39 protein-coding genes and 2 pseudogenes are annotated in these 42,694 nt (G+C 42.2%); 25 read left to right on the top strand and 16 right to left on the bottom strand.

Annotation, left to right across the window (positions count from 1 at the left end; all coding sequences use genetic code 11):
- The 5 genes from ACEYJ7_RS05355 to ACEYJ7_RS05335 all read right to left on the bottom strand — a co-directional run.
- Positions 1-261: glutamine synthetase beta-grasp domain-containing protein (locus ACEYJ7_RS05355; RefSeq protein WP_373778052.1), on the bottom strand; the 261-nt coding region annotated here is incomplete at its 3' end.
- A 288-nt stretch (positions 262-549) separates the two neighbouring features.
- Positions 550-1,983: a sodium/pantothenate symporter gene (gene panF / locus ACEYJ7_RS05350; RefSeq protein ID WP_373778051.1), complete on the bottom strand. Its 1,434-nt coding sequence runs from the start codon at positions 1,981-1,983 to the stop codon at positions 550-552.
- Positions 1,973-2,212: a YhdT family protein gene (locus ACEYJ7_RS05345; RefSeq protein ID WP_373768092.1), complete on the bottom strand. Its 240-nt coding sequence runs from the start codon at positions 2,210-2,212 to the stop codon at positions 1,973-1,975. Before ACEYJ7_RS05345 ends, panF begins: the two co-directional genes overlap by 11 nt.
- A 46-nt stretch (positions 2,213-2,258) precedes the next feature.
- Positions 2,259-2,576 (bottom strand): met regulon transcriptional regulator MetJ, encoded by a 318-nt coding sequence (gene metJ / locus ACEYJ7_RS05340; RefSeq protein ID WP_373778050.1) that lies wholly within the window; start codon positions 2,574-2,576, stop codon positions 2,259-2,261.
- Entirely contained in the window at positions 2,557-2,697 is a 141-nt protein-coding gene (locus tag ACEYJ7_RS05335) for a hypothetical protein (protein ID WP_373778049.1), read from the bottom strand. The genes metJ and ACEYJ7_RS05335 overlap by 20 nt, the downstream gene beginning before the upstream one ends.
- 212 nt (positions 2,698-2,909) lie before the next feature.
- Here ACEYJ7_RS05335 and rnr point away from each other — a divergent pair, with 212 nt between their 5' ends.
- Positions 2,910-5,252: a ribonuclease R gene (rnr, locus tag ACEYJ7_RS05330; RefSeq protein WP_373778048.1), complete on the top strand. Its 2,343-nt coding sequence runs from the start codon at positions 2,910-2,912 to the stop codon at positions 5,250-5,252.
- A 113-nt stretch (positions 5,253-5,365) separates the two neighbouring features.
- On the top strand, positions 5,366-5,887 hold the full coding sequence (locus tag ACEYJ7_RS05325; protein WP_373778047.1) for a porin family protein: 522 nt from the start codon (positions 5,366-5,368) through the stop codon (positions 5,885-5,887).
- A 74-nt stretch (positions 5,888-5,961) separates the two neighbouring features.
- On the opposite strand, the gene ACEYJ7_RS05320 is transcribed toward ACEYJ7_RS05325, so the two are convergent.
- Positions 5,962-7,233 carry an O-antigen ligase family protein gene (locus tag ACEYJ7_RS05320; RefSeq protein WP_373778046.1) on the bottom strand — a complete coding sequence of 424 codons (1,272 nt, stop codon included), beginning with the start codon at positions 7,231-7,233 and terminating at the stop codon, positions 5,962-5,964.
- Between the two features lie 120 nt (positions 7,234-7,353).
- Here ACEYJ7_RS05320 and rffG point away from each other — a divergent pair, with 120 nt between their 5' ends.
- From rffG to ACEYJ7_RS05280, 8 genes and pseudogenes are all read left to right on the top strand, one after another.
- Positions 7,354-8,415 carry a dTDP-glucose 4,6-dehydratase gene (rffG, locus tag ACEYJ7_RS05315; RefSeq protein WP_373778045.1) on the top strand — a complete coding sequence of 354 codons (1,062 nt, stop codon included), beginning with the start codon at positions 7,354-7,356 and terminating at the stop codon, positions 8,413-8,415.
- 57 nt (positions 8,416-8,472) lie between these two features.
- Positions 8,473-9,351, top strand: a complete 879-nt coding sequence (rfbA, locus tag ACEYJ7_RS05310; RefSeq protein WP_373778044.1) for a glucose-1-phosphate thymidylyltransferase RfbA — start codon at positions 8,473-8,475, stop codon at positions 9,349-9,351.
- Positions 9,351-10,226 carry a dTDP-4-dehydrorhamnose reductase gene (gene rfbD / locus ACEYJ7_RS05305; protein WP_373778043.1) on the top strand — a complete coding sequence of 292 codons (876 nt, stop codon included), beginning with the start codon at positions 9,351-9,353 and terminating at the stop codon, positions 10,224-10,226. Before rfbA ends, rfbD begins: the two co-directional genes overlap by 1 nt.
- Positions 10,227-10,244: 18 nt before the next feature.
- Positions 10,245-10,787 carry a dTDP-4-dehydrorhamnose 3,5-epimerase gene (gene rfbC / locus ACEYJ7_RS05300; protein ID WP_373778042.1) on the top strand — a complete coding sequence of 181 codons (543 nt, stop codon included), beginning with the start codon at positions 10,245-10,247 and terminating at the stop codon, positions 10,785-10,787.
- Positions 10,788-10,908: 121 nt separating this feature from the next.
- Positions 10,909-11,124: a 30S ribosomal protein S21 gene (rpsU, locus tag ACEYJ7_RS05295; RefSeq protein ID WP_005598703.1), complete on the top strand. Its 216-nt coding sequence runs from the start codon at positions 10,909-10,911 to the stop codon at positions 11,122-11,124.
- A gap of 163 nt (positions 11,125-11,287) precedes the next feature.
- On the top strand, positions 11,288-13,039 hold the full coding sequence (gene dnaG, locus ACEYJ7_RS05290; protein ID WP_373778041.1) for a DNA primase: 1,752 nt from the start codon (positions 11,288-11,290) through the stop codon (positions 13,037-13,039).
- Between the two features lie 99 nt (positions 13,040-13,138).
- Positions 13,139-15,013 (top strand): annotated as a pseudogene (gene rpoD, locus ACEYJ7_RS05285) (RNA polymerase sigma factor RpoD); the annotation flags it as partial.
- 59 nt (positions 15,014-15,072) lie between these two features.
- Entirely contained in the window at positions 15,073-16,011 is a 939-nt protein-coding gene (locus ACEYJ7_RS05280; RefSeq protein WP_373778040.1) for a DUF3298 domain-containing protein, read from the top strand.
- A 66-nt stretch (positions 16,012-16,077) separates the two neighbouring features.
- Here ACEYJ7_RS05280 and miaB read toward each other — a convergent pair whose 3' ends face one another.
- The 4 genes from miaB to ptsH form a co-directional block, all read right to left on the bottom strand.
- Entirely contained in the window at positions 16,078-17,508 is a 1,431-nt protein-coding gene (gene miaB / locus ACEYJ7_RS05275) for a tRNA (N6-isopentenyl adenosine(37)-C2)-methylthiotransferase MiaB (protein ID WP_373778039.1), read from the bottom strand.
- 170 nt (positions 17,509-17,678) lie between these two features.
- The gene (crr, locus tag ACEYJ7_RS05270; RefSeq protein ID WP_373778038.1) at positions 17,679-18,182 is read right to left on the bottom strand and encodes a PTS glucose transporter subunit IIA; all 504 of its coding nucleotides are present in this window, start codon (positions 18,180-18,182) and stop codon (positions 17,679-17,681) included.
- Between the two features lie 73 nt (positions 18,183-18,255).
- Positions 18,256-19,977: a phosphoenolpyruvate-protein phosphotransferase PtsI gene (gene ptsI / locus ACEYJ7_RS05265; protein WP_373778037.1), complete on the bottom strand. Its 1,722-nt coding sequence runs from the start codon at positions 19,975-19,977 to the stop codon at positions 18,256-18,258.
- Positions 19,978-20,114: 137 nt separating this feature from the next.
- Positions 20,115-20,372, bottom strand: a complete 258-nt coding sequence (gene ptsH / locus ACEYJ7_RS05260; protein ID WP_132500377.1) for a phosphocarrier protein Hpr — start codon at positions 20,370-20,372, stop codon at positions 20,115-20,117.
- A 342-nt stretch (positions 20,373-20,714) separates the two neighbouring features.
- On the opposite strand from ptsH, the gene asd reads away from it, so the two are divergent.
- Positions 20,715-21,830 carry an aspartate-semialdehyde dehydrogenase gene (gene asd / locus ACEYJ7_RS05255; protein ID WP_373778036.1) on the top strand — a complete coding sequence of 372 codons (1,116 nt, stop codon included), beginning with the start codon at positions 20,715-20,717 and terminating at the stop codon, positions 21,828-21,830.
- 249 nt (positions 21,831-22,079) lie between these two features.
- Here the strand turns inward: asd and ACEYJ7_RS05250 are convergent, their stop codons facing one another.
- Positions 22,080-23,189 carry a porin gene (locus tag ACEYJ7_RS05250; RefSeq protein WP_373778035.1) on the bottom strand — a complete coding sequence of 370 codons (1,110 nt, stop codon included), beginning with the start codon at positions 23,187-23,189 and terminating at the stop codon, positions 22,080-22,082.
- 182 nt (positions 23,190-23,371) lie between these two features.
- Between ACEYJ7_RS05250 and ACEYJ7_RS05245 the strand changes: the two genes are divergently transcribed.
- The 5 genes from ACEYJ7_RS05245 to cls all read left to right on the top strand — a co-directional run bounded on the left by ACEYJ7_RS05245 (position 23,372) and on the right by cls (position 29,939).
- Complete coding sequence (locus tag ACEYJ7_RS05245) at positions 23,372-24,946, top strand: DUF2813 domain-containing protein (protein WP_373778053.1); 1,575 nt, start codon at positions 23,372-23,374, stop codon at positions 24,944-24,946.
- An 11-nt stretch (positions 24,947-24,957) separates the two neighbouring features.
- Positions 24,958-26,322 (top strand): nucleotide 5'-monophosphate nucleosidase PpnN, encoded by a 1,365-nt coding sequence (gene ppnN, locus ACEYJ7_RS05240; protein WP_373778034.1) that lies wholly within the window; start codon positions 24,958-24,960, stop codon positions 26,320-26,322.
- A 75-nt stretch (positions 26,323-26,397) separates the two neighbouring features.
- The gene (gene lpxB, locus ACEYJ7_RS05235) at positions 26,398-27,555 is read left to right on the top strand and encodes a lipid-A-disaccharide synthase (RefSeq protein ID WP_373778033.1); all 1,158 of its coding nucleotides are present in this window, start codon (positions 26,398-26,400) and stop codon (positions 27,553-27,555) included.
- 96 nt (positions 27,556-27,651) lie between these two features.
- Complete coding sequence (locus ACEYJ7_RS05230; RefSeq protein WP_373778032.1) at positions 27,652-28,479, top strand: endonuclease/exonuclease/phosphatase family protein; 828 nt, start codon at positions 27,652-27,654, stop codon at positions 28,477-28,479.
- Positions 28,476-29,939 carry a cardiolipin synthase gene (gene cls, locus ACEYJ7_RS05225; RefSeq protein ID WP_373778031.1) on the top strand — a complete coding sequence of 488 codons (1,464 nt, stop codon included), beginning with the start codon at positions 28,476-28,478 and terminating at the stop codon, positions 29,937-29,939. The genes ACEYJ7_RS05230 and cls overlap by 4 nt, the downstream gene beginning before the upstream one ends.
- Before the next feature lie 35 nt (positions 29,940-29,974).
- Here the strand turns inward: cls and znuA are convergent, their stop codons facing one another.
- The gene (znuA, locus tag ACEYJ7_RS05220; protein ID WP_373778030.1) at positions 29,975-30,916 is read right to left on the bottom strand and encodes a zinc ABC transporter substrate-binding protein ZnuA; all 942 of its coding nucleotides are present in this window, start codon (positions 30,914-30,916) and stop codon (positions 29,975-29,977) included.
- A 170-nt stretch (positions 30,917-31,086) separates the two neighbouring features.
- Between znuA and ubiD the strand changes: the two genes are divergently transcribed.
- Positions 31,087-32,553: a 4-hydroxy-3-polyprenylbenzoate decarboxylase gene (gene ubiD / locus ACEYJ7_RS05215; RefSeq protein ID WP_373778029.1), complete on the top strand. Its 1,467-nt coding sequence runs from the start codon at positions 31,087-31,089 to the stop codon at positions 32,551-32,553.
- 117 nt (positions 32,554-32,670) lie between these two features.
- On the top strand, positions 32,671-33,240 hold the full coding sequence (locus tag ACEYJ7_RS05210) for an acetate uptake transporter (RefSeq protein WP_373778028.1): 570 nt from the start codon (positions 32,671-32,673) through the stop codon (positions 33,238-33,240).
- A 72-nt stretch (positions 33,241-33,312) separates the two neighbouring features.
- Here ACEYJ7_RS05210 and mpl read toward each other — a convergent pair whose 3' ends face one another.
- Positions 33,313-34,671 (bottom strand): UDP-N-acetylmuramate:L-alanyl-gamma-D-glutamyl-meso-diaminopimelate ligase, encoded by a 1,359-nt coding sequence (gene mpl / locus ACEYJ7_RS05205; RefSeq protein WP_373778027.1) that lies wholly within the window; start codon positions 34,669-34,671, stop codon positions 33,313-33,315.
- A gap of 121 nt (positions 34,672-34,792) precedes the next feature.
- On the opposite strand from mpl, the gene fbp reads away from it, so the two are divergent.
- The gene (gene fbp / locus ACEYJ7_RS05200) at positions 34,793-35,797 is read left to right on the top strand and encodes a class 1 fructose-bisphosphatase (RefSeq protein ID WP_373778026.1); all 1,005 of its coding nucleotides are present in this window, start codon (positions 34,793-34,795) and stop codon (positions 35,795-35,797) included.
- Positions 35,798-35,977: 180 nt separating this feature from the next.
- Complete coding sequence (locus ACEYJ7_RS05195; RefSeq protein WP_373778025.1) at positions 35,978-37,573, top strand: ABC transporter substrate-binding protein; 1,596 nt, start codon at positions 35,978-35,980, stop codon at positions 37,571-37,573.
- A 43-nt stretch (positions 37,574-37,616) separates the two neighbouring features.
- On the opposite strand, the gene ACEYJ7_RS05190 is transcribed toward ACEYJ7_RS05195, so the two are convergent.
- Positions 37,617-37,997: a SufE family protein gene (locus tag ACEYJ7_RS05190; protein WP_373778024.1), complete on the bottom strand. Its 381-nt coding sequence runs from the start codon at positions 37,995-37,997 to the stop codon at positions 37,617-37,619.
- 106 nt (positions 37,998-38,103) lie between these two features.
- Here ACEYJ7_RS05190 and clpP point away from each other — a divergent pair, with 106 nt between their 5' ends.
- The 4 genes from clpP to ACEYJ7_RS05170 are packed head-to-tail and all read left to right on the top strand — an operon-like array spanning position 38,104 to position 41,147.
- Positions 38,104-38,694: an ATP-dependent Clp endopeptidase proteolytic subunit ClpP gene (gene clpP, locus ACEYJ7_RS05185; RefSeq protein ID WP_373778023.1), complete on the top strand. Its 591-nt coding sequence runs from the start codon at positions 38,104-38,106 to the stop codon at positions 38,692-38,694.
- The gene (gene clpX, locus ACEYJ7_RS05180) at positions 38,694-39,944 is read left to right on the top strand and encodes an ATP-dependent protease ATP-binding subunit ClpX (protein ID WP_373778022.1); all 1,251 of its coding nucleotides are present in this window, start codon (positions 38,694-38,696) and stop codon (positions 39,942-39,944) included. Before clpP ends, clpX begins: the two co-directional genes overlap by 1 nt.
- Before the next feature lie 59 nt (positions 39,945-40,003).
- Positions 40,004-41,005, top strand: coding sequence for a tetraacyldisaccharide 4'-kinase (lpxK, locus tag ACEYJ7_RS05175; RefSeq protein ID WP_373778021.1), 1,002 nt, complete (start codon positions 40,004-40,006; stop codon positions 41,003-41,005).
- On the top strand, positions 40,986-41,147 hold the full coding sequence (locus ACEYJ7_RS05170; RefSeq protein ID WP_373778020.1) for a Trm112 family protein: 162 nt from the start codon (positions 40,986-40,988) through the stop codon (positions 41,145-41,147). Before lpxK ends, ACEYJ7_RS05170 begins: the two co-directional genes overlap by 20 nt.
- A gap of 39 nt (positions 41,148-41,186) precedes the next feature.
- On the opposite strand, the gene infA is transcribed toward ACEYJ7_RS05170, so the two are convergent.
- On the bottom strand, positions 41,187-41,405 hold the full coding sequence (infA, locus tag ACEYJ7_RS05165; RefSeq protein WP_077557709.1) for a translation initiation factor IF-1: 219 nt from the start codon (positions 41,403-41,405) through the stop codon (positions 41,187-41,189).
- 84 nt (positions 41,406-41,489) lie between these two features.
- Positions 41,490-42,155: a YtjB family periplasmic protein gene (locus ACEYJ7_RS05160; RefSeq protein ID WP_373778019.1), complete on the bottom strand. Its 666-nt coding sequence runs from the start codon at positions 42,153-42,155 to the stop codon at positions 41,490-41,492.
- Between the two features lie 134 nt (positions 42,156-42,289).
- Here ACEYJ7_RS05160 and ACEYJ7_RS05155 point away from each other — a divergent pair.
- Positions 42,290-42,694: pseudogene (locus tag ACEYJ7_RS05155) on the top strand (phosphoserine phosphatase SerB); the annotation flags it as partial.

Genomic DNA, 42,694 nt, shown 5'->3' with positions numbered 1-42,694 from the left:
GAAAGGATCGACCGCAGCGGTTTCCGGAATCGGCATCAACAACATATCGGCTTTGTTAATGGCTTTCCAACCTTCAACGGACGAACCGTCGAACATTTTACCGTCTTCAAACAGGTCTTCTAAATCATCGGCAACTAAACTTACCGGCAGTGAAACGCCGTGTTCTTTACCTTTGATGCTAGTGAATTTGAGTAGCACAAATTTAATATCGTTTTCGCGAATCAATTTGGCGACATTAGCGATTGTATTTGCATTGGACATAAGTCATCCTCTTTCGTTTTATTAATAATAGATAATGCTGCACTGTATCAGTGCAACGTAAGCAACATACCACAGAGAAACCTAAAGTCCAACAAGGAAAGAGTTGAATTTTAATAAATTAGATTATTTGTTGAATATAATTCAATTTATTTTAATAAAATTAGATTTCATCTAAATTAATTGTAGTAGATTAAGAAATTGATTAATTATCAAAAGATAAAAAAACAAGCGGTCAGAAAAGAAGATTATTTTGCAAAAATCGTATTCTCTAACCGCTTACGGCATTAGTTACTGCACTTGTCGAATTCGGTGAAAATAGTTACCGATCAAGAAAGCCATCAAACCTATTATCAGCGAAGGAACAATAGCGTGGAAACTCAGGAGCTTTATACCGAAGGCAGTCATAATCACATAACTGCTTAAACCTGCAACCATGGACGAAATTGCTCCGGTTGCATTTGCATTTTTCCAATAAAGCCCCAATACGAGCACCCACAGAAAAGTCGCTTCCAACCCGCCTAGTGAAAGCAAGTTCAGCCAAATTAACATCTCCGGCGGATCCATTGCGGCAATAACCACCAGCACGGTAATCACTAATGTGGTGACAGTGGAAAAAAACTTAATCCGTTGTTCGTCGGCAATCGCTTTCGGACGAACGGCAAGGTATAAGTCTTTAATCAAAGTGGAAGAAGATTGAATCAATAAAGAATCAATCGATGACATAATCGCCGCCATCGGCGCCGCCAAGAAGATTCCCGCCACAATCGGCGGAAGCACTTGCAACATTAACGTTGGAATCACTTGATCCGCAACTTTTAAATCGGGAATCAACGCCCTTCCCAGCGTACCGGCAAGGTGCATACCGAACATCAACACGGCAACAACGACGGTGCCGATCACTACAGCACGGTGCAAGGCTTTACTGTCTTTATACGCCATGCCTCTGACCGCCAAATGCGGTAAACCGATCAAGCCGAAGCAAACCAACACCCAAAATGACGCCATAAAGGTAAAATCAAGCGGACGTTCATCAATGCCGTAAGGCTCGATTAATTGCGGGTTAATGGCTTCCAAACGGTTAACGGCATTTTCCACACCGCCGACGGCATAAATCACGCCGCCCAGCAGCAGCAAGGTTCCGATCACCATCACCATGCCTTGGATCGTGTCCGTCAATACCACGGCTCGAAAACCACCGATAAAGGTGTAAATACCGACCGTAAAGGCAAAAATCAACACAGACGAGCCGTAAGAAATCCCTAATGTGGTTTCCAATAAACGTCCTGCACCGATAAATTGCACCATCATCATCGCAAAAAACGAAATCAACAAGGCAAAGCTTGACAGCCAAACAACTAACGGGCTTTTATAACGGACAAACAACATATCGTTGACGGTGACACTGTTTGTTTGCCGTGCAATGATGGCAAATTTTTTGCCTAAAACGCCGAGGGTCAGTAACACGGCGGGTACTTGAATCATCGCCAACAAAACCCAGCCCAAACCGTATTTATAGGCGGCGCCCGGTCCGCCGATAAAACTGCTTGCGCCCACGTAGGTTGCCGCGGTTGTCATCGCCAATACAAAGCCGGACATCGAGCGACCACCGACATAATATTCCGATAAAAAAGAGCCGCGTTGACGTTGACGGTACGCATAAAATGCTACACCGAATACAAAGACAAGGTAAGCGACCAACGGAATTAACATTTCAGCGTTCATCTTTACCTCCGTCCAAATCCACCTCTTGATAAATCAGTTTTACCACCACGCTAATCAACAACGTAAAAAGCAGCGGAAAATAAATACAACTTAATTCAAACCAAATCGGGAAACCTAAAAAACCGCGTCCCGTCGGTGAAAAATAGGCAAATCCAATCCAACCTGCCAGATAAATCAGCGTCAACCACAATGCCCAACGCACTTCTCGGATAATCTGTTTTGAATTTATCACGGATACTCCCTTAAAAGAAAACCTCGCAAGGGCGAGGTTGTACTTAATACTGCCATTCGTCAGGATTGATCCCCATCTCGCGCATTTTTTCTTTGGCGCTTTCCGGAATCTCATCACTGCGTTCCTTCATTAAATCATCATCCGTCGGTAACGGCTGCCCGGTAAACGCATGTAAAAACGCTTCGCAAAGCAATTCACTGTTTGTCGCATGGCGCAGATTACGAATTTGGCGTCGCGTTCGTTCATTGGTCAAAATTTCCAATACTTTAATCGGAATGGACACCGTAATCTTTTTTACTTGTTCGCTTTTTTTACCATGTTCAGCATAAGGGCTGATATATTTACCGTTCCAGTCTGCCATGTTGAATCCCGTCAGAAAAATTTTGCCATAGTGTAATCAAAAACAAGCCGTCTCGCAATCTAGACGGCTGGATTTCCGAGATCCCTTTGCCGGGCGTTTGGTGCGGAACACGATTCATCATACCTTTACAAGCGGTGTGATTTTGCAAAAAATTTGCAAGATCGCACCGCTTGTTTTTCTTTCTCCAAAAGCTTTCGCTAATATGATCAATCTATGTTAGTATCCGCATCAATATCGTTAGTCAAACGATTTCTAATCGAATTGCATTTACCTTCCGCCCGTTATTATCAACAATAACTACATTCTTATAATAATCAAAAAAGAGAAATCACTATGAAACAAGATCCGAATTATCAACAAGAACTCGAAAAATACGACAACCCCGTACCGAGTCGGGAATTTATTCTCCAAACTATCCGCGATTACAACGCCCCGATGAGCAAAGAAGAGCTGCTGGATACCTTCCGCATTGACGATGAAGCACGCCAAGAAGCATTGCGCCGTCGTTTACGCGCGATGGAAAACGACGGACAGTTGGTTTTCACCAAACGCCGTCGTTATGCGTTACCGGAAAAAATGGACTTAATCCGAGGAACCGTCATCGGACACCGTGACGGCTACGGCTTTTTGGAAGTCGACGGCGATAAGGACGATTGGTTTATTCCTAACGCTCAAATGTTGCGGGTTATGCACGGCGATTTCGTGTTAGCGCAACCGAACGGCACCGATCGCCGCGGACGTAAAGAAGTACGGATTGTGCGGGTGTTGGAAGCCCGTAAAAAACACATTGTCGGTCGCTTTTTTACCGAATCGGGGATCTGCTATGTGGTACCGGACGACAGCCGTATTAATCAGGACATTTTAATCCCCGAAGAACACCGACTCGGTGCCCGTATGGGACAAGTCGTCGTGGTCGAGCTGCAACCCCGTAAAGCCGATTTCAAACGTCCGGTCGGTTTTATCACCGAAATCCTCGGCGATAATCTGGCGCCGGGCATGGAAATCGAAATTGCCATACGCAATCATGATATTCCGCATATTTGGCCCGAAGGCGTGGAAAAACAGATCCGCCAATTCAGTGAAGAGGTGCCGGAAGAAGCCAAATCGGGACGGGTGGATTTACGCGATTTGCCGTTGGTCACCATTGACGGCGAAGATGCACGCGATTTTGACGACGCAGTCTTTTGTCGCCGTGAAAAAAGCGGTTGGCGGCTGTGGGTTGCGATTGCCGACGTGAGCTATTACGTCCGCCCCAAAACCGCGCTGGATATCGAAGCCCATCAGCGGGGCAATTCCGTTTACTTTCCGAATCGGGTCATTCCGATGTTGCCGGAAGTCTTATCCAACGGCTTATGTTCGCTGAATCCGCAGGTTGATCGCCTCTGTTTAGTGGCGGAAATGACCGTTTCCGCCACTGGTAAACTCACCGGCTACCAATTTTATCAAGCCGTGATGAATTCCCATGCCCGCTTAACCTACACCAAAGTGTGGAACATTTTAAACGGCGATGAAGCCCTGCGTGAACGCTACGCCGCTTTAGTGCCGCATTTGGAAGAATTGCACGCCATGTATAAGGTGTTACTCAATGCCCGTCATAAGCGCGGAGCGATTGAGTTTGAAACCGTTGAAAACCAATTTGTCTTCAATCCGCAAGGTCGGATCGAACGTATTGAACCGATCATCCGTAATGATGCACACAAAATCATTGAAGAGTGCATGATCCTCGCCAATATTTCCGCCGCCCGTTTGGTGGAAGAGGCCGAAGAGCCGGCGTTATACCGTATTCACGCTAAACCGAGTGAAGAAAAACTCAATTCCTTCCGTGCCTTCTTGAGCGAGTGCGGTTTATCACTGGACGGCGGGTTAACGCCGTCTCCGAAAGATTATGCCAAATTACTCGAAGCCGTCAGTGAGCGCCCGGATCATGAATTGATTCAAACCTTGCTGCTCCGCTCCCTGAAACAAGCGGTCTATTCTCCGGCAAACGAAGGGCATTTCGGATTGGCATTGGGCGAATATGCGCACTTTACCTCGCCGATTCGCCGCTATCCGGATTTGTTACTCCACCGTTCAATCAAATATTTGTTGGATAAGAAAAAAGGCAAAAACCGCATTTATACCGACGACGGCGGTTATCACTACTCATTGGATGAAATGATTTACTTGGGCGAAAAATGTTCCGCCACGGAACGTCGGGCCGATGAAGCCACGCGGGAGGTGGCGGATTGGCTGAAATGCGAATATATGCAAGACCATATCGGTGAAGAATTTGACGGTGTTATTACCAGCGTTACCGGCTTCGGCTTGTTCGTTAAACTCAATGAATTACTGATTGACGGGCTCGTACACATCTCAACGCTCGACAATGATTACTACCACTACGACGGCGACCGCCAACGTCTCTCGGGCGGCAGCGGGGTCATGTACCGTTTGGGCGATCCGGTCAGAGTTAAAGTGATCAGCGTAAATTTGGACGATAAAAAAATCGATTTTGAACTTGTCGGCAGCCTGCGCAAACCAAAGAGCGAAGGGAAAACCGCCAAACAGCGGATGAAAAAAGCGGCGGAGCCGATCTTTAAAGAACCCGGTACCGCAAAAGCGGTAAAGAAAAAAACCGAGAAAAACGCCACGAAGCCGAAGAAAAAAAGTTCGACGACAAAGGCAAAAAAACGCTAACAAGCGGTCAGTTTTTCAACGAAATTTACAAAACTGCGTCCCTTTGCTTGTCTTGACGAAAACGAATGGGTAAACTTAGGTCGCTTTTTTAACACTCATCAGGAGTTTTTACTATGAAAAAATTAGCTTTAGTGACACTTGCAGGCTTCGTTTCTACGGCAGCCTTTGCCGCACCGGTCGGTGAAACCTTTACCGGTATCGGCGTCGGTGTCGATGTCACCACCGTTAAATACAAAAGCGGCAGCTTAAACGGCAAACAAGCGACAGGGGTCAACTTGATTGTTGACTACGGTATGGATTACGGTAACAATTTTGTGGGTATCGTTGAAGGTAAAGCGAAAATCGGTAGTTCAAAAATCTTTAATGACGTTCGTCAAAAAACCTTATTCAGCATAGGCTACGAGCAAGGCTACCGCGTATTACCGGATTTACTCCCTTATGTAAAACTGAATTACAGTGTCAGTAAAGTCGGTGATATCGGCAGCTTCAAAGGCTTCGGTTACGGTCTCGGTGCGAAATACGCCGTATCAAACGATATTGAAATCGGTGCGGAATATTTAAGAAGCAACTTAAAGCATAACGGCACTAAATTGAAAGGTAATGCTTTCAGTGCGAGTGTCGCATATCGTTTCTAATCGAAATAGTATAATGTTAAAAATCTGCCCTTACGTGTCGAATATGATATTAACGCTGTAAGGGCAGTTTTTTATTATGAATTCTTCAATGATATTGCCTTTTCCTGTGTTTTCATCAAACAATAAAACACAATTAATACAAAAAAATAGAAAATTGAACCGGAATTATGAGCCAAAAATGTTTGGCTTAAAAAATAGAACATGGTGGATAAAATATGCGTTATCCCCAAGACGGCAATACATTTTAATTCTAAGTTATCGCTGTTTACCCGTTTGAAAAAATAGCGCAACGGTACAAAAAGTATCAGGAGTAACCCGATAAGCCCGACGATTCCTCGCTTCACCCAAGATTCTAAATATTGATTGTGGGTATCATTAAACGATAATGTACTTTGAGCCATCGTCTTATTTTGTACTTGAGAGTGTTTTAACTCTTGGTAACCTTCACTTCCCCAGCCGAGAATCGGCTTCTCCTGAATACCTAAAATCGCATTTTCCCACATATCAAAACGTGCGCCGAGAGACGTGTTTTTATGCCCTTTTTCAAAATAGAGCGTCAGATCGGATTTTGCGACATGGTATCTTTGAATGACTTCGGTGTTGGGATTGATAACGAGTAAGGTGATAAAAGTCGTAAAAATACCCACAACCAGTAATATAAAACGTTTACTGAGGTTTTGGCGATAAAAAAATAAAATCGTTGCGACTACAAAAGGTAATCCGATCCAACCGCCTCTTGCTCCGGATAATGCACTGGCAAGAACACCGAACAAAGCGCCTAACAAGCACAATAAGGTGAATTTAAATTCTTTTTTGATTCCCCAGTAAAGCGCAATGACAAGGCTAAATGCTGCCAAAGCGATAGAAATATTGCCTGCCTGAATATGCATCGTGTCTGGAAAAGGTTTTGCTAAACCTAAATAGAATTTTTGGTATATCGCAAGTAAACCTACGGTGGCAGCTCCGACGGGAATCGCATGTAAAATCATGTTGAGGCGAAGAGGAAAATGTGTAAACAATAATATCAACGGCAGAAAGAGTAGCACACGGCTCGGATTATCAATGACTCTGAATCCGTCACTATGAACGACGGTAGATACAACAAAGGTGGCAAAATACGTAATAAACGCGAAAATGAGTTGTTTATCATGTTGACTCGGAGAAAGTTTTTTCTTAAATCCGAATAAATAGATGAAAAGATAAATCATGGCGGATATACCAAGCATCATCGGTGCATAACTATAACCTTTATTAAAGGTAAGTACGGTCACAAAAAAGAGGGCAACCAGTATATTGACTGCGAGTGTGGTATGGTTTCGATTTATTTTTTCAAAAATTGCAGGCATTTTGCAGAATCTCTCGGGAAAATAGATATTAATTATAGCAAAGTTTATATCGACTAACTGCTATTTCTTGGTGCTTATTTGGTACAATATCTCATAAGCGACTATTTATTAAGGAAAACTATGAAAATTCTAGTTACCGGTGGGGCGGGTTTTATCGGCTCCGCCGTTGTTCGTCATATAATTCATGAGACTCAAGATTCCGTGATTAATGTCGATAAATTAACTTATGCAGGCAATTTGGAATCGTTGGAATCCGTTGCCAACCATCCGCGTTATGCCTTTAAACAAGTGGATATTTGTGATAAAGCCGCGCTGGAAGCTGTTTTTATGGAACATCAGCCGGATGCAGTAATGCACTTAGCGGCGGAGAGCCATGTGGATCGCTCGATTGATGGTCCGTCTGCTTTCATTGAAACCAACATCGTTGGTACCTATACTTTATTGGAAGCGGCACGCAGTTATTGGAGCCGCTTGAACGCCGACAAAAAAGCGGCATTCCGTTTTCATCATATTTCGACCGATGAAGTGTACGGTGATTTAATCGGAACACATGATTTATTCACCGAACATACCCCTTATGCGCCAAGCAGCCCTTACTCCGCTTCCAAAGCGTCAAGTGATCACTTGGTTCGCGCTTGGCTACGTACCTACGGTCTTCCGACCATGGTTACCAACTGTTCCAATAATTACGGTCCGTTTCATTTTCCGGAAAAATTAATTCCGTTAATGATCCTAAATGCGTTGGAAGGGAAAAAGTTGCCGGTGTATGGTAACGGAATGCAAATTCGTGATTGGTTATTTGTTGAAGACCATGCTCGAGCGCTCTATAACGTGGTTACGGCAGGTAAAGTCGGTGAAACCTATAATATCGGCGGGCATAATGAAAAAGCGAATATCGAGGTAGTTCGCGCTATTTGTGAATTATTAGAAGAACTTGTTCCTCACAAACCGGCAGGCGTTGAGCGCTATGAAGATCTGATTACTTATGTGTCTGACCGTCCCGGCCATGATATCCGCTATGCAATCGATGCAAGTAAAATTGCTAAAGAATTAGGTTGGAAACCGCAAGAAACCTTTGAAACCGGTCTTCGAAAAACGGTTGAATGGTATTTAAATAATAAAAAATGGTGGAGCCGTGTGTTAGACGGTTCTTACAACCGAGAGCGCTTGGGAACAAAATAACAAGCGGTGCTTTTTTCAACGAATTTTGCAAAAAGTTGAAATGCTTAAGGAAATAAGATGAAAGGTATTGTTTTAGCCGGCGGATCCGGTACCCGCCTTTACCCGATAACCCGCGGTGTATCTAAGCAATTAATGCCGGTTTATGATAAGCCGATGATTTATTATCCGCTGTCGGTATTAATGTTGGCAGGGATTCGTGAAATATTGGTGATCACCACACCGGAAGATCATGACGCATTTAAACGTTTGTTAGGTGACGGTTCCGATTTCGGCATTCAACTGCACTATGCGGTACAACCAAGTCCGGACGGTTTGGCTCAGGCGTTTTTAATTGGAGAAACATTTATCGGTGATGACTGCGTTTGTTTGGTGTTGGGCGATAATATTTTTTACGGTCAGCACTTCACGCAGGCTCTAAAAAAAGCGGCCACTCATGCACAACAAAAAGGCGCTTCGGTGTTCGGATATCAGGTGAAAGATCCTGAACGTTTTGGTGTAGTCGAATTTGATGAAAACTTCAAAGCCGTTTCGATTGAGGAAAAACCGCTAAAACCCAAATCAAATTACGCGGTGACCGGGCTCTATTTTTATGACAACCGAGTCGTTGAATTTGCCAAGCAAATTAAACCTTCCGTTCGTGGTGAATTAGAAATTACCACCTTAAATGAAATGTATTTACATGATGGAAGTCTTAATGTGCAATTGTTGGGGCGCGGTTTTGCTTGGTTGGATACCGGCACTCACGATAGCTTGCATGAAGCAGCTTCTTTTGTAAAAACCATCGAACACGTACAAAATCTGCAAGTGGCTTGCTTGGAAGAAATCGCTTGGCGTAACGGCTGGTTGACGACCGAACAGGTTGAAGCATTAGCCAAACCGATGGTTAAAAATGATTATGGGCAATATTTGTTGCGTTTGATTCAGGATAGAAAATAATGGCAAAGTTTTTGATTACCGGTGCGAAAGGACAGGTTGGACATTGTTTGGTTAAACAGCTTGAAGGAAAAGCGGAATTATTGGCATTGGATCGCGATGAATTAGACATTACTGACAAAGCTGCGGTATTTAAAACCGTGCAAACGTTTCAACCCGATGTGGTGATTAATGCGGCTGCTTATACTGCGGTTGATCGGGCAGAAAGCGAGACGAAGCTTGCCGACGCAGTTAACCGGATAGGTGCACAGCATCTTGCAGAAGCTGCGAAACATATTAATGCGGTTATGCTACATATTTCAACCGATTATGTATTTAACGGTGAGAACCGTTCCGCCTACAAAGAAAATGACCAAACCGCACCGCAAAGCGTGTATGGCATAACCAAACTTGCCGGTGAAGCTGCGGTTTTACAAGCAAATCCCCGCTCGATTATTTTGCGTACGGCTTGGGTGTTCGGTGAGCACGGGCATAATTTTGTAAAAACCATGCTACGTTTGGCTCGGACGAGAGACAGCTTAGCCGTTGTGGATGATCAAATCGGTGGACCAACTTATGCCGGTGATATTGCGACGGCGTTAATTGAAATGGCGGAGCAAATTTTGGCAGGTAAAACAGATGTATTCGGAATTTATCACTTTAGCGGCAAGCCTTATGTGAGTTGGAATGAATTTGCCCAAGCAATTTTTGAACAGGCTAATTTGCAAAAAATTCTCGAAAAACGACCGCTTGTAAATCGAATTACTACCCAAGAATACCCAACCCCGGCAAAACGTCCGGCAAATTCGTGTTTAGACCTGAGCAAGATCAAACACACATTTAATATCGATCCGAGCGACTGGCGTACGGCATTGCAAAATATTAAGCGCTACCTTTGAGGAAATTAAGGATAACCAATGAAAATCATCGAAACGAAAATTGCGGATGTAAAATTATTAGAACCACGGGTATTCGGTGACGAACGCGGTTTTTTTATGGAAACTTTTCGTGATGAATGGTTTAAACGGCACGTCGCTGATCGCAATTTTGTGCAGGAAAATCATTCAAAGTCCGTAAAAGGCGTATTGCGGGGATTACATTATCAAACGCAAAATACTCAAGGCAAATTAGTGCGGGTTATTTCCGGTGCGGTATTTGATGTGGCAGTTGATTTACGTAAAAGCTCTTCGACCTTTGGACAATGGGTCGGTGAACTGTTATCGGCGGAAAATAAGCGTCAGTTATGGGTGCCGGAAGGTTTTGCTCACGGCTTTTATGTCCTAACGGAGAGTGCGGAGTTTGTTTATAAATGTACCGATTATTACAATCCTCAAGCAGAGCATTCTCTTATTTGGGATGACTCGACGGTAGCGATTGATTGGCCACTTGACGGTAAACCCAGTTTATCCGCTAAAGATCTTGCGGGTAAGAGCTTGAGCGAGTCGGTTTTATTCGATTAGCCTGAAACAATTTCTTTACTTCATTTTGGTGCTAGGGTAGAATACCGCACCTTTTTTAGTTCTATGCCGCCACCAATTTGCGCGGTTTTAATTTAATCATATTTTTCTGAGGTGATGGCATATGCCAGTAATTAAAGTTCGTGAAAATGAATCATTTGACGTAGCATTACGTCGTTTCAAACGCTCTTGTGAGAAAGCCGGTCTTTTGGCTGAAGTTCGCGCTCGTGAATTTTACGAAAAACCAACAACAATTCGTAAACGTGAAAAAGCATCTTTAGCAAAACGTCACGCTAAACGTAATGCTCGCGAGAACGCACGTAACACTCGTTTATACTAATTTATATTAGTTATCGCAGTTAAATTGAGACCGTGAAACCTTTAGGAATCACGGTTTTGATCTTTATAGAAAAAACAAATGCTATAAAACAATAAAAGGCGGCATCTTCGCCGAAAAATTGCAAAACTTTCCGTAAAACCGACCGCTTGCAAAGGAGAAATCAATGAAAGGTACTATTCCCCGTTCATTTATTGATGATCTGATTGCGCGTACCGATATTGTCGAGCTCATCAACAGTCGGATCAAACTCAAAAAAGCGGGGCGTGATTATCAAGCCTGCTGCCCTTTCCATCACGAAAAGACCCCTTCATTTACCGTAAGCCAGTCTAAGCAGTTTTATCACTGTTTTGGTTGCGGCGTACACGGTAATGCAATTGGTTTTTTGATGGAGTATGACAAACTTGAATTTCCTGAAGCCGTAGAAGAGTTAGCGGCATTGCACGGTTTGGAAATACCGCGCGAAAACATTATTAATCGTGACGGTAAACCGCAAACCAGTTATAAAATCCGCCGTAATTTATATGAATTATTAGATTTGGTGGCGAAGTTTTATCAGAAACAGCTTACCCAAGATCTGCCAAGCCAAAGTTATTTACAACAACGGGGTTTGTCGTCGGAGGTTATTCAACGTTTTGAAATCGGGTTTGCGCCAAATTCGATGGATTCGGTATTACGTCGTTTCGGCAATAATCAGGAAGAAATTCAGAAGTTACTTGATACGGGAATGTTATCCAAAAATGATCGCGGCAATGTTTATGATCGTTTTCGTAATCGAGTGATGTTCCCGATTCGTGACAAACGAGGGCGAGTGATCGCCTTTGGCGGTAGGGTAATGGGGGATGAAAAACCGAAGTATCTGAACTCACCGGAATCGGCAACCTATCATAAAGGTAGTGAACTTTACGGTTTATACCAAGCTTTGCAACATAACGATGAGCCTTCTTTTCTGTTTGTTGTCGAAGGTTATATGGATGTGGTTGCTCTTGCGCAATACGGAATCAATAACGCGGTAGCCTCGTTGGGAACCGCAACAACCGGTGAACAGATTCAACAGATGTTTCGTTGTACGGAGCAAGTGATCTGTTGCTATGACGGTGACCGAGCCGGGCGAGAGGCTGCGTGGCGGGCGTTGGAAAATGCGTTACCTTATCTACACGACGGGCGGCAGTTGAAGTTTATTTTTTTACCCGATGGCGAAGATCCGGACAGTTTTGTGCGATCGCAAGGTAAGGCGGGTTTTGAAGCTTATTTAGATAACGCTCAAACCCTCAGCGATTTTTTGTTTGAATCTTTATTAGTACAAGTGGATCTTTCAACCAAAGAAGGTAAATCAAAATTAGCTTCCTTAGCGATTCCGCTAATTAAGCGGATTCCCGGTGAAATATTACGTGTTTATCTACGTAATATTTTAGGTCAAAAACTCGGAATATTTGATCCGACGCAACTGGAAGCATTATTACCGCAAACGGCTATTGAAAATCAGCGAACCAGTCGCAATATGCCTAAAATCGAGCGTACGCCGATGCGTTTATTGATTGCGCTATTGCTGCAACAGCCTGCGCTGGTGGAAAATGTGCCTGAAGATATTTCTTTCTTACAATCGTTACAGGAAAAAGGATTTGATCTTTTCTTAAATCTTGTGGACGTTTGTCGTCAGAATGTCGGTATTTCAATGGGCGGATTATTGGAGCATTTGCGTGACAGTGAAAATTATCGCCACCTCGAAATTTTGGCGAATTGGGATCACCTCGTTGCCCCTGAACATATTCAAGATACTTTTATAGAAACGTTGGATTTCTTTTATAAAAAATTAGTCGACAGACAAATTGAGCTCCTGATGGCGAAAGACCGCACCACAGGATTGAACTCAACAGAGAAACAAGAATTAATGATGCTGCTCTCTGGTCGGAATTAACAAGCGGTTATTTTCTTAGAATTTTTTGCAAATCTCTTTATCATCAAGCAAGCAGTGGTATAATTCACAACTTGTTTTGCGCGCACAAATACGGATACAGCTATGGAACAACAATCTCAATTAGAAGAACAACAGTCTCAGTTAGAACTTCTTATCGCCCAAGGGCGTGAGCAAGGGTATTTAACGATTTCGGAAGTACATGACCATTTGCCGGAAGAATTGGTTGATGCCGATCAAATCGAAGATATTATTCAGATGATCAACGATATGGGCATTAAAGTTCTTGAAGTCGCGCCGGATGCCGATGATTTAATGCTTGCCGGTACAATTGCCGATGAAGATGTTGTGGAAGAAGCCACAAAAGTACTTTCAACGGTAGAATCCGAGTTAGGTCGTACAACGGATCCGGTACGTATGTATATGCGTGAAATGGGAACCGTTGAACTTCTTACCCGCGAAGGGGAAATTGATATCGCTAAACGTATTGAAGAAGGTATCAATGAAGTGCAATGTGCAGTGGCTGAATATCCGGAAGCGTTAACTGACCTAATCGGTCGCTATGTGTTAGTGGAAGAAGGTAGTATGCGTCTTTCCGACTTGGTCACCGCGTTTGTTGATCCGAATGCAGAAGAGTCGGTGCCGGTAGATGCGCTTGAGGATGAATTGGTCGACGATGATGAAGAAGAAAGTGCGGTTGCTGATGTAGATGATGAAAGTGAAGATGAAGATGGTGACTCTGCGAGCGATAACGGTGATGATAACTCCATCGATCCCGAACTTGCTCGTGAAAAATTCTATGCGCTGCGTGATCAACATCAAAAAGCATTACAAGCTATTCAAAAATACGGGCGTACCAGCAAACGTTCAAGAGATCAGATTCAAGCCTTGTCGGATATTTTCCGTGAATTCCGTTTAGTACCGAAACAGTTTGATCTGTTAGTCGAATCTATGCAAAAAATGATGAAACAGGTTCGTGCCGAAGAGCGCCAAATTCAGCGTTATGCAGTGGAATACGCCAAAATGAAAAAAGCGGACTTTGTGAAAGCCTTCCAAGGTCATGAAACCTCTGAAGCATGGATCGAAAAAGCGATTTCTGCAAAAAAAGGCGGAGCGCCGAAATTGGCGGAATATGTGGATAACATTCGTGTCAATATCGCCAATTTGCAGAAATTAGAAGAAAGTAGCGGTTTAACCATAGCGCAAATCCGTGAAATAGGCGGTCGTATTGCTGACGGTGAATTAAAAGCCCGTCGTGCGAAAAAAGAAATGGTAGAAGCCAACTTACGCCTTGTAATTTCCATTGCGAAAAAATACACTAACCGCGGTTTGCAGTTCTTAGATTTAATTCAAGAAGGGAATATCGGTTTGATGAAAGCGGTGGATAAATTTGAATACCGTCGAGGCTATAAATTTTCGACTTATGCGACTTGGTGGATTCGTCAAGCCATTACGCGTTCGATTGCAGATCAGGCTCGTACAATTCGTATTCCGGTACATATGATTGAGACGATCAATAAACTGAACCGTATTTCCCGTCAATGTTTACAAGAAATGGGGCGTGATGCGACACCGGAAGAACTTGCAGAACGCATGGGCATGCCGGAAGATAAGATCCGCAAAGTGTTGAAGATTGCCAAAGAGCCGATTTCAATGGAAACGCCGGTCGGTGACGACGACGATTCGCATTTAGGTGATTTTATTGAAGACAGCACGTTAGAGCTGCCTTTGGATTCGGCAACGGCGGAAAGTCTGCGTATTGCAACTAATGAAGTGTTGGAAGGTCTAACGCCGCGTGAAGCAAAAGTCCTTCGTATGCGTTTTGGTATTGATATGAATACCGACCACACATTAGAAGAGGTTGGTAAGCAGTTTGATGTAACCCGTGAGCGTATTCGCCAAATTGAAGCGAAAGCGTTACGTAAATTACGTCACCCGAGTCGTTCGGAAACTTTACGCAGTTTCTTAGATGATTAATCAATGGCATTTCCCCGACTTTGTATCGGGGATTTTTTTATTTTTATAAGGGGAATAATATGAAAAAAACGTTATTAAGCGTGTTGGTTTCATCAGTATTGGTTTTATCGGCATGTGATGATTCTACCTTGACACAAAAAGTACTTGAGGCAGAAAAGAAAATTGTACGGTTGGAAAACGATTTAAAAAAATCTCAGGCGGATTTAACGGCAAAAGAGAACGAACTTACCGCACTTAAAACGGCTCAACGCAACGATTTTTCTGGATTAAAGGTAGATATAACGACGCTTTATCATAAAACGGAAAAAATTAAACACCCGAAATCCGAAGAGAGTGGTAGCGATGAAACGGATATCGAGTTGATGATCACGGCACCGGTCACTCATATTGAATGGCTCGATAAGTTGTTATTAGATGAAACGATGAAAACTTATACGGGAGAAGAGCAGAAATCGCCGGTGACTAAAGAGGCGATTACACAAAAATCGGATGAATTATTTCAAGAATATATTGCGTCAGCCAAAGAGTTTAGGCCTTTTGGTTTAAAACTGATGGTGACATCTTTCTATTTAGGGCAACGCCATAATATTGTTTCGTTTACTCAAACTTATTATGATTACGGTGGCGGTGCGCACGGTAACTATGCAACCCGTTATTTGAATATTGATACCGACAAAAAAGCGGTGATTCGATTAGATGATTTGATCGCACCTAAAAATCGTCAGAAATTACAGGATATGTTGTGGGAAAACTACGCGGAAAGCCGAGTAGATGAGAACGGCAAGTATAATGGCTATGCACAGAAAGAGGATTTTGTCATTTCTCCGAATTTCTATTTTAGCGGTGAAAACATTATTTTTGTCTATTCGCCTTATGTTTTAGGCCCTTATGCGGAAGGAGAAGTAGAAATTCGGATGAGCCGTTATTTAGTCAATGAATTACTCAATCCGGAATATCAGTATAAACAAAGCGATGGCTTTATACCGCAACAGGATTAATTTGCAAAATTTCGGCTAAAACGGACCGCTTGTAAGCGTTACAAGCGGTCTGTTTTAGACAGAATTTTACAAATTCACGACGAATTTGCCGACACCTAATTCATCTTCTTTACGAGTGCGGGCGATGACGCTTGCTGCCGATTCAACAACGCGCAAGCCCATTTGTTCTTCCGTTCTTACCACTTCACCGCGTAGGGAGTTGGTGTAAACGTCGGTGATTTTTACATCAACAAATTTGCCGATCATATCCGGTGTGCCTTGGAAATTAACGATACGGTTATTTTCAGTACGTCCGGTCAATTCCATAATATCTTTTTTCGACGGACCTTCGACCAAAATACGTTGTTCTGTTCCTAACATAGCACGGCTGAACTGCATAGCTTGGTGGTTGATACGCTGTTGTAAGCGGTAAAGACGCTCTTTTTTCTCTTCTTCGCTCACATCATCCGGCAAGTCTGCCGCTGGTGTGCCCGGTCGGGCGGAATAGATAAAGCTAAAGCTCATATCGAAATTGACTTGCTCAATGATTTTCATGGTTTGTTCGAAATCATTCGCCGTTTCGCCCGGGAAACCGACGATAAAGTCCGAACTGATTTGAATATTCGGGCGGGCTTCACGCAATTTGCGAATCGTCGCTTTATACTCTAATGCGGTGTGGTTGCGTTTCATCATCGTTAAAACACGATCGGAACCGCTTTGAATTGGTAAATGTAGGAAACTCACTAATTCAGGAGTATCTTTGTAAACTTCGATAATGTCGTCAGTAAATTCAATCGGGTGGCTGGTGGTATAACGCAAGCGGTCAATGCCGTCAATCGCTGCGACTAGACGCAATAATTCCGCAAAGGTGCAAATGCCGCCGTCAAAAGTTTCGCCACGATAAGCGTTTACGTTTTGACCGAGTAAGTTCACTTCACGCACGCCTTGTGCCGCAAGCTGGGCGATTTCGAATAATACGTCATCTACAGGGCGACTGACTTCTTCACCTCGAGTGTAAGGTACCACACAGAATGAGCAATATTTGTTACAGCCTTCCATAATGGACACAAACGCCGTCGGGCCTTCCGCACGCGGTTCAGGTAAGCGGTCGAATTTTTCAATTTCAGGGAAGCTGATGTCGACCACCGAGCTTTTCCCTCCGCGAATCTGGTTAATCATTTCAGGCAAGCGGTGCAGCGTTTGAGGACCGAAAACGATATCCACAAAAGGTGCACGCTCACGGATATGTTCACCTTCTTGTGAAGCGACGCAACCGCCTACACCGATAATTAAATTCGGCTTGTCTTTTTTCCAGTTCTTCCAACGCCCCAGTTGTGAGAAAACTTTTTCCTGTGCTTTTTCACGAATAGAGCAAGTATTGAGGAGGAGAACGTCAGCGTCTTCGGCATTTTCAGTCAACTCAAATCCATGAGTTGAATTTAACAGGTCTGCCATTTTGGACGAGTCGTACTCATTCATTTGACAACCCCAGGTTGTAATATGTAATTTATGTGCCATTTTCAAAAATAATCGTTTAATCAGTAAGTTAGAAAATAAAAGCGTAAAGGGAATGCTCCTTTACGCAAAATCGTCGATATTTTACCTGTTTGAGTGGGTTATGGCTATAAAAAAAGAAAAACCACGGCACGCCGTGGTTTAGGTTATCTGTCTAAAACAATCCGGAAAAATTATTTGGTTAAGGTTAAAACAACGCTTTCGCCTTTAATCACTTCACCGGAAAGTTTTTGGAGATTCGTGATTTCATCCATATTTGAAATCACTACCGGTGTTAATACTGATTTTGCTTTGGTTTCAAGTAAAGCTAAATCAAATTTAATTACCGGATCACCGACTTTCACTTTCTGTCCTTCTTCTGCGATACGGGTAAAGCCTTCACCTTTCAATTCTACAGTGTCAATACCGAAGTGAACGAAAAGCTCAATGCCTTCATCCGACTCAATTGAGAACGCATGATTGGTTTCAAAGATTTTACCGATAGTGCCATTTACCGGAGCAACAATTTCATTTCCGTTTGGACGAATTGCCACACCGTCACCAACAATCTTTTCAGAAAAAACAACATCCGGAACATCTTCGATATTGACAATTTCGCCTGAAAGTGGCGCATAAACTTTTACTTCTTTAGCTGTTGCTTCTTTTTTGCCACCAAATAGTTTATCAAAAAATCCCATAATTCAAGTCTCCGTTACTAAATGAACAAAATTCTCGTCTATTCTATACGAGAATTTTGAATTTGTATGCTAATTAGTGAAGTTTTTGGTAAAACTCATCGACTAATCGTTCAATATCCGCTGCAGTAGGTTGTGCTAATGCTTTATCTGCAAGAGCTTTAGCATCTGCATAGTTGATACTACGTGCTAATTTCTTAACGTGTGGCACCGAAATTGCACTCATACTGAACTCGTCTAAACCCATGCCGAGTAACAATGCTGTCGCTCTTACATCACCGGCTAATTCACCGCACATACCTGTCCATTTGCCTTCAGCGTGTGATGCATCAATAACTTGTTTAATTAAGTTGAGTACGGAAGGTGTTAGTGGGTTATATAAGTGAGCTATAAGTTCGTTACCACGATCAACGGCTAAAGTGTATTGGGTTAAGTCATTAGTACCGATACTGAAGAAATCAACTTCTTTCGCTAAATGACGCGCGTTGACTGCAGCAGACGGAGTTTCTACCATAACACCGATTTGTAAGTTTTCATCAAATGCTTTACCTTCGTTGCGAAGTTGCACTTTCAAGCTGGCAATAATACTTTTCAATTCACGAATTTCTTCAACCGAAATGATCATTGGGAACATGACCGCAAGTTTACCGAAAGCGGAGGCCCGTAATACGGCACGTAACTGTGTATCTAAAATTTCACGGCGAACTAAACCGATACGCACGGCACGCCAACCTAAGAACGGGTTCATCTCTTTCGGAAGATCTAAATAAGGTAGCTCTTTGTCCCCACCGATATCCATAGTACGAAGTACGACAATTTTACCGTTCATGGCTTCGACGATTTCTTTATAGGCTTGGAATTGCTCTTCTTCACCCGGCAGTTGCGTACGATCCATAAAGAGGAACTCGGTGCGGTATAAACCGACGCCTTCACCGCCATTACGTAATACGCCATCAACATCACGAATAGTACCGATGTTACCCACCACTTCAATGCGGTGTCCGTCTAATGTTTCGGCAGGGAGATCTTTTAATTTGGCTAATTCGGCTTTTTCTTCCGCTACTTTGGTTTGTAAGGCTTTTGCTTTTTCAAGTTGAGCTGCGGATGGGTTGATATGTACTTCATTGTTGATGGCATCAAGAATTAATGTATCTCCGCTTTTTACAAGTGTGGTAACATTATTGGTACCGACAACGGCAGGAAGTTCTAAAGAACGAGCCATAATAGAGGTATGTGAAGTACGACCGCCGATATCCGTGACAAAACCAAGGACTTTATCTAAATTTAATTGAGCGGTTTCAGAAGGGGTTAAATCGTAAGCGACAAGAATGACTTCTTCTTGAATATCACCTAAGTCAATAATGTGCATACCCAAAATATTACGGACTAAACGATTACCGATATCGCGAATATCACCGGCTCGTTCTTTTAAGTATTCGTCATCAATTTCGGCAAGCATAGAAGCCTGCATATCAATTACACGACTGGCGGCAACATCGGCACTCACCAACTCGCTCTCGATACTGCCGATAATCTCTTCTTCGAGTTCTTCATCTTCTAAAATCATTAAATGACCTTCGAAGATAGCTTCTTTCTCTTCGCCCAACGTGCGTCTGGCTTTCTCTTTGATTGCGGTTAATTGAGCTGCGGCTTTTTCGCGTCCGGCAAAAAACTTCGCTTTTTCAGCCTCAACTTGAGCACTCGTAATTTTTTGTGTGTTAAGAACAATAGGCTCTTCTTTTAAAACGAGCGCTTTTCCAAACACAATCCCTGGGGAAGCTGCGATACCTGTAATCATAATGTAATCCTTGCTGTAGAAAATAATACGACAATGCTAAATAGCACAACGACTTTACCGCCTTTATTTTCTTACCTGAAGTAAAAGGCTTGAAAGAAGATGGGGCGATAAAGTCGCAATAAATTAAAGGAAGACAATTATTCTAGCGTAGGGATTAAATCTACTAAGAAATCTACCGCTTTTTGCTCATCTTCACCTTCCGCAGAAATGGTGATGACAGTGCCTTGAGTTAAACCTAACGTTTGAAGTTTAAATAAACTTTTCGCACTAGCGCTTTTACCACCTGATGTGACAGTCACATCTGATGCGAAACCTTTTGCAGCTTTCACAAATTCAGCAGCCGGACGAGTGTGTAAACCATTTGGAGCGGTAATTGTAACATCTTTTGAGTACATAATGAATTCCTCTTAAAAATCAAATAGTTAAGTAAAACTTTAGTGTGTTTGAATTTGTTTCCGAATAAAAACGTTGATAACTTTACTACAAAATTAGCGTAAAAACACGATAAAAGAGGTCAAATAAGTAATTAATTGTCAGTAAATAGTATTTATTTTGAACATTGAAGAAAATCGTTTGTTTATTATCAATCTTTTAGGATGCTTTTTATGCGTTTGAAAATTATTCATTCTTAGTATGTTAATTGTTTAGTTATAAATTTTCATTGCTTTTACGCAAAAAATTTAGTATTTATCAGACTTTTCATTTCAAACACAACTTCAAACTTTTAGGAGCATAAAATGCAAAACGTAGGTTTTATCGGATGGCGTGGGATGGTCGGATCTGTACTGATGGATCGTATGGTTCAAGAGAACGATTTCGCCAATATCAACCCGGTTTTTTTCACCACTTCACAAGCGGGTCAAGCAGCCCCGGTTTTTGCAGGTAAAGACGCAGGCACATTGAAAAATGCCTTTGATATCGATGAATTACAAAAATTAGACATCATCGTAACCTGTCAAGGTGGCGACTATACCAACGAAGTTTATCCAAAATTAAAAGCAACGGGTTGGAACGGCTACTGGATCGACGCTGCATCTGCCTTACGTATGCAAGATGATGCAATTATCGTGCTTGACCCAGTAAACCAACATGTGATTACTGAAGGTTTACAAAAAGGCATTAAAACCTTCGTGGGCGGAAACTGTACCGTGAGCTTAATGTTAATGGCAATCGGCGGTTTATTCGAAAAAGATCTCGTGGAATGGGTGTCTGTGGCAACTTACCAAGCGGCTTCGGGCGCAGGTGCGAAGAATATGCGTGAATTGCTGGTTCAAATGGGTGAACTTGAAGACTCTGTAAAAGCAGAACTGGCTGATCCAGCTTCATCTATTTTAGAGATCGAGCGTAAAGTAACGGCAGAAATGCGTTCAGAAGATTTCCCAACAGCAAACTTTGGTGCACCGCTTGCAGGTAGCTTAATTCCTTGGATTGATAAATTACTCCCAGAAACAGGACAAACTAAAGAAGAGTGGAAAGGCTACGCAGAAACCAACAAAATTTTAGGTTTAAGCGCAAATCCAATTCCAGTTGATGGTTTATGTGTACGTATCGGCGCATTACGTTGCCACAGCCAAGCATTTACCATCAAACTCAAAAAAGATTTACCGTTAGCGGAAATTGAACAGATTATCGCGGCGCACAATGAATGGGTGAAAGTGATTCCAAACGACAAAGAAACCACGTTGCGTGAATTAACGCCGGCGAAAGTGACTGGTACATTAACTGTTCCGGTTGGTCGTTTACGTAAACTGGCGATGGGGCCAGAATACTTAGCGGCATTTACTGTCGGTGACCAATTATTATGGGGTGCGGCAGAGCCTGTACGTCGTATTTTGGTACAATTAGTGAAATAAATTTCCCGCTCATCCTTTACAACGGAGGATGAACTTCATTTTTACAAGCGGTCGGTTTGAGCGAATTTTTTGCAAATTTTTAGCGAAAACGAACCGCTTGTTCATTGATTTTTTATCTTTAGTTTATGGATATAAAAACGGCACTTACATTGGGCGTAAGTGCCGTTTTTTATGTTTACAAGCGGTCGGAATGGGCAGGAAATTTGCAAAATTTTTGTTGATTCAGACCGCTTGTCCGCTCATCATGAATTACCAATACGCGCGTAAACCGATAACGGTTTGGTTATCGCGCGTTTTACTGGTTTTCTCTCCGTTCGTATAGTTTTTCGCACGGGAGGTTTGCCATTCTAAGAACGTTTTTACGTATAACGGATTTGATTTCGGTACGAGGTAATATTCGGTACCCACCATATATTGATGCGTTTTACTTTCGGTATTGCTACGAGCGGCGGAGGTGAAATCCGCTTTATCCGTTTTGTAAGCATACATCGTGTAGGCAGACCAATCGTCGGTTAATTTTTGATATAACACGGTACGGATTTCTTTCTGTACTCGTTTGTCACCTGAATTATAACGATCGTCTGTTTGTTTACGTTCTAAATCTAAACCGAGAGTGGTTTTGTTTAAGGTATAAGCCGTACCGAATGAGTAAGCGGTCGCATCATAATTGCCGCCTGAACGTTCGGAGGTTTCATTGGTTACCCCTGCACCAAAAGTGATGCTTTGTGCATCATCAATTTTATATTTATAGATTGCACCGGCACCCCAAGTATCTTTACGTTTGTTGCTTAAATCCAAACCGGTATTACCGCGTTTACTGGAGCCACCGTAGTACACACCGACTTTTAAACCGTCGATACCTTTATAAACATATTGTACGCTTTTACGTGCCGCACTGTTTAGTAAACCGTCACTTAAACTTAAGGTGTTCGGTAAATCGGTCTGTTTGACTTCATCGGTGATCACTGTTTGATGACCGTATGTCAATTCACCGTATTGTTTATGACCGATACCGGCATATAATTGGCGGGTATAGATGTCGGTAAAGTCATGTTGCGAAGAGCCTGTTCCGCGGAAACGCCATTCAACGCGACCTAATGCATAAACGCCGTTGCCAAGCTGTTGCGTAATACGGAAGCCGAAACGTGAACCGTTATTGGCAATCGCGTGATTGATATGTTCTTGCGTTTGGGAACCGTCTGCATAGGTTTCTTTTTCCGATGTGCTACGCCACATAATACGGGCGGAACCGAGGAATTCCAGTTTTGTGCCGCTCGTTTCGTTGTCGACGAACGTATAAGCTTGGGCTGAACTTGCCGCTAATGCAAGGGCTGACAAGGTGAATGCTGTTTTTTTCATGGGTGTCTCCGATATAGTTGTATTGATAAAATAAATATCAAATGGAGTCTAAAAAGAATATGATAATTGGTCAAGACGGAACGGTTAGTTTATATCTTGAAAAGTTATATAATTGCTCTGTTTTTGTCGGGCATAATGCAGTTGCAGGCTGGTGTGAGACTAACGTTTCTAATGGAGAGATTATGTATTTACGTAATATTAATATTATCGGTTTCAGAGGCATTAACCGTTTATCCATTACGTTAAGACCCAATATGGTATTAATCGGAGAGAATGCTTGGGGTAAATCGAGTTTGCTTGATGCACTCAGTTTGATTTTTAATACCCAACATACGTTTTATCAGTTCGTTTCGGAAGATTTTCACCTGCAACATAATAAAAATCACCAACAATCACAGCAACTGATGTTACTTTTTACCTTTAGTGAAAGTTTTATCGGTGAAAAAAATGAGGAAAATTGCCGACCGTATAGTGCGCTATTTGCCGCACATGAAGATAACTATCACCGCCTTTATTTACGGGTGAGCGGGGAAATCAATGAAAACGGTTCCGTGATAACTCAATATGCGTTTTTAAATCAAAGCGGCGAAGAAATTCAACATGATAATGCCGAAGCATTGATTATCTCATTAATTCAGAAGTTTACCGTCTATCGTTTTCGGGATGCGCGTTTAAATCATCGAGCGAATTCGGCTAAACCCTTAGGTTGTGAGGGGATCGGTAAAGAACATCAACTTTACGAAGAGATTGAAGCTTTTTCGCTGTTGTTACAATACTATTTTTTCAGCAGTAAAAGCGCGAGAACCTTTGTGTCGCAGTTAAAAGATACAACAGAATTGTGGCAAAAAGTGAAGAACCTCTGTATTCAACTTAAAAAAGGTGACAGTTGTTTGAGAAGAGAGGTATTTGAACAACTTTCCCAGCTTTTTGTTTCGCCTCTGCAAGCGAAAACTGAACGTATTTCTCATCCGATCGTGCTGTTTGAAGATCCGGATGCTCGTTTACATCCGCGTATGATGGCAATTATATGGGAGTTGATGAGTTATCTGCCGATTCAGCGGATTACTACAACGAATTCCGTTGAATTATTATCGCGTGTTGAACTACGTTCTATTTGCCGTTTAGTGCGCTATCCAAATGAAACGAAAGCATTTCAATTAGCCAAGTATAGTCTTTCAAAACAAGCACTTCGCCGTCTGACTTTCCATATTCACTATAATCGTAGCATTGCACTGTTTTCAAATGTGTGGATTTTCGTTGAAGGCGAAACAGAGGTGTGGCTATTATCTGCGTTAGCGGATTTATTGGATATTAACCTGGAAATGGAAGGCATCCGTATTGTTGAATTTGCCCAATCCGGTCTGACGTATTTGTTGAAGTATGCAAAGGCAATGGGCATTGAATGGCATGTATTAACCGATGGGGATTCTGCCGGCCAAAAATATGCGGAAGTGGTTAAACAAATGCTTGACGAAAATGAAAGTGTTTTCGAGCGATTAACCGTATTACCGAAAAAAGATATTGAGCATTTTCTCTATTTTTCCGGTTTTTCCTCTGTTTTTCTCCAACTGGCACGTTGGAAGCCGCAAGGAAATTATTATCCGGTAAGTAAAATTATTAATGTGGCAATTAAACGAACGTCTAAACCTGATTTGGCATTAGCGATCAGTGAGGAAATTGAGAAAATCGGACCTCAAGCGATTCCGACATTATTTCATCGCCTATTTTCAAAAGTATTAAATTTAACCAAAGTATAAGGATAATAACAATGACAACATATTGCATTAGCCCTAAAGGGAGTATGGAGCAATTATCTCATCTTGAAATGAAGTTGTTGCAAAAAGCACAAAGCGAACTTTATACAATCTATCGAAACTGTTCTCTTGCGGTATTAAACTCCGGTGCTGTTATGGATGATAGCCGCACTTTACTGAATCAATATTCTGATTTTGATATTAATCTGATTCAACGTGAAAGAGGGGTTGCGTTAGAACTGCATAATCCTCCTCAAATGGCATTTGTTGACGGAAAAATGATCTTTAATATTCAATATCATTTATTTGCGGTATTACGCGATATTTTATTTGTGAATGCGTTAGGCCAGTATCTAAATTTAAATAATGAATTTGATTCTTTATCTATTACTAATCAAGTTTTTGCGATTTTGCGTAATGCCAAAGCGCTGTCTTTAGATAGTGAGCCCAATCTGGTTGTCTGCTGGGGCGGACATTCTATCAGTCAAACTGAATACAAATATTGCAGAGCTGTGGGTTTGGAACTTGGTTTAAGAGAGCTGAATATTATTACCGGTTGCGGGACCGGCGTCATGGAAGCACCAATGAAAGGTGCTGCGATTGGACATGCAAACCAACGTTATAAAAAAAGCCGTTTTATCGGCGTGACCGAACCATCGATTATTGCCTCCGAGCCACCGAATCCGATAGTGAACGAATTAATCATTATGCCGGATATTGAGAAACGTTTAGAAGCCTTTGTTCGTATGGGGCATGGTATAGTGATTTTCCCCGGCGGTCCGGGGACGTTTGAAGAGCTGCTATATATCATCGGTATTAAACTGGCGGCGGAAAACAAACACCAAAAACTTCCGGTAATTTTAACCGGTCCGAAAGAGAGTGCCGATTATTTTGCGACGATTGATCGCTTTATTGGTGGAACCTTGGGCAGAGAAGCGCAATCGCTCTATGAAATTATTATTGATGATCCGATTTCAGTCGGTCAAAAAATGAGTAAAGCGATGCAAGACGTGAAAGATTATCGTCGTGTTGTGGGGGATTCTTACGGCTTTAACTGGGCATTGAAAATTAGTCCTGCTCTGCAAGAACCGTTTGTACCTACTCATGAAAATATGTCAAATCTGAATTTAAATTTGGAACAACCGCTTGCAGATTTAGTGGCTAACTTGCGTCGTGCGTTCTCCGGCATTGTAGCAGGTAATATTAAATCCGATACCTTAGATAAAATAGAGAAATTCGGTCCGTTTAAATTACATGGTGATGCGCAATTAATGAGCAAAATAGACAAAGTATTGCAAGATTTTATTGTTCAGCATCGAATGAAATTACCGGGCGGTGACGCGTACGTTCCATGCTATGAAATTGTGATTAACGAATAATTTCGTTGAAAAAGCAGCTAATTGTATGGGAAACTTTTTTCGTTAATTCGTTTTTCTATTTTGGACGTGATAAAAATGAATCAATCTCCAACTATTGCGATTGTAGCCGGTGAAATTTCCGGTGATATTTTAGGTGCCGGGCTAATCAAAGCCTTAAAACAACATTATCCGAACTCCCGTTTTATCGGTGTTGCCGGATCACAAATGTTAGCGGCAGGATGCGAAACCTTATTTGATATGGATGAACTTGCGGTGATGGGCATTGCCGAAGTCGTTAAACATTTACCGCGTTTATTGAAACGCCGAAAACAAGTCATTGAAACGATGTTGGAATTAAAACCGGATATTTTTATCGGTATTGATGCTCCGGACTTTAATCTTGGTGTAGAGGAAAAATTAAAAGCTAGCGGCATTAAAACTATTCATTATGTTAGTCCTTCCGTATGGGCGTGGCGGCAAAACCGTATTCATAAAATTGCACGGGCAACTCATTTAGTATTGGCTTTTTTGCCGTTTGAAAAAGCGTTTTATGATAAATTCAATGTGCCGTGTCGTTTTATCGGACATACTATGGCAGATGCGATAGCACTTAAACCGAATCGTGAAGAAGCGTGCCAAATATTGAATATCCCGACAGAACAACGTTATTTGGCAATTTTGGTCGGCAGTCGGGCCAGTGAAGTTAATTTCTTAACAGAACCTTTCTTAAAAACGGCACAAATTTTAAAGCAACAATATCCCGATATTCGATTTTTAGTGCCTTTAGTCAATGACAAACGCATTGCTCAATTTGACACGTTGAAAGCGCAAATTGCACCGGAATTAGACGTTATTATTCTAAAAGGTAAAGCGAGACAGGCGATGATTGCCGCGGAAGCAACATTACTCGCTTCAGGTACCGCTGCTTTAGAAGCGATGTTATGTAAATCACCGATGGTCGTCGGTTACAAAATGAAACCAATGACCTATTGGTTAGCTAAAAAGTTGGTAAAAACCGACTATATTTCTTTGCCAAATTTGTTGGCAAAAGCACCGCTTGTACCGGAACTAATTCAAGAAGAATGTAACCCGGAGAATTTGTCGGCCTATCTCAGTTGCTATTTTTCTGATGCTGCTGAAGATATTCAAAATAAAGAAGATTTAAAGCAGTCTTTTATGCTATTGCATCAGCAAATTCAATGTAACGCGGATATGCAGGCGGCTCAAGCTGTTGTCGATGTATTAAATAGTTAACACTCTCGCTTAGCCGTATTGGGGCTAAGCGATTTAAAGAGGCAGGTTTTGATGTCGATGTGGAAAAAAGCTACCACTATTTTATTTATTATACTCATGGCTACAGGTGTTTATCTTTATTATTCTTTCACCTTTTTTACACCGCCTAAAATAACCTTATTTTCCCCAAAAAGTATTCATTATCAACGTTTAAAACAGAATGAAACCACCTTGTGCTATCATGCTGATACACCGACACAACCGATAATACAGTCCGAACTTCAGTTATTAGTTTGGAATATCCATAAAGGAATGGATTCTGGTTGGCAGGCTCAGCTCGAACAATTCTCTCAACAAGCGGATATACTATTGTTACAGGAAGTGAGTAGTCATCAGGCACTCAATACCCTCATGGTGCAATCATTCCCTTATTTTCTTTATACTGCCAGTTTTTCCTATCATAATGCTTTTTCCGGTATTGGAACTTTGTCGCATTTTGCTCCACAAACTTATTGCGGTAGTACGACTAAAGAACCGTGGATTCAGATTCCTAAAACGGGTTCGGCAACGACTTACTCACTCGCAAACGGACAATCATTATTAGTGGTGAATCTGCATTTGGTGAACTTTGAATGGAATCCGACAAATTATCGGCAACAACTTTCGCAAGCTTTTGAATTAATCGCGGCACATCAAGGTCCGATTATTTTGGCGGGCGATTTTAATACATGGAATAGTGAGCGATTAACGTTGGTGAGAGAACTTGCTGATACACAAGGTTTTAAGCAAGTCGTTTTTCAACCGGATGTCCGACTTCATTTCTTTAATAATCCGTTAGATCATATTTTCGTGAAAGGGCTTTCTATCGTTTCTGCAACTACTCAAGCAACCTCAAGTTCAGACCATAATCCCTTATTTGTTAAACTAAAATTGGAACAGCCATGACAACAACTTTCGCACAAGTGATTTCGATTATTTCACCGCTGTTTTTCTGGTTTGCAATCGCATCGGCTACCGTGCGTTTGTTGATTAAAAAGCAATCCAATTCGGCAACACTTTCTTGGATTATGCTGATCTACTTAGTGCCGATTATTGGATTAATTCTCTATTTAATGTTCGGTGAAATTACTTTGGGGCGTAAACATGCGGAAAAGGCAAAAGCCTTGGCACCGATTTATCAAGAATGGTTTAAACAGTTACAAAAACATCCGCATTTATTGCGTCAAAACATATCAGGGCGTTATTTGGCTTTGTTTGAGCTTTGCCAAAAACAGCTGCAAATTCCTTGTGTGGCAGGTAACGAGTTAAAACTCTTATCTTCTCCGCAAACCATTATGCGTCAGATTATCCGGGATATTCGTAATGCAGAGACGGAAATTCGTATGGTATTTTATATTTGGCATAATGGCGGAATGGTTGATGATATTGCCGAAGAATTGAAAAATGCTAGACGGCGTGGGGTGAATGTACAGGTATTATTAGATGCCGTCGGGAGTTCAGAATTTCTAAGAAGCCCTCAGTATCATGCTATGCGTGCAGAAGGAATTGAGATTGGAGAATCTTTTAAAGTAAAACTGTGGCGAGTATTTTTAAGCCGAATTGATTTACGTCAGCATAGAAAAATTATTGTCATCGATAACCATATTGGCTATACCGGCAGTATGAATATGGTGGACCCGGCCTTTTTTAAACAAGATGAAAATGTAGGGCAATGGATTGATGTGATGGTGCGAATTAACGGACCAGTTTCAACGGTACTTGCTGCGTTGCATTCGTGGGATTGGCAGATTGAAAACGAAGTAGAGGCGCTTCCTCCACTGCCTGATGAAAAACATGTGCCGGTTGATTTGGATAACCAACATGCAGTACAAATTTTACCTTCAGGTCCAAATGAAAATAAGGAGCTTATGCCACGCGCTTTAGCTACTGCAATTTACTCTGCGCGTAGCAGTATTGTAATTACTACTCCGTATTTTGTTCCGAGTCTTGAGATTGCGAATGCATTAGAAAGTGCTGCCTTACGTGGTGTTTCGGTAAAAATTATTGTGCCGAAACGGAATGATTCGGTTATGGTGGAATGGGCAAGTCGCTATTTCTTTGATGAATTACTGGAAGCGGGTGTGGAAATTTACCGTTTTGAAGATGGGTTACTACATACTAAAAGTATTCTGATCGACGAACGTTTGGTGATGATTGGTTCGGTTAATATGGATATTCGTAGTTTCTTGCTTAACTTTGAAGTCACAATGATTGTCGATGATGCGGATTTTGCAAGAGAGGTTAACACTTTACAGCGCGACTACATTGATGCCTCAACTATGGTGGATGTTGAGCGTTGGGCGAAACGTCCGGTATATAAACGGATTGTGGAAAAATTATTTTACCTCTCTAGCCCTTTATTATAAAAAAACAGCCCCGTAAACGACGGGGCTATTTTCCTCTATTTATTTAAACATTCACTAAATTGATCCGCCAACGATTGCAAAAATTCAGGGTAAGCATTTTTACTTAATTCAATTTTCGCCCCTAATGGATCTAATTGACCTACTTCTGCTGATGTGCCTTTGCTTAAGCTTTCAATCACTTTCGGGGTAAATTGTGGCTCTGCAAATAAACATTGTGCTTTATTCTGAGCAATATTTTTCTTAATCGCATTTAAGGTTTTCGCCCCTGGCGCAACGGTTGGATTGATCGTGAATGAACCTAATGATTTCAATCCATAAGCATCTTCAAAATAACCATAAGCATCGTGGAAAGTGTAGTAACCTTTTGATTTTACAGGCTCTAACTGTTTTACAATTTCGCTATTTTTTGTTGCCAATATCGCTTTAAAATTCGCCAAATTCTCTGCAATTTTTGCTTTTTGTTCAGGTAACTGTTGACTTAAACGCTCGGCAATTTGCTCGGCGATATGTTCACTCGCTTTAGGTGATAACCAAATATGCCAATCTTCGTCGTGGCTATGCCCATCGTGAGCGTGGTTATGGGAATGTTTATGTTCGTGTTTATGATCATCTTTATGATCGTGATGTTCTTCTTTTTCTTCGCCTGAATGTTCGACAATTTCCTTAATCGCTTCAACACTCTCAAGTGTCAGCACTTTCTCTTTCGGTAGTTTCTCAATACTTTTCTCTAAAAAAGATTCCATCTCTTCGCCAATCCATACCACGAGCTGTGCCGATTGAAGTTGTTCAACATCGGACGGTTTTAAGCTGTAATCGTGCGGCGACGCACTGACTGGCAATAATACTTTGGTTTCTGTCACACCGTCGGTAATTGCATCGGCAATAAAACCGAGCGGTTTTACCGTTGTTAACACATCGGCGTTTGCTACGGTGGCAGCACCGAACAGAGCAAAGGTTAATAAGCTTTTTCTCAACATAACAATCTCCTTTCAAATTAAGTGGCGAGATATTATCAGAATTTTATTAAATTTCTATAATTTTTTTATGGGTATTATATTTGCAAAATTTTGGCTGAAACCGACCGCTTGCAAGCGGTTAGATTTCGTTAAAATTTTGCTATACTTCCGCCAATGATGTGGAGAATCCAATGAAATACAAAAACCTGCGAGAATTTCTCGATCTGCTTGAGCAAAAAGGCGAACTGAAGCGTATTACTCAAGAGATCGATCCTTATTTAGAAATGACCGAGATTGCGGATCGTACTTTGCGTAAAGGCGGTCCGGCTCTCTTATTTGAAAACCCGAAAGGCTACAAAATGCCTGTACTGTGCAACCTATTCGGTACGCCGGAACGTGTGGCAATGGGGATGGGGCAAGAAGATACCAAAGCCTTACGAGAGCTCGGCAGGTTGTTGGCGTTCTTAAAAGAACCCGAACCGCCAAAAGGCTTTAAAGATCTGATCGGGCAGTTGCCACAATGGAAGCAAGTGCTGAATATGCCAAGTAAGGTATTGAGTAAAGCAGATTGTCAGCAAGTGGTGATCTCGGGTGATGATGTCGATTTGTATCAACTGCCGATTATGCACTGTTGGCAAGGTGATGTCGCACCGCTTGTCACTTGGGGTTTAACCATTACGCAAGGGCCTTATAAAAAGCGGTTAAATTTGGGGATTTATCGCCAGCAGTTGATCGGCAAAAATAAACTGATTATGCGTTGGCTGTCACATCGTGGCGGTGCGTTGGATTTCCAAGAGTGGAAAGATGCTAACCCTGATAAGCCGTTTCCTGTTTCTGTCGCATTAGGGGCAGATCCAGCCACGATTTTAGCCGCCGTCACGCCGATCCCCGATACCTTATCGGAATACGCATTTGCAGGATTGTTGCGTGGACATAAAACCGAAGTGGTGAAGTCCATCAGCAATGATTTGGAAGTGCCGGCTAGTGCGGAGATTGTGCTTGAAGGCTATATCGATCTGAACGAAACCGCATTGGAAGGGCCTTACGGCGATCATACGGGTTATTACAATGAACAAGAGTATTTCCCCGTGTTTACCGTGACGCATATCACCATGCGAAAAGATGCCATCTATCATTCTACCTACACAGGCAGACCGCCTGATGAACCAGCGGTCTTAGGCGAAGCCTTGAATGAGGTGTTTATCCCGATTTTACAGAAGCAGTTCCCTGAAATCGTTGATTTCTACTTACCACCCGAAGGCTGTTCTTATCGCCTAGCGATAGTCACGATCAAAAAGCAATACGCAGGACACGCCAAGCGAGTAATGATGGGAGTTTGGTCGTTCTTACGGCAATTTATGTACACTAAATTTGTGATTGTGTGTGATGATGATGTTAATGCGAGAGATTGGAAAGATGTGATCTGGGCAATTACCACCCGTTGCGATCCTGCAAGAGATACAACATTAATCGAAAATACACCGATTGATTATCTTGATTTTGCTTCGCCTATCGCAGGATTGGGCTCAAAAATGGGAATTGATGCCACCAATAAATGGGCAGGCGAAACCCAACGAGAATGGGGAACGCCGATTACCAAAAATCCCGATGTCGTCAAACGTGTTGATGAGATTTGGGCTAGTTTGGGGATTGAATAACGGGAAGGGTCGGATTGCGATGGAAATATCGGTTTGAAATCGGTATACTGCCACGCCTTTTTTGCAAAGGACTTTTTATTTCATTTACTTCATATAAATTCGACGATAGAGGTCAAGATGTCATCTCAAAATTCAGCGACAGCAAATCCGGGTCCGCTAGGTTTATGCGGATTTGCATTAACAACATGGTTACTCAGTTTAATCAATAACGGCACATTCAGTGGCGATAATGTAGGCTTAGTGCTTGCAATGGGGTTCGCTTTTGGCGGAACCGCACAAATGATCGCAGGGATGTTTGAATACTCGAAAGGCAACACTTTCGGTTTTACGGCATTCACCAGTTACGGTGCATTTTGGTGGTCGTTTGCATTATTGAAAACCTTCTTTGGCGCAACGGTATCACCTGAGTTTATCGGCTGGTATTTGGTAGTGTGGGGAACCTTCACACTCATGATGTTTATCGGAACCTTAACCAAACCGCGTGCGTTACAGGCAATCTTCTTATCGCTAACGATCACTTTCTACTTATTAGCGACAGGCGATTTCACCCATAATGTCACGTTCACCCACATCGGCGGCAACTTCGGGTTATTAACCGCATTGCTGGCATTTTATTTAGCGGCTGCAGAAATTATTAACGAAAGTTTCGGTCGTACCGTTTTGCCAATCGGTGCGCCGAAAGCTTAACAAGCGGTCTGTTTCAGTAATTATTTTGCAAATTAAGCCCCGTAGACGTTGTTCTTCGGGGCTTTGTTTTGGTTACAGTTTTGCTAATAATTTACCGTGAATTCCGCCAAAAGCACCGTTACTCATGACGAGAATATGATCAGTAGGCTTTGCCGCTTGAACAATACTTTCAATAAATTGTTCCATATCGGCAGACCAATGAGCCGGCTGTGAGAGCGCTTCGGTAATGGCGCTGACCTGCCACGGAATCGTTTCCGGCTGGAATACAAACACTTCATCGGCATCTGCAAGCGATGGTGCGATTTCGTCCTTATGAACGCCCATTTTCATCGTATTGGAGCGAGGTTCCAATACGGCTAAAATGCGTTGATTTTTACCGACTTTACCACGAAGTGCGGCGATGGTGGCGGAAATGGCTGTCGGGTGATGGGCGAAATCGTCATACACGGTAATACCCTTTACTTCTCCTTTGATTTCCAAACGGCGGTTGGCATTGATAAAGCCTGCCAGTACTTCACAAGCGTTAGAAACGGCAACACCTGCATGATGTGCCGCGGCAATTGCCATTAACGCATTATGCATATTATGTGTACCTAATATATCCCACTGTACTTCGCCGGCTTTTTGTCCGTGATGATACACACTGAAATGAGTGCAATCGGTACTAATCGGTTCGGCATACCATTCGTTTTCTTTACCGATAAATTGCAGTTCGCTATAACAGCCCATTGCCAACGTGTCTTGTACGTTTTGATCGGCTTTTGCAGAAAGAATTCGCCCATTTTGCGGCATTGCCCGAACAAGATGGTGAAATTGACGTTGAATAGCGCGTAAATCATCAAAAATATCTGCGTGATCAAAATCGATATTATTGATAATTAAGGTTTTGGGATTGTAATGTACGAATTTAGAGCGTTTATCAAAGAAGGCAGAATCATATTCGTCAGCCTCGATGACAAAGTATTTACTGGAGCCGGCTCGGGCAGAAATTCCGAAATTACCGGACACTCCGCCGACTAAAAATCCCGTATCGATACCGTTTTTATCCAAAATCCAAGTGAGCATACCTGTTGTCGTGGTTTTGCCGTGGGTACCGGAAACCGCCAATACCCAGCGATCTTTGAGCAGATGATCGTGTAGCCATTGCGGGCCGGAGGTGAAATTCAATTGGTTGTTCAACACATATTCGACACAAAGATTACCTCGGCTCATTGCGTTACCGATTACCACCAAATCTGGTGCCGGTTGTAGTTGGGACACATCGTAGTTCGGAATAATTTCAATCCCGCTTTCGGCTAAAAACGTACTCATCGGAGGATAAACATTGGTATCGGACCCTGTGACTTTATAACCTAGTTCACGAGCGATAATCGCCACTCCGCCCATAAAAGTCCCGCAAATACCTAAAATATGGATATGTTTTTGTTTCATTTGAATCCTTAATTTAAAAATAATGTGAATGATGTCACAAAACGAACATTTGTTCACAGGAGCCTTCCGGCTAGCAGATATAATAAAGCAATCGTTCTTGAATAGCTAATAGGAGACACAAATGAAGACATTAGGCGAATTTATCGTTGAAAGGCAAGCGGAATATCCCGGAGCAACGGGAGAGCTGAGTGGTATCTTATCTTCTATCCGTTTATCAGCGAAAATTATTCATCGCGATATTAACCGAGCCGGTTTAACCCAAGATATTTTGGGAGTTTCCGGTGACGAAAACATTCAGGGTGAAACGCAGATGAAGCTTGACGTTTTTGCCAATGAGACGATGAAAAAAGCATTAATTGCACGTGGTGACGTAGCGGGATTTGCATCCGAAGAAGATGACTCTTTCGTTGCCTTTGATACGGAGCGCGGACGTAATGCAAAATATATTTTAATGACGGATCCGCTCGACGGTTCATCCAATATTGATGTGAATGTGTCGGTCGGTACCATTTTCTCTATTTATCGACGCGTTTCGCCGATTGGCTCGCCGGTGACGATTGAAGACTTTCTTCAACCGGGGCGTAAACAAGTTGCATCAGGTTATGTCACATACGGTTCGTCCACCATGTTGGTTTATACGACCGGTAACGGCGTAAATGGTTTTACTTATGATCCGTCTCTCGGTTTATTTATCCTTTCTCACCCAAATATGAGAATGCCGTTTGAAGGTAAATATTATTCTCTTAATGAAGGGCAGTATGTGACGTTCCCTGACGGGGTGAAAAAATTTCTTAAATATTGCCAAGAAGATGATAAAGCGACCGGTCGTCCGTTTTCTTCGCGTTATATCGGCTCGCTGGTCTCGGATTTCCACCGTAACTTGCTGAAAGGCGGAATCTATATTTATCCGACGTCTACCAGCTATCCGAAAGGCAAACTGCGTTTGTTGTATGAAGGCAATCCGATGGCGTTTTTGGCGGAACAGGCGGGCGGTATGGCAACCGACGGCTTTCACCCGATTTTGGACATTCAACCGACAGAACTTCATCAACGCGTGCCGTTCTTCGTCGGTTCGACTGCCATGGTACAAAAAGCCGGTGAGTTAATGAAACAATATAACGGCTAATTGAGTCATTCACGTGTGACAAGCGGTCGGATTTGTGAAAAATTTTGCAAATCCGACTTCTTGTTTTTTATAGCATTTTGTTATAACCATCGAATATTAGTTCTTTACCTTAAACGGAATAATCGGTATCTTTTACCGAATTTTGTTTGAATTATTTGAAAATTTCAATCTGGAGACACTATGAAACTCAATACCAAATTTTCTTTAATCGCCGCAACTCTTTTAGTATCAGGCGTTGCACAAGCTGCGGATAAAACGTTCGTTAACTGTGTCAGTCGCTCGCCAACCGGTTTTAGCCCGGCATTAGTGATGGACGGGATTTCTTATAACGCAAGCTCGCAGCAAGTGTACAATCGTTTAGTTGAGTTTAAACGTGGTTCGACGGATATCGAGCCGGCATTAGCTGAGAGCTGGACTATCAGCGATGACGGTTTAACTTACACTTTCAACTTGCGTAAAGGTGTGAAATTCCACTCAAATAAAGATTTTACACCGAGTCGTGATTTTAACGCAGACGATGTAGTGTTCTCTTTCCAACGCCAGTTGGATCCTAACCATCCGTATCACGGTGTTTCTAAAGCAACTTACCCGTACTTTAACGCAATGAAATTCCCGAAATTACTGAAATCTGTTGAGAAAGTTGACGATCATACGGTGAAAATTACGTTAAATAGCCAAGATGCAACTTTCTTGGCCAGTTTAGGTATGGACTTTATTTCGATCTATTCTGCGGAATATGCCGACAAAATGTTGAAAGCCGGCACGCCTGAAGTCATTGATACCACCCCGATCGGTACCGGACCGTTCGTTTTCTCCGGCTACCAATTAGACCAACGTATCCGTTTCTTAGCCAACAAAGATTACTGGAACGGCAAGGCGGATATCGACCGTTTAATCTTCGATATCGTACCGGATGCAACGACCCGTTATGCTAAATTACAGTCGGGCGCCTGTGATATGATGGACTTCCCAAATGCAGCGGATCTAGAAAAAATGAAAACCGATCCGAAAATTAATTTACTTTCTCAACCGGGTTTAAATATTGCTTATATCGCGTTTAATACTGAAAAAGCACCGTTTGATAATGTTAAAGTTCGCCAAGCATTAAACTACGCCGTAGATAAAAATGCGATCATTGATGCGGTTTATCGTGGTGCGGGGGTGGCTGCGAAAAATCCGTTACCACCAACAATTTGGGGTTATAACAATGAAATTACCGGTTATGAATATAATCCTGAAAAAGCAAAAGCACTGCTTAAAGAAGCAGGTTTAGAGAACGGTTTTACGACCCAAATTTGGGTTCAGCCGGTGGTTCGAGCATCTAACCCAAACCCGCGCCGTATGGCGGAATTAATTCAAAGTGATTGGGCAAAAATCGGTGTGAAATCCGAATTGGTCAGTTATGAATGGGGTGATTACATCAAACGTACCAGAGCTGGCGAATTAACTGCCGGAACCTACGGTTGGTCCGGTGATAACGGTGATCCGGATAACTTCTTGTCACCACTATTCGGTAGCGATAATGTCGGTATCAGTAACTATGCACGTTTCAAAAATGCGGATTTAGATGCGTTATTGGCGAAGGCAATTGGTTTATCGGATAAATCTGCGCGTGCAAAAATCTATGAAGAAGCGCAAGTATTGTTAAAAGAGCAAGCGCCTTGGATTAACGTCGCACACTCCATTAACTTTGCACCGACGAGTAAGCGTGTTCAGGACTACAAACAAAGCCCGTTCGGTTACTCTTACTTCTACGGCACAAAAGTGGTGGATTAATCCGCTGAGGATAAAAATAGCGAGGTTTAGACCTCGCTATTTTTTATTGCGTCCGTACTATTTCCTGAATCTGCTTTAACCCGTTTAATCTCGTGGAGGTTAAATGGCGGGTAATCTGCAATTCGTCAAATAACCGTTGAATATCAAACTGTGCCAATGTCTCTTCAGTGGCTTCGGTTAATGCTGTGATCACAATAAACAGCAATCCTTGCATTAAACGTGCTTCACTATAAGCATGGATTTGGCGCGGTGATTTTTGAAAAGCAAACCATAAACGGCTTTCGCAACCGGCAATTTCCGGCAAGTGTTTTAATTGTTGCTCATCCGGCTTGCTCAGCTTACGGCTAAGCTGAATTAACAAGCGGTATCTTTCTTCCCAAAATTTGCAAATTGCAAATTGTTCGTAAATTTCATGTAGTGTCATATTTCCTCTTTTAAAACTGCGGCATTGTAACCCCATAGCTACTTTATGCAATCCCTAAATTTTGCTAGAATCGACCGTTTTTTACAGATTTATAGAAGGAAAAATTATGAGCGTTATCCCTATGGTTGTCGAACAGAGCTCAAAAGGCGAACGTGCCTACGATATTTATTCACGCTTACTCAAAGAACGTATTATTTTTTTAAGCGGCGAAGTCGAAGACAATATGGCGAATCTGATTGTGGCTCAGTTACTTTTTTTAGAATCGGAAGATCCGGAAAAAGATATTAGTATTTATATCAATTCACCGGGCGGTTCGGTGACTGCCGGTATGGCAATTTACGACACAATGAATTTCATCAAGCCGGACGTGAGTACCGTTTGTATCGGTCAGGCTTGTTCAATGGGCGCATTTTTACTTTCGGCAGGTGCTAAAGGAAAACGTTTTGCTTTACCGCACGCACGCGTGATGATTCACCAGCCGTTAGGCGGCTTTCGCGGACAAGCGTCGGATATTCAAATTCACGCAAAAGAAATTCTACAAATTAAGCATACGTTAAATCAACGTATGGCGGAGCATTCCGGTCAGCCGATTGAAAAAGTCGAAAAAGATACCGACCGTGATAATTTTATGTCGGCAATCGAAGCGAAATATTATGGTTTAATTGATGATGTCGTTAAGCATAGAGATGATAAATAATGAGTAATTTTGAAAAAGAACCCCATTGCAGTTTTTGCGGCAAACGCCGTTCTGAAGTTGATGCATTGATTGAGGGGACCGAAGGGCATATTTGTAACGAGTGTATCGAAGAGTCTTATGCATTGTTAAACGGCGAAGAAGAGCCGTTAATTGATGAAAAAGATCAAGAAGAAAACGGTTTTTTTGAACACGTACCGACCCCGCACGATATTCATGCACATTTAGATGATTATGTGATTGGTCAAGATCATGCTAAAAAAGTGTTGTCGGTTGCGGTTTATAACCACTATAAACGTCTGCGCAATGCGCTATCCGGCAACAAAGAGACCGATGGCGTTGAATTAGGTAAAAGTAATATTTTATTAATCGGTCCGACAGGTAGCGGTAAAACCCTTCTTGCCGAAAGTCTCGCTCGCCGTTTAAACGTACCGTTTGCCGTGGCGGATGCGACAACCTTAACTCAAGCGGGCTACGTCGGTGAAGATGTGGAAAATGTGATTCAAAAGCTCTTGATGAAATGCGATTATGATCCGGAGCAGGCAGAACGCGGTATTATCTTTATTGATGAGATTGATAAGATTACCCGTAAATCGGAAAATCCGTCATTGACGCGTGATGTTTCGGGTGAAGGTGTGCAGCAGGCATTACTTAAATTGGTTGAAGGTACTGTTGCGAACATCAATCCGCAAGGCGGACGTAAACATCCGAAACAGGAAACTATTCCGGTCGATACCTCGAAAATCTTATTTATTTGTGGTGGCGCCTTTGCCGGTTTAGATAAAATCGTTGAAGCACGTACAAATAAGCAAGGCGGTATCGGATTTGGTGCGGAGCTGAAAAAAGATAAAGATCGTGAAGCACTGACAGAATTGTTCAAACAGGTTGAACCGGAAGATTTAGTGAAATTCGGTTTAATTCCCGAACTCATTGGTCGTTTACCTGTGATCACTCCGCTTTCAGAATTAGATGAACAAGCGTTAATCCAAATTTTGACTGAGCCGAAGAATGCAATTATCAAGCAGTATCAGGCACTATTTCAAATGGAAAGCGTGGAGCTGAAATTCACTAAAGAAGCATTGGTCGCCATCGCACAAAAAGCAATTTCACGTAAAACCGGTGCTCGCGGTTTGCGGTCAATCGTAGAAAACCTCTTACTCGATACAATGTATGATTTGCCGTCACTCAATGCAAAAAAAGTAACTGTCGGTAAAGCAAGTGTTGATAAAGGTGAAAAGCCGAAGGTGGAATAACCGCCTCGGCAACGCCTTGATTTAGAATCTCAAGCGAAGTCTTCAGGTTAAGGTTAATCATGGAAATCTGGCAATCCCGAACCGTTATCTCTTGGTTATTGGCGCCGTTATCACTGCTATTTTGGCTGATAAGCCAAATTCGTTTGTGGTTATATCGCCACCATATTCTCAAATCTTACCGCTCACCTGTTCCTGTGTTGGTGGTGGGGAATATTTCTGTCGGCGGTAACGGCAAAACACCGGTGGTAATATGGCTGGTCGAACAGCTACAACAACGAGGGATGAAAGTCGGCGTGATTTCCCGCGGATACGGCGGCAAATGCCGAAAGTTTCCGCAGCTGGTTACTGCAAATAGTTCTCCGGAACAGCTAGGTGACGAACCGGTATTAATTGCCCAACGTACCGGTGCTCCGGTTGCAGTTTCACCAAATCGCCGAGAAAGTATTGAACTACTGCTCAGTAAATTTGATTTGGACTTAATTGTTACCGATGACGGTTTGCAACATTACGCTTTACAGCGCGATATAGAATGGGTCGTCGTTGACGGTATACGCCGCTTCGGTAACGGTTTTGTCATGCCGGCAGGTAGCTTACGCGAATTACCGAGCCGTTTAAAATCAGTACAAGCGGTAATTTGTAACGGCGGTAGGGCAGAGCAAGGTGAATATTTGATGGAATTAGTCAGCGATTATGCCGTTAACTTAAAAAACGGCGAAAAAATACCGTTAAGCGATTTTCAGCATCAATCCTGTGTTGCTATAGCAGGAATCGGACATCCTCCGCGTTTTTTTACGATGTTGGAAGGACTAGGCATACCATTGGCAGCACAACAGGGCTTTGCCGATCATCAATCTTATACCGTATCCCAACTTAGCGGCTTGGCAGACGAAAATACCCCATTACTGATGACAGAAAAGGATGCGGTAAAATGTCGACACTTTGCTCAACAAAATTGGTGGTATGTACCGGTTTTTGCAAAATTTTCCGAAAAAGAGACCGCTTGTTTAATTGAACCGATAATGGATTTAGTGAGAAAACAGAATGAACGAAAAACTGCTTAATACGATCGCTTGCCCGATCAGCCATACAAAATTGGAATGGGACAAAGAAAATAACCGTTTAATCAGTCGTACAGCAGGTTTGGCGTACCCGATTGAAAACGGTATTCCGGTGTTGTTACCTGAAAAAGCAGAGAAATTATAAAGGCAAAACGGAAACCTTTGGGGTTTCCGTTTATTTTGATTATCTTGCGCGGAAAATAATGCGACCTTTGGTTAAATCGTATGGAGTCATTTCTACGGTAACTTTATCGCCTGTCAATATACGGATATAATTTTTACGCATTTTCCCTGAAATATGAGCGGTTACAACGTGTCCGTTTTCGAGTTCAACACGAAACATCGTGTTTGGTAAGGTTTCTAAAATTGTACCTTGCATTTCAATGCAATCTTCTTTAGCCATTTATTCCTCTTTGAATTACTTTTAAATATGATGCCGTTGTGGCAAAAACGGGCGATATTATACTCTCAATGCACCGAATTACAATCATTTACGGCGAAAAGCTCGGCGGCGGGAATGAAAACGTTCCGATTGCGTTTTACTGCTAACCGTTGGAAGTTTAATCGGCAAACTGACAATATGAGTTTGTTTACGAGTAAAATAGTAAAAACAGCTGATAAACAGCCCGCCTGCGAGAAACAGAATCACCAATTCACCGTATAACAGATGGAATAATTCATTTACTTTACTTTGTGTGGTTTGCCCGTATTGGGAATCGAAAGTTACCCGTAAAAAACCGACCAAGCCTTGTTGGGCGAAGATCGGTTCAACAATTTGTTGGGTATCCGGATGGGTTTCGTCATGTTGAGACAATATTACTTGGAGTGGACGGGCATTGTCGCTTTGTGCGATCAATATCCCAGAGACTGAATAGAGATTGGCATCAATCACGAAATCTTCTTTGGCAAAGGTATCCAATGCTTCAACCAACTCGTCATTACTGGCATTTTTGACCAACATCATTGAGAACAATTTTGCCTGTTGGCGGACAAGCATATGCGACAAGTTTGATACTTGGTTAATACTGGCAAGTTGTGAACCCAGTTTGAAGTGATTCACGCCGGTTAAAATAATGCCTACAATCGCAATGCAGATCACCATAATAGCGGAAAGAATACTGATTTTGACTACTTTATCACGTGCAATATACATAAAAATTCCCTCAGCAGTGGAACGGCGATTTTAGCTTGTAAATCAATAAGAGTATAGATAATTTGTCTTGAGTGGACAGCCGAGGGTTATTTGAATATGATTGTGCAGTTTATTCACTTAAAATAATAACCGTTATGCAAAACACATTTTTTATTTACGCCAAATCTCTCAATACAGAGCAAATTGCACAATTTGCCGAACTCAGCCAAGCAACTTTAATCGGGATGACACACTATCTCGATTATCAAATTGCATTTTTTGACGGAAAAGTGACCGCTTGTTTACGCCAAAAAGCGCAAAGCGTTCAAGTGGACTTCAGCTTATTGGATATCAAACCAAACTTAGACCGACCGGGCTTGTTGGTGATGGACATGGATTCTACGGCAATTAAAATCGAGTGTATTGATGAAATCGCCAAACTGGCGGGAACGGGCGACATGGTCTCGGCAATTACTGCCAGTGCAATGCGTGGCGAGTTGGATTTTGAACAAAGTTTGCGCAAACGTGTCGGCACCCTTAAAAATGCCCCTGAAGGTATT

This window comes from Glaesserella sp. (assembly GCF_041814905.1).
Classification (GTDB): domain Bacteria; phylum Pseudomonadota; class Gammaproteobacteria; order Enterobacterales; family Pasteurellaceae; genus Glaesserella.
This window is presented reverse-complemented; position numbering and strand designations above follow the sequence as displayed.

What these genes read in the sequence shown, in the direction of transcription:
- ptsI (WP_373778037.1), bottom strand. Translation starts at nt 19,977, where the DNA reads ATGATTACAGGTATCGCAGCTTCCCCAGGGATTGTGTTTGGAAAAGCG.
- ACEYJ7_RS05335 (WP_373778049.1), bottom strand. Translation starts at nt 2,697, where the DNA reads ATGATGAATCGTGTTCCGCACCAAACGCCCGGCAAAGGGATCTCGGAA.
- panF (WP_373778051.1), bottom strand. Translation starts at nt 1,983, where the DNA reads ATGAACGCTGAAATGTTAATTCCGTTGGTCGCTTACCTTGTCTTTGTA.
- ACEYJ7_RS05320 (WP_373778046.1), bottom strand. Translation starts at nt 7,233, where the DNA reads ATGCCTGCAATTTTTGAAAAAATAAATCGAAACCATACCACACTCGCA.
- ppnN (WP_373778034.1), top strand. Translation starts at nt 24,958, where the DNA reads ATGACAACATATTGCATTAGCCCTAAAGGGAGTATGGAGCAATTATCT.
- ACEYJ7_RS05190 (WP_373778024.1), bottom strand. Translation starts at nt 37,997, where the DNA reads ATGACACTACATGAAATTTACGAACAATTTGCAATTTGCAAATTTTGG.
- crr (WP_373778038.1), bottom strand. Translation starts at nt 18,182, where the DNA reads ATGGGATTTTTTGATAAACTATTTGGTGGCAAAAAAGAAGCAACAGCT.
- ACEYJ7_RS05170 (WP_373778020.1), top strand. Translation starts at nt 40,986, where the DNA reads ATGAACGAAAAACTGCTTAATACGATCGCTTGCCCGATCAGCCATACA.
- metJ (WP_373778050.1), bottom strand. Translation starts at nt 2,576, where the DNA reads ATGGCAGACTGGAACGGTAAATATATCAGCCCTTATGCTGAACATGGT.
- lpxB (WP_373778033.1), top strand. Translation starts at nt 26,398, where the DNA reads ATGAATCAATCTCCAACTATTGCGATTGTAGCCGGTGAAATTTCCGGT.
- ubiD (WP_373778029.1), top strand. Translation starts at nt 31,087, where the DNA reads ATGAAATACAAAAACCTGCGAGAATTTCTCGATCTGCTTGAGCAAAAA.
- ACEYJ7_RS05210 (WP_373778028.1), top strand. Translation starts at nt 32,671, where the DNA reads ATGTCATCTCAAAATTCAGCGACAGCAAATCCGGGTCCGCTAGGTTTA.
- lpxK (WP_373778021.1), top strand. Translation starts at nt 40,004, where the DNA reads ATGGAAATCTGGCAATCCCGAACCGTTATCTCTTGGTTATTGGCGCCG.
- clpX (WP_373778022.1), top strand. Translation starts at nt 38,694, where the DNA reads ATGAGTAATTTTGAAAAAGAACCCCATTGCAGTTTTTGCGGCAAACGC.
- ACEYJ7_RS05245 (WP_373778053.1), top strand. Translation starts at nt 23,372, where the DNA reads ATGTATTTACGTAATATTAATATTATCGGTTTCAGAGGCATTAACCGT.
- rfbD (WP_373778043.1), top strand. Translation starts at nt 9,351, where the DNA reads ATGGCAAAGTTTTTGATTACCGGTGCGAAAGGACAGGTTGGACATTGT.
- ACEYJ7_RS05230 (WP_373778032.1), top strand. Translation starts at nt 27,652, where the DNA reads ATGGCTACAGGTGTTTATCTTTATTATTCTTTCACCTTTTTTACACCG.
- znuA (WP_373778030.1), bottom strand. Translation starts at nt 30,916, where the DNA reads ATGTTGAGAAAAAGCTTATTAACCTTTGCTCTGTTCGGTGCTGCCACC.
- dnaG (WP_373778041.1), top strand. Translation starts at nt 11,288, where the DNA reads ATGAAAGGTACTATTCCCCGTTCATTTATTGATGATCTGATTGCGCGT.
- rnr (WP_373778048.1), top strand. Translation starts at nt 2,910, where the DNA reads ATGAAACAAGATCCGAATTATCAACAAGAACTCGAAAAATACGACAAC.
- rfbC (WP_373778042.1), top strand. Translation starts at nt 10,245, where the DNA reads ATGAAAATCATCGAAACGAAAATTGCGGATGTAAAATTATTAGAACCA.
- rpsU (WP_005598703.1), top strand. Translation starts at nt 10,909, where the DNA reads ATGCCAGTAATTAAAGTTCGTGAAAATGAATCATTTGACGTAGCATTA.
- clpP (WP_373778023.1), top strand. Translation starts at nt 38,104, where the DNA reads ATGAGCGTTATCCCTATGGTTGTCGAACAGAGCTCAAAAGGCGAACGT.
- rffG (WP_373778045.1), top strand. Translation starts at nt 7,354, where the DNA reads ATGAAAATTCTAGTTACCGGTGGGGCGGGTTTTATCGGCTCCGCCGTT.
- rfbA (WP_373778044.1), top strand. Translation starts at nt 8,473, where the DNA reads ATGAAAGGTATTGTTTTAGCCGGCGGATCCGGTACCCGCCTTTACCCG.
- cls (WP_373778031.1), top strand. Translation starts at nt 28,476, where the DNA reads ATGACAACAACTTTCGCACAAGTGATTTCGATTATTTCACCGCTGTTT.
- ACEYJ7_RS05250 (WP_373778035.1), bottom strand. Translation starts at nt 23,189, where the DNA reads ATGAAAAAAACAGCATTCACCTTGTCAGCCCTTGCATTAGCGGCAAGT.
- miaB (WP_373778039.1), bottom strand. Translation starts at nt 17,508, where the DNA reads ATGGCACATAAATTACATATTACAACCTGGGGTTGTCAAATGAATGAG.
- infA (WP_077557709.1), bottom strand. Translation starts at nt 41,405, where the DNA reads ATGGCTAAAGAAGATTGCATTGAAATGCAAGGTACAATTTTAGAAACC.
- ACEYJ7_RS05195 (WP_373778025.1), top strand. Translation starts at nt 35,978, where the DNA reads ATGAAACTCAATACCAAATTTTCTTTAATCGCCGCAACTCTTTTAGTA.
- ACEYJ7_RS05280 (WP_373778040.1), top strand. Translation starts at nt 15,073, where the DNA reads ATGAAAAAAACGTTATTAAGCGTGTTGGTTTCATCAGTATTGGTTTTA.
- asd (WP_373778036.1), top strand. Translation starts at nt 20,715, where the DNA reads ATGCAAAACGTAGGTTTTATCGGATGGCGTGGGATGGTCGGATCTGTA.
- ptsH (WP_132500377.1), bottom strand. Translation starts at nt 20,372, where the DNA reads ATGTACTCAAAAGATGTTACAATTACCGCTCCAAATGGTTTACACACT.
- mpl (WP_373778027.1), bottom strand. Translation starts at nt 34,671, where the DNA reads ATGAAACAAAAACATATCCATATTTTAGGTATTTGCGGGACTTTTATG.
- fbp (WP_373778026.1), top strand. Translation starts at nt 34,793, where the DNA reads ATGAAGACATTAGGCGAATTTATCGTTGAAAGGCAAGCGGAATATCCC.
- ACEYJ7_RS05160 (WP_373778019.1), bottom strand. Translation starts at nt 42,155, where the DNA reads ATGTATATTGCACGTGATAAAGTAGTCAAAATCAGTATTCTTTCCGCT.
- ACEYJ7_RS05325 (WP_373778047.1), top strand. Translation starts at nt 5,366, where the DNA reads ATGAAAAAATTAGCTTTAGTGACACTTGCAGGCTTCGTTTCTACGGCA.